Source organism: Bradyrhizobium sp. dw_411 (genome assembly GCF_018449695.1).
Taxonomy (GTDB): domain Bacteria; phylum Pseudomonadota; class Alphaproteobacteria; order Rhizobiales; family Xanthobacteraceae; genus Bradyrhizobium.
In genome coordinates this window covers 170,186-227,856 of record NZ_JAAVUY010000005.1, presented here as the reverse complement: position 1 = coordinate 227,856, position 57,671 = coordinate 170,186, and the positions used below count along the sequence as shown (strand labels likewise).

Annotated in this window: 47 protein-coding genes and 1 tRNA gene (1 of these 48 cut by a window edge); 29 read left to right on the top strand and 19 right to left on the bottom strand. The window is 59.0% G+C overall.

The window, feature by feature from the left end; genetic code table 11:
- Positions 1 to 78: 78 nt before the first annotated feature.
- Complete coding sequence (locus HB676_RS10290; protein WP_249780158.1) at positions 79 to 927, top strand: PhzF family phenazine biosynthesis protein; 849 nt, start codon at positions 79 to 81, stop codon at positions 925 to 927.
- Between the two features lie 24 nt (positions 928 to 951).
- Here the strand turns inward: HB676_RS10290 and HB676_RS10285 are convergent, their stop codons facing one another.
- Positions 952 to 1,842: an NAD(P)-dependent oxidoreductase gene (locus HB676_RS10285; RefSeq protein WP_213737679.1), complete on the bottom strand. Its 891-nt coding sequence runs from the start codon at positions 1,840 to 1,842 to the stop codon at positions 952 to 954.
- Positions 1,843 to 2,061: 219 nt separating this feature from the next.
- Between HB676_RS10285 and HB676_RS10280 the strand changes: the two genes are divergently transcribed.
- On the top strand, positions 2,062 to 3,009 hold the full coding sequence (locus tag HB676_RS10280) for an alpha/beta fold hydrolase (RefSeq protein ID WP_213737678.1): 948 nt from the start codon (positions 2,062 to 2,064) through the stop codon (positions 3,007 to 3,009).
- Positions 3,010 to 3,047: 38 nt separating this feature from the next.
- Here the strand turns inward: HB676_RS10280 and HB676_RS10275 are convergent, their stop codons facing one another.
- Positions 3,048 to 4,217 carry an MFS transporter gene (locus HB676_RS10275; RefSeq protein WP_249780157.1) on the bottom strand — a complete coding sequence of 390 codons (1,170 nt, stop codon included), beginning with the start codon at positions 4,215 to 4,217 and terminating at the stop codon, positions 3,048 to 3,050.
- Positions 4,218 to 4,404: 187 nt separating this feature from the next.
- Positions 4,405 to 5,316 carry a LysR substrate-binding domain-containing protein gene (locus HB676_RS10270; RefSeq protein ID WP_213737676.1) on the bottom strand — a complete coding sequence of 304 codons (912 nt, stop codon included), beginning with the start codon at positions 5,314 to 5,316 and terminating at the stop codon, positions 4,405 to 4,407.
- Positions 5,317 to 5,679: 363 nt separating this feature from the next.
- Here HB676_RS10270 and HB676_RS10265 point away from each other — a divergent pair, with 363 nt between their 5' ends.
- Complete coding sequence (locus HB676_RS10265) at positions 5,680 to 6,576, top strand: DMT family transporter (RefSeq protein ID WP_213737675.1); 897 nt, start codon at positions 5,680 to 5,682, stop codon at positions 6,574 to 6,576.
- Positions 6,577 to 6,791: 215 nt separating this feature from the next.
- Here the strand turns inward: HB676_RS10265 and HB676_RS10260 are convergent, their stop codons facing one another.
- Positions 6,792 to 7,664: a LysR family transcriptional regulator gene (locus HB676_RS10260; protein ID WP_213737674.1), complete on the bottom strand. Its 873-nt coding sequence runs from the start codon at positions 7,662 to 7,664 to the stop codon at positions 6,792 to 6,794.
- A gap of 94 nt (positions 7,665 to 7,758) precedes the next feature.
- Here HB676_RS10260 and HB676_RS10255 point away from each other — a divergent pair, with 94 nt between their 5' ends.
- A complete protein-coding gene (locus HB676_RS10255; RefSeq protein WP_213737673.1) occupies positions 7,759 to 8,301 on the top strand; it encodes a cupin domain-containing protein in 543 nt (180 codons plus the stop codon).
- 298 nt (positions 8,302 to 8,599) lie between these two features.
- The gene (locus HB676_RS10250) at positions 8,600 to 9,106 is read left to right on the top strand and encodes a GNAT family N-acetyltransferase (protein ID WP_213737672.1); all 507 of its coding nucleotides are present in this window, start codon (positions 8,600 to 8,602) and stop codon (positions 9,104 to 9,106) included.
- Between the two features lie 155 nt (positions 9,107 to 9,261).
- On the opposite strand, the gene HB676_RS10245 is transcribed toward HB676_RS10250, so the two are convergent.
- Positions 9,262 to 9,335 (bottom strand) — tRNA-Gln (locus HB676_RS10245).
- Between the two features lie 267 nt (positions 9,336 to 9,602).
- Positions 9,603 to 10,124 (bottom strand): hypothetical protein, encoded by a 522-nt coding sequence (locus HB676_RS10240; RefSeq protein ID WP_213737671.1) that lies wholly within the window; start codon positions 10,122 to 10,124, stop codon positions 9,603 to 9,605.
- 425 nt (positions 10,125 to 10,549) lie between these two features.
- Here HB676_RS10240 and HB676_RS10235 point away from each other — a divergent pair, with 425 nt between their 5' ends.
- From HB676_RS10235 to HB676_RS10225, 3 genes are read left to right on the top strand one after another with little or no spacing between them, the layout of a single operon-like run.
- A complete protein-coding gene (locus HB676_RS10235; RefSeq protein WP_213737670.1) occupies positions 10,550 to 14,491 on the top strand; it encodes an adenylate/guanylate cyclase domain-containing protein in 3,942 nt (1,313 codons plus the stop codon).
- 21 nt (positions 14,492 to 14,512) lie between these two features.
- On the top strand, positions 14,513 to 16,702 hold the full coding sequence (locus tag HB676_RS10230; protein WP_213737669.1) for an FAD-dependent oxidoreductase: 2,190 nt from the start codon (positions 14,513 to 14,515) through the stop codon (positions 16,700 to 16,702).
- A gap of 4 nt (positions 16,703 to 16,706) precedes the next feature.
- Positions 16,707 to 19,709: an FAD-dependent oxidoreductase gene (locus HB676_RS10225; RefSeq protein ID WP_213737668.1), complete on the top strand. Its 3,003-nt coding sequence runs from the start codon at positions 16,707 to 16,709 to the stop codon at positions 19,707 to 19,709.
- 553 nt (positions 19,710 to 20,262) lie between these two features.
- Here HB676_RS10225 and HB676_RS10220 read toward each other — a convergent pair.
- The 4 genes from HB676_RS10220 to HB676_RS10205 are packed head-to-tail and all read right to left on the bottom strand — an operon-like array spanning position 20,263 to position 23,863.
- Positions 20,263 to 21,018: a GntR family transcriptional regulator gene (locus tag HB676_RS10220; RefSeq protein WP_213737667.1), complete on the bottom strand. Its 756-nt coding sequence runs from the start codon at positions 21,016 to 21,018 to the stop codon at positions 20,263 to 20,265.
- Complete coding sequence (locus tag HB676_RS10215) at positions 21,008 to 21,982, bottom strand: Gfo/Idh/MocA family oxidoreductase (RefSeq protein WP_213737666.1); 975 nt, start codon at positions 21,980 to 21,982, stop codon at positions 21,008 to 21,010. Before HB676_RS10215 ends, HB676_RS10220 begins: the two co-directional genes overlap by 11 nt.
- Complete coding sequence (locus HB676_RS10210) at positions 21,979 to 22,872, bottom strand: NAD(P)-dependent oxidoreductase (RefSeq protein ID WP_213737665.1); 894 nt, start codon at positions 22,870 to 22,872, stop codon at positions 21,979 to 21,981. Before HB676_RS10210 ends, HB676_RS10215 begins: the two co-directional genes overlap by 4 nt.
- Before the next feature lie 25 nt (positions 22,873 to 22,897).
- The gene (locus HB676_RS10205) at positions 22,898 to 23,863 is read right to left on the bottom strand and encodes a tripartite tricarboxylate transporter substrate-binding protein (protein WP_213737664.1); all 966 of its coding nucleotides are present in this window, start codon (positions 23,861 to 23,863) and stop codon (positions 22,898 to 22,900) included.
- A 143-nt stretch (positions 23,864 to 24,006) separates the two neighbouring features.
- Here HB676_RS10205 and HB676_RS10200 point away from each other — a divergent pair, with 143 nt between their 5' ends.
- Positions 24,007 to 24,411 (top strand): carboxymuconolactone decarboxylase family protein, encoded by a 405-nt coding sequence (locus tag HB676_RS10200; protein WP_213737663.1) that lies wholly within the window; start codon positions 24,007 to 24,009, stop codon positions 24,409 to 24,411.
- Positions 24,412 to 24,457: 46 nt separating this feature from the next.
- Here the strand turns inward: HB676_RS10200 and HB676_RS10195 are convergent, their stop codons facing one another.
- Together HB676_RS10195 and HB676_RS10190 are read right to left on the bottom strand one after the other, a co-directional pair.
- Positions 24,458 to 25,522, bottom strand: a complete 1,065-nt coding sequence (locus tag HB676_RS10195; protein ID WP_213737662.1) for a carbon-nitrogen hydrolase family protein — start codon at positions 25,520 to 25,522, stop codon at positions 24,458 to 24,460.
- Between the two features lie 98 nt (positions 25,523 to 25,620).
- The gene (locus tag HB676_RS10190; protein WP_213737661.1) at positions 25,621 to 26,574 is read right to left on the bottom strand and encodes an ABC transporter substrate-binding protein; all 954 of its coding nucleotides are present in this window, start codon (positions 26,572 to 26,574) and stop codon (positions 25,621 to 25,623) included.
- A gap of 240 nt (positions 26,575 to 26,814) precedes the next feature.
- On the opposite strand from HB676_RS10190, the gene HB676_RS10185 reads away from it, so the two are divergent.
- The 5 genes from HB676_RS10185 to HB676_RS10165 all read left to right on the top strand — a co-directional run bounded on the left by HB676_RS10185 (position 26,815) and on the right by HB676_RS10165 (position 33,694).
- Positions 26,815 to 28,893 (top strand): hydantoinase/oxoprolinase family protein, encoded by a 2,079-nt coding sequence (locus HB676_RS10185; protein WP_213737660.1) that lies wholly within the window; start codon positions 26,815 to 26,817, stop codon positions 28,891 to 28,893.
- A 13-nt stretch (positions 28,894 to 28,906) separates the two neighbouring features.
- On the top strand, positions 28,907 to 31,099 hold the full coding sequence (locus HB676_RS10180; protein ID WP_213737659.1) for a hydantoinase B/oxoprolinase family protein: 2,193 nt from the start codon (positions 28,907 to 28,909) through the stop codon (positions 31,097 to 31,099).
- A gap of 164 nt (positions 31,100 to 31,263) precedes the next feature.
- A complete protein-coding gene (locus HB676_RS10175; protein ID WP_213737658.1) occupies positions 31,264 to 31,974 on the top strand; it encodes a fumarylacetoacetate hydrolase family protein in 711 nt (236 codons plus the stop codon).
- An 18-nt stretch (positions 31,975 to 31,992) separates the two neighbouring features.
- Positions 31,993 to 32,862 carry an ABC transporter permease gene (locus HB676_RS10170; protein WP_213737657.1) on the top strand — a complete coding sequence of 290 codons (870 nt, stop codon included), beginning with the start codon at positions 31,993 to 31,995 and terminating at the stop codon, positions 32,860 to 32,862.
- A 1-nt stretch (position 32,863) separates the two neighbouring features.
- Complete coding sequence (locus HB676_RS10165) at positions 32,864 to 33,694, top strand: ABC transporter ATP-binding protein (RefSeq protein ID WP_213737656.1); 831 nt, start codon at positions 32,864 to 32,866, stop codon at positions 33,692 to 33,694.
- 77 nt (positions 33,695 to 33,771) lie between these two features.
- Here HB676_RS10165 and HB676_RS10160 read toward each other — a convergent pair whose 3' ends face one another.
- Positions 33,772 to 34,380 carry a cupin domain-containing protein gene (locus tag HB676_RS10160; protein ID WP_213737655.1) on the bottom strand — a complete coding sequence of 203 codons (609 nt, stop codon included), beginning with the start codon at positions 34,378 to 34,380 and terminating at the stop codon, positions 33,772 to 33,774.
- 217 nt (positions 34,381 to 34,597) lie between these two features.
- Here HB676_RS10160 and HB676_RS10155 point away from each other — a divergent pair, with 217 nt between their 5' ends.
- Positions 34,598 to 35,512 carry an ABC transporter substrate-binding protein gene (locus HB676_RS10155; RefSeq protein WP_213737654.1) on the top strand — a complete coding sequence of 305 codons (915 nt, stop codon included), beginning with the start codon at positions 34,598 to 34,600 and terminating at the stop codon, positions 35,510 to 35,512.
- 129 nt (positions 35,513 to 35,641) lie between these two features.
- A complete protein-coding gene (locus HB676_RS34055; protein ID WP_213737653.1) occupies positions 35,642 to 36,253 on the top strand; it encodes a LysR family transcriptional regulator in 612 nt (203 codons plus the stop codon).
- A gap of 27 nt (positions 36,254 to 36,280) precedes the next feature.
- On the opposite strand, the gene HB676_RS10145 is transcribed toward HB676_RS34055, so the two are convergent.
- The 6 genes from HB676_RS10145 to HB676_RS10120 form a co-directional block, all read right to left on the bottom strand.
- Positions 36,281 to 37,465: a Rid family hydrolase gene (locus HB676_RS10145; protein ID WP_213737652.1), complete on the bottom strand. Its 1,185-nt coding sequence runs from the start codon at positions 37,463 to 37,465 to the stop codon at positions 36,281 to 36,283.
- 28 nt (positions 37,466 to 37,493) lie between these two features.
- The gene (locus tag HB676_RS10140; protein ID WP_213737651.1) at positions 37,494 to 38,246 is read right to left on the bottom strand and encodes a hypothetical protein; all 753 of its coding nucleotides are present in this window, start codon (positions 38,244 to 38,246) and stop codon (positions 37,494 to 37,496) included.
- Between the two features lie 54 nt (positions 38,247 to 38,300).
- Entirely contained in the window at positions 38,301 to 39,338 is a 1,038-nt protein-coding gene (locus HB676_RS10135; protein ID WP_213737650.1) for a TRAP transporter substrate-binding protein, read from the bottom strand.
- Between the two features lie 23 nt (positions 39,339 to 39,361).
- The gene (locus tag HB676_RS10130; protein WP_213737649.1) at positions 39,362 to 40,642 is read right to left on the bottom strand and encodes a TRAP transporter large permease; all 1,281 of its coding nucleotides are present in this window, start codon (positions 40,640 to 40,642) and stop codon (positions 39,362 to 39,364) included.
- Positions 40,633 to 41,124, bottom strand: coding sequence for a TRAP transporter small permease (locus HB676_RS10125; RefSeq protein WP_213737648.1), 492 nt, complete (start codon positions 41,122 to 41,124; stop codon positions 40,633 to 40,635). Before HB676_RS10125 ends, HB676_RS10130 begins: the two co-directional genes overlap by 10 nt.
- 214 nt (positions 41,125 to 41,338) lie before the next feature.
- Positions 41,339 to 42,352: a GlxA family transcriptional regulator gene (locus tag HB676_RS10120; RefSeq protein WP_213737647.1), complete on the bottom strand. Its 1,014-nt coding sequence runs from the start codon at positions 42,350 to 42,352 to the stop codon at positions 41,339 to 41,341.
- Between the two features lie 56 nt (positions 42,353 to 42,408).
- Between HB676_RS10120 and HB676_RS10115 the strand changes: the two genes are divergently transcribed.
- From HB676_RS10115 to HB676_RS10055, 13 genes are all read left to right on the top strand, one after another.
- Positions 42,409 to 43,662 (top strand): sarcosine oxidase subunit beta family protein, encoded by a 1,254-nt coding sequence (locus tag HB676_RS10115; protein ID WP_213737646.1) that lies wholly within the window; start codon positions 42,409 to 42,411, stop codon positions 43,660 to 43,662.
- 7 nt (positions 43,663 to 43,669) lie between these two features.
- A complete protein-coding gene (locus HB676_RS10110) occupies positions 43,670 to 43,930 on the top strand; it encodes a sarcosine oxidase subunit delta (RefSeq protein ID WP_213737645.1) in 261 nt (86 codons plus the stop codon).
- Positions 43,927 to 46,890 carry a sarcosine oxidase subunit alpha family protein gene (locus HB676_RS10105; protein WP_213737644.1) on the top strand — a complete coding sequence of 988 codons (2,964 nt, stop codon included), beginning with the start codon at positions 43,927 to 43,929 and terminating at the stop codon, positions 46,888 to 46,890. The genes HB676_RS10110 and HB676_RS10105 overlap by 4 nt, the downstream gene beginning before the upstream one ends.
- A complete protein-coding gene (locus HB676_RS10100) occupies positions 46,883 to 47,497 on the top strand; it encodes a sarcosine oxidase subunit gamma family protein (protein ID WP_213737643.1) in 615 nt (204 codons plus the stop codon). The genes HB676_RS10105 and HB676_RS10100 overlap by 8 nt, the downstream gene beginning before the upstream one ends.
- 152 nt (positions 47,498 to 47,649) lie before the next feature.
- Positions 47,650 to 48,537, top strand: a complete 888-nt coding sequence (locus HB676_RS10095; RefSeq protein WP_213737642.1) for a glutamine amidotransferase family protein — start codon at positions 47,650 to 47,652, stop codon at positions 48,535 to 48,537.
- The gene (locus tag HB676_RS10090) at positions 48,537 to 49,214 is read left to right on the top strand and encodes a protein glxC (RefSeq protein ID WP_213737641.1); all 678 of its coding nucleotides are present in this window, start codon (positions 48,537 to 48,539) and stop codon (positions 49,212 to 49,214) included. Before HB676_RS10095 ends, HB676_RS10090 begins: the two co-directional genes overlap by 1 nt.
- Before the next feature lie 11 nt (positions 49,215 to 49,225).
- The gene (locus HB676_RS10085; protein ID WP_213737640.1) at positions 49,226 to 50,569 is read left to right on the top strand and encodes an FMN-binding glutamate synthase family protein; all 1,344 of its coding nucleotides are present in this window, start codon (positions 49,226 to 49,228) and stop codon (positions 50,567 to 50,569) included.
- A gap of 74 nt (positions 50,570 to 50,643) precedes the next feature.
- The gene (glnT, locus tag HB676_RS10080; RefSeq protein WP_213737639.1) at positions 50,644 to 51,942 is read left to right on the top strand and encodes a type III glutamate--ammonia ligase; all 1,299 of its coding nucleotides are present in this window, start codon (positions 50,644 to 50,646) and stop codon (positions 51,940 to 51,942) included.
- 151 nt (positions 51,943 to 52,093) lie between these two features.
- Positions 52,094 to 52,783: an XRE family transcriptional regulator gene (locus tag HB676_RS10075; protein ID WP_213737638.1), complete on the top strand. Its 690-nt coding sequence runs from the start codon at positions 52,094 to 52,096 to the stop codon at positions 52,781 to 52,783.
- A 310-nt stretch (positions 52,784 to 53,093) separates the two neighbouring features.
- A complete protein-coding gene (locus HB676_RS10070) occupies positions 53,094 to 54,326 on the top strand; it encodes an amidohydrolase family protein (protein WP_213737637.1) in 1,233 nt (410 codons plus the stop codon).
- A complete protein-coding gene (locus HB676_RS10065) occupies positions 54,323 to 55,495 on the top strand; it encodes an amidase (RefSeq protein ID WP_213737636.1) in 1,173 nt (390 codons plus the stop codon). The genes HB676_RS10070 and HB676_RS10065 overlap by 4 nt, the downstream gene beginning before the upstream one ends.
- Before the next feature lie 17 nt (positions 55,496 to 55,512).
- Entirely contained in the window at positions 55,513 to 57,021 is a 1,509-nt protein-coding gene (locus HB676_RS10060; RefSeq protein WP_213737635.1) for an amidohydrolase, read from the top strand.
- A gap of 136 nt (positions 57,022 to 57,157) precedes the next feature.
- Positions 57,158 to 57,671, top strand: partial view of an ABC transporter substrate-binding protein gene (locus HB676_RS10055; RefSeq protein ID WP_213737634.1) — the beginning only. Its footprint extends 665 nt past the window's final position; only the first 514 of its 1,179 coding nucleotides appear in the window; the start codon lies at positions 57,158 to 57,160; its stop codon lies beyond the right edge, outside the window.

Genomic DNA, 57,671 nt, shown 5'->3' with positions numbered 1-57,671 from the left:
CCCCCTGTCGATGGATAGTGTGCGCTGACGGTTTTGTGCTTCCACTGCTTTCGCGCTTCGATACAAGTCAGATGCCTGATGTCTTCGACAGCAATGAAAATTGAAAGAGTTGCCGCCTTTTCCGATGCTGCGCACGGCGGAAATCCTGCCGGCGTCGTGATCTGCGACGCGCTTCCCGGGGTTCCTGCCATGCAGGCTCTTGCAACGGAAATCGGATACTCGGAAACAGTTTTCGCGATGCCCGAAGGTGAGGGCTGGCGCGTGCGTTACTTCGCGCCAGCCATGGAAGTGCCGTTCTGTGGTCACGCGACCGTTGCGCTGGGCGCCATCCTCGCCAAACGAGGCGGTAACGGTCGCTTTCAGTTGAGACTCAATAGCGGCGTGTGCGTTTCTGTCGAGGGAGACATATCCGGCTCTCTCGCTACCGCGACATTGCTATCGCCGCCGCCTGCAAGTCGGCCAGTCACTCGAGCCTATCTGGATAAAGCGCTGGCTTTGTTCGGATGGGACGATGACGATCTGGATTCACGCATTCCGCCGGCGATTATCAGCGCGGGCGCAGACCACTTGCTGCTGGCCTTGAAAAGCAGGAAGACGCTGAGCGCAATGCGCTATGACCAAAACGCCGGAAAAGTAATCATGGAAGCGGAGAGGCTCGCCACAATCTCCCTTGTCTGTTCAGATGGTCCCCAGCACTTCCATGCCAGAAATCCTTTTGCTGCAGGCGGTGTTTATGAAGATTCGGCCACGGGCGCTGCCGCGGCTGCGCTGGGAAGATACCTGGCAAGGATTGATTGGCCACACGGTCGACATTTTATCGTTTCGCAAGGCGAGGATATGGGGATTCCCTGCCGGATCGTTGTCGATCTGGACGACGATGGGCGGAAGGGCATCCGCGTGGGGGGCACTGTCCGAGATATTCTGTAAATCGCTTGCTTAAAGTGCCTGTCATCAGCCACTTTCTGTCCTGGCTTCAATTGCCTTTATCACAGCGACCATGTCTGCATTGCCATGGCCGAGGTTCAGGGTCTCCCGATAAAGCGCGTGACACACATCCAGCAGCGGCGATGCAACCCTCGCTTCGCGTGCCGCCTGCGCAATCAGGCAGTTATTTTTCAAGACATCTGTAATGCCCGCTTGGAGCGCAAAATCGCGGTCAATCAGCTTTGAGAGTTTGACCCGGGAGACATCGCTCGCCATCGGACCTGCGTTGAGCACGGCAACAAGCTGACTGGAGTCGAGACGATGGTGATTTGCAAAATGCACGGCCTCGGCGAGGCCCGTGACCATCGAAATCAGGAACAGGTTGACGGCAAGCTTCATAAGGAGAGCGTTGGGAACGGTCCCGCAGATGATCGTTTCCCGGCACATTGGTCCCAGCAATGGACGAATGCGGGCAACAACCGCCTCATCACCGGCTAGCATGGCAACGAGGTGCCCGGCCTCGGCCGGCTTTCGCGAGCCCGAAACGGGAGCTTCGACGTACTGTCCGCCGGCAGAACGGATATCCCTATCGAGTGCCTGCGAATATTTCGAGGAAGTCGTTCCCATGTGAACAATGACACGCCCGTTCACGCGTGCTTCGAAATCGGGGCCATTGCGATCCAGGACGGCGTCGATAGCCCCTTCATCGGCTAGCATCAGCACGATAATTGTGGCACGGGCGAAGACCTGCTCCAGCTCCGATGCAATTTCCGCTCCTGCGGACGCCAAGGCCTCAGTTCTGGCAGGGGATCGATTCCACACGATAAGCGGTGTCCCGGCCCTCGCCAAATTAAGCGCCATAGGTTCGCCCATTGCTCCAAGCCCGACGAATCCGATCGGGCGCTCTACCTCGTCCATTGCTGATCCTTCTCCCGTATGGTCGTGGGCTGCCCAAAGTGGAGAAGGGGAGGCGAAGTCACAAAGGAAAACTTGTCGATTACAGGTGAGGGATACTCATCCGTGATGGCGGATAGTTCGTTTGAACGAGTTGCGCTCTCACGCCTAGAGTAAGTGCCTATTGGAATTATTCGAACGAACCGGTGCCCCCTGGAGCGCTGTGCACCGAGAATTGAACTCATGTTGAATGCCGGCTCACCCCAACCATTCGCTGTAGGAACCTCGGACAGTTACACCATCCACGGCTTTTACTGGCGTCACGCGGAGTCTGCTGACACCAGACCAGTTGTGATCATCAATCCGGCGACATCGGTTCGCTGCCGCTACTATTTTCGGTTCGCCAATTTTCTCTTTCAGAACGGGTTTGATGTCGTCGCTTACGACTATCGCGGTATCGGAGAGTCGCGACCCTCGATGCTGCGCAATTTCGACGCCTGCTGGCTCGATTGGGGAGCACTGGATTTCGAAGCCGTCTTGCTTCACACGGCAAGCTCGTTTGCGGATCAACCGATCCATGTGGTGGCACACAGTATCGGTGGTTTTGTCCTCGGTCTTGCTCCTTCCAACCATCTCGTACAGCGGATATTCACGATGGGCGCCCAGTACGCTTATCGAGGCGACTACGCGGCTCATAAGAAATTGCGTTTGATCGCAAAATGGCACGTCGCGATGCCATTGCTTACGCTGTTGTTCGGTTACTTTCCCGGCAAGAAGCTCGGATGGCTGGAAGATACGCCCGGAGGGGTCGTGCGCGACTGGATCTTCAGCCGCGCGCGCTTTGAAGATACGTGGCGCGGCCGCGCTTCGGCCCGATATGCAGATAAGCGCGTTCTCGTGGATCAGTTCTCCGAGGTTACGGCGCCGATTCTGGCCGTGAGCATGACAGATGACGAGTTTGGGACAGTTCCGGCGGTCGAACGCTTGCTGAACTATTTCAGCAGCAGTGCCAGGTCACACCTGAGAATTTCACCGGAATCGATTAGCGAGGCAGCTATTGGTCATTTCGATTTCTTCAACAGCCGATTGGAACAGAAGCTATGGCACATTCCGCTCGACTGGCTGAAGTTCGGCAAGGTTTCCACCGCGTGGCCGGGGCATTTGATCGCTCCAGCTTCTGAGCGCTTGTAACGGGCGTATTCACGGTCGAACGAAGCAACCATGCGACGTCATGCCAAAGCCATATCCACCGGGACAGGATTGCTCGCGGCTGTATCTTTAATCAGGAAATGCAGCACCGCTGCCAGCAGTCCGGCAAAAACCGTTGCTCCCCAAATCAGGGAATAAGAGCCGGTAAGGTCAAAAACAAAGCCGCCGAGCCATGCTCCCAGGAACGAGCCAACTTGGTGGCTGAGAAAGCAAACGCCGAACAGCGCTCCAAGATGGCGTGTGCCGAACACCCTCGCGACAAAACCGCTTGTCAGCGGGACCGCTCCCAGCCACGCCAATCCCATGACGCTCGCGAACACAATGACCGACGTTTCCGTTTTCGGCAGTAGAAAGAAAATCCCTATCGCCACGCTCCTGACCAGATAGAGCCAGCCGAGGACGTATTGCTGACGAAACCTCCCGCCAAGCCAGCCGCAGCACCAGCTTCCCGCAATGTTGAAGAGGCCGATGAGAGCCAACGCCGTCGCGCCGAGGCCGAGCGGCATATGGCAGAGGATCAGGTATCCGGGCAGATGAGTTGCGATGAAGGCCAGTTGGAAGCCGCAGGCGAAGAAGCCGATCGTGAGAAGCCCGTAACCTGGATGTCGAATTGCCTGGGCCAACACTTCACGGAGTGGGGCTGCCGCCAAGTGCGGGCGCGGCTCGGTGGCAGCTCCCCTCCGGTCGAGCAGTATCCCAAAAGGTGCCGTCGCCAGCATCAGGAGTGCAAGCACCAGAAGCGACGCCGATACTCCCGACGTTTCCGTTACAAATTGTGCCAAGGGAACGAGGAGCACTTGTCCGAACGAACCGCCTGCGCTGGCCAGTCCCATTGCCATGCTTCGGGTTTCGACCGAGGCTGACCGGCCGACTGCAGCCATCACGACGCCGAAGCTGGTGCAACTGATGCCGATTCCGACCAGCACACCGATACCCACAATGAGCGCGGCCCCCGACGGGACAATCGCGGAAATAGTCAGGCCCGCAGCAAATGTCATCGCGCCAAATGCGACGACGCGTGCACAGCCGTAACGATCTGCCGCCGCTCCCGCGAAGGGTTGCGCGATTCCCCAAACGAGATTGTGCAGCGCGATGGCGAACGCGATCAGCGTTACCGGCATGCCGTGGTCGAACGAGAATGGGTTGATAAATAAACCAAAGGTTTGCCGGATGCCCAACGCGGCGCTCATGATAAGCGCTCCCGCCATGACGACGAGGGCTGTACTACTTAAGGAAAATGAAAAGTATCTTCGATGTGTAATCGACATGGTTCGGGCTCTCCGCCCGACACAGTGACGACAGGCGGCCGAACAGGCAAAAGAGAAAGCTTCAACGACAAGTGAGCTGCGTTCAACTTCAATTTAATGAAGGAGAACGTCAGGCTGCGACCCGTGCGCTCTCCCGTAAGCTTTGACCTTCACCGAGCAGCCAGCGTTTGAATTCCCGGAGGTCAGGGCGATGATCCGCGCCCTCCGAATTCACCACCCAGTAAGCCGTTTCGGCCGTGATCGTCGAGCCGACTTCGACCAGCCTGTTCGCATCGAGGTCGCTATCAACGAGCGGCCGCCTTCCCAAGGCGACGCCCATTCCCATGGTGGCGGCCTCGAAGGCGAGCTGAATCGTGTCGAATCTTAAATCTCCCGCAGTCTCAAACCTGTCGATTCCGCTCTTGTCGAACCAAGCCTCCCAATCCTCGCTGGCAGGGATGACGTGTATGAGCGTTGCGTGTCGAAAATTAATGTTCCCGTCTGCGTCGGTCAACGAGTCCCGGTAGGCCGGGCTGCACACCGGAACCAACTGCTCGCCGAACAATTTGGTCCACGCCAGGCCGGCGACCGGCGCGCGGCTCATTCGGATAGCAAAATCGAAACCGTCAACCGGAAACCCGACCTGTCGGCGCGATGTATCAACGGTGACGCTGATGTTCGGCCATCGGTCTTTGAAGCCTTGCAAGCGTGGCAGTAGCCATCGCGAGGCCAGAGTGGGAGCGCAACTCACGGCGATTTTTCGATTTGCACGGTTACTGGGCAGGCGCTCCATCCCGACCGCAATCAGGGAAAATGCCTCGGAAACGTAAGGCAAATAATCGGCACCGGCCGGAGTCAGCGAAAGCTTGCGCGGTTCGCGAATGAACAGTTCGACCCCGAGCGCCAGCTCAAGCCCGACAATTCCGTGACTGACCGCGCTAGGCGTTACGTTCAGCTCCGCTGCGGCAAGCTTGAAGCTTTGAAGCCTACCAGCAGCTTCAAAAAAGCGAAGAGACGACAAGGGCGGAAGACGAAGTGGCATCGGACATCCCCGGCAGTAGCGATAGCTCACGCACCGTGAGCCTTGAGGAATCGGACATTTTTCACACCATACAAATCGGCCAATTTCCTTGACCGCGCGTGACTGATGATCCCGGCGAAGCTTAACCTGTTGAACAATGTGACGATAGTGCCCGACCGCTCGATCGAAGTCCTTCGCTGAGAGCCCCGTGGCCCAAGCCGATGCGTGCATTGGCCTGGCTGGCGGGGTTTTCGGGGCCTTCCGCCTCCATAGCAGGACGTCGTCGTCTGCCCTGATCACCATTCATTATTTCATGCATCAACTTAATTGGCTTCCCCGAAGCCGGATGGCCGATATCGTCACCGGAAGGCAAAAGGGAAATCAATGGGTGAAATCGCTGGAATATTGGCGGCCGTTCTTTCCAGTGCCCTTGGGGGCACTTCAATCGGCGCGACGCGCTATCTCGTCGACGCCATCGATCCGTTTGCCATTGGTACTTTTCGGTTCGGACTAGGCTTTATTTTCCTGCTGTCGATTGCGCTATTGCAAGGTGAACGCTGGCCGGCGCGTCCCGACTGGCTTGGCGTGGCCGGGCTGGGCCTTTTGTTCTTCGCCGTGTTTCCTGCCCTATTCAACGCTTCGCTGATCTTTACAACCGCGGCACGTGGCGCCCTGGCGCTTTCGACGCTTCCGCTCATGACGATGGTCGTCGGCGCAGCTCTTGGTAGCGAGAAGTTAACGGCGCGCAAGACGACGGGTGTTCTGATCGCGATGGTTGGCGTGGCGATCGCCCTGGTCTCCGGACTGGCTTCGGCCCCGCCGGGCGCCTGGCGAGGCGATCTCCTGATGCTCGGCGCCGCATTTTGTATGGCCCTTTACAGTATCTGGTCCAAGCCATTGATCCGTCGTTCCGGCGCCATCACGTTCACCATTATGGCAATGGGTATCGGTGCCGTCTGCCTGATCCTCATCTCGTATCTTCGCGGCAGTCTCGCGCCGGTTGCCGGATTCGGTCCACCGCAGTGGATCGCAGCCGTCTATCTAGGTGCTATCGGAAGCGCTCTGACCTTCTATTTGTGGGCCTTTGCTTTGGTGCGGACCACGCCGACGCTTGTTGCGATCTCCGTCACCGTCAATCCGATTTCCGCATCCCTCGTTGGAGCGTTCCTTCTCAAAGAGCCGATAAGCCTTAACCTCGTTGCCGGCATCGTGACCGTTCTCAGCGGCATTTGGATTGCGACCAGTTCCCCTGCACCGAAGCTCATCGCAAAAAAGCTGTAGCGTCTGGGATCCGAATGGAAGACTGACCAACAAGTTTGCTTCGTTGAGTCGATCCGTTTATCCGTTTTAGCCTGAGCATGGCTGTGACAGGAATCCATGCAGACGCGGTGTCGAGACTGGCGCTTCCCTAGGTTTCGGCACCGTCACGGAAATGCCGGTGCTCGTTCGATCCTTGAATACCTCTACCAAGCGACAAGTCCACTTTACGCAGCTATTCAACTCACCAAACTTAGCGGTGGTTGTTCCATGCCCAGAACAAGTTGATCAGCGAGAAGAGACGCCACGCGCGACAGATTTGGCGCTCGGTGCAAACAAATATCTGCGGCCGGCAACACTGGCATTCCATCGTGTTCCGTGAGAGCGCGGAGCTTTTTCGGGAAAGTACTGGATTTGACGACTGTCAATGCAAGACCTTGGCCGGCGATTGATTCGACTGCAGCCAGGCTTTGGCTAACGAAGGCTAATCGCCATGGCCGTCGCTCGCGGTCGAGTGCTTCCATAGCCCATTTTCTCAATAGGCAGCCCTGCGGATAAAGAGCGACCTGGAGAGTCTCCGCCTTTTCCACGGAATGGTGTGCGCTAGAGGCCCAGACCGCCTGCTCACGCCGTAGAAACTCGCCGCCTCCGGCTCCAACGGGATGCATCGCGATGACAAGATCGAAAGACTCTCCCAGGCGGGGAAGCATATGCGCTGTCAGGCCGGTTGCCATTTCGACGTGAATGCCGGGATAGTTGCTGACGATGTTTGACAGCAGAGGCGGCAACACCTGGCTTCCGTAATCGTCCATCACCCCGAGGCGAACCAACCCTTCAATCTTGTGCTCGCGCAAATATCCGATTGCTTCCTCATTCAAAGCCAGAATTCTCTTTGCATAGCCGAGCAAGCCTTCGCCCGAGGGTGTCAGGTCCACCTGAGCTTTGGTGCGAAGAAAAAGTTCGACTCCGATTCGATCTTCAAGCCTCTTGATCTGCATGCTGACGGCGGACTGCGTGCGGTTGAGCATCGCGGCTGCACGGGTGAAGGACCGGTGATCGGCTACGGCCACAAACGCCTGGAGAAGATCGGGATCGAGAGCGGGAACACTCATTTTAAACCCTGATGAGATGCATCACATAAATGCCATTCCCTGATTATCGGGCCCGCCGATAGGGTGCGCAAGCGCAAACCAATGGACGAAATGCATGGTAGAAATCTCGGAGACGCTAGCTGGCATTCCGCCGCGCGAATTTGACGGGACCTCGATCGGCGAGAGTTGTTTCGTCAGGAACGCTTTTGAAGCCGCGTCGGCGCCGCCGCGCAATCGTTCGTCAAATTATCCGGAGCCGTTTGCGTCGCGGATAGCGGGCCGGATCAAGCGACCGTTGGGCGATCTGTTCGGCCTCAAGAATTTCGGCGTTAATCTCACCGAGCTTCCGCCCGGAACGGTGTCGGCGCTTCATCACGCTCATTCGCGACAGGATGAATTCATCTACGTGCTTGAGGGCGAGCCGACACTTTTCACGGATCAAGGTCACGTCCAGCTTCGACCTGGCATGTGTGCGGGCTTTCCGGCGGCCGGGACCGCTCATCATCTCGTCAATGCCACCAGGAGCGCTGTCGTTATCCTGGAAGTAGGCGACCGATCCGCAGGCGATAAGGTTGTCTATCCCGCAGACGATATTCAGGCCGTGATGGGAGCCGGCGGAAAGTGGCAGTTCACCCGCAAAGATGGCACGCGTTATTGAGCAAAGGTATTAATCCGAATGCTCAATGACGCAGGGTCCGATTCATCGGCCCTTGAGCCGTGCCCGATGTGCATGGCCGCGGTATATTGGACAAAGGTGAGAACTGCATATTACTCAATTGCCGGAGAAGAGGGCGCGCGTTTCGGATTCAGCGACGTTTTCATCCAAGACGATTTGGCAAAACCAGCGCAAAGCAGACTTGTCAAAAGTGTACGCCTTGAAGATGGCGAAGCGCTGAAGGCACTCAAGGCCTGGGAAGCGAGGTACGCGTCCGCGTGATTAGAACTTATAGGGGCCGATGCACATTCGCGAATTTGTAATTGACGATGCCGCCGCCGTGCGAGAGCTATTCGTTCGGGTGAACCGTCTTTTGGCACCTGCAACTATGAAGGGCGCGTTCGAAATCTATATCGCCCGTTCCTTGGCGGAGGAAATCGACAGGATCTCTGAATATTATTCGGAGCGGAAGGGCGACTTTTGGGTGGCGGTCGATGGCCAGAAGATCGTTGGCATGTTCGGGCTTGAGTCGTCGGGCGAGGGTGCCATGGAGCTGCGCCGGATGTACGTCGCCCCTGATTTTCGACGCCGCGGGATTGCCCAAAGAATGCTGAATTTCGCGGAACAAGAATGCCGGCGCCGCAACCGGCCGAGAATGGATCTGAGCACTTCTGAATTGCAGCGAGAAGCTCTGACGCTGTATCGAAATGCCGGATACTCGCTCCTCCGCGAGGAGGTTGCCATGGATGCCAGCAACAAGACTTTGGGTGGTGGAATTCGCCGCTACTATTTCACCAAGGTCCTCTGATCGGTGAGGTCCCGTCGTGACATGTTTCAGGCATGGAGCCATGTTCGGCTTAAAACCGCGATCGCGCCGCAAGACACAGCGGACTGTTAGGACTGTGCCGTTATTTTAGGTAAAAGAACGTTTTTAAGTTGTTGAAATTGTTGAGTTTAATGTTTTGGCTGGGGAACTAGGATTCGAACCTAGACAAACAGAGTCAGAGTCTGTTGTGCTACCGTTACACCATTCCCCACCGAAGTGCCTGATATAACAGCACTTTTTTTCGGAAATTTTCCAATCCGGGACCCGAATTCTTTCAAATCGACCGGTTGGTGGGGTTCGTATAGCCGCGTCGGCGTTCGCGGTCTAGTCCTTGCTCTTGTTGGCGAGACGGAGCCGTTTCTGCCCGTCGGGCCAGCCTTCATCTGATCCTCGAAGCGCATGCAGCGCTGGGCGTCCTGGCGTGACATGCGTCCCGATCGCTGAACTCAGCGCATTTGCAATTCGAATTTCTGGTCCATCACCGGCCGACACCAGTTTCGATTGTATAATCACGAATGTCAAAATGCAGGTCTTCGCCGTCAAAGGATTTCCGACCGGCATCGCCGAAGATGTCGATGGGTTCATAGCAGCCGTCATTGATACACATCACGAATTGCGTGCATCCACGTTCACCGGCCGTCAGAGCCGCCAGTTGAAACAGCTCCGCGAAAATAAAAGAGCGATCACACTCAAGCGGGCAGGTCAAAGTTATTTCGGCGCGATCCCAGCTATCGGATAGTGGATGAATTTCCAGGACCGCGTCCAGGAGGTGATTGCTGCCTCGCGCGATGATGATTGACCGCTGCCAATTGGCTGTCCGGCAATACGCGACGATCGCGTCGTCGGACTGTCCTCCGCCAAAACGACGACGTCGACTGTCGAAATCCAAGCTGAGATAGAATGCCGAAAGCCTGTCCACATCATTGGCTGACAGGGTCTGATAGAACCGGCTACGGCCGCGCGGTTTGATCAAATGGGGCGCTTTGACTGCATAATTCATTTTGTCACCTCCTGGGAGCGAGGGTAACCGCGCTTCGACAGTTGGAATGTGAAGCCGCTCACTGGAATTTGGTTTGGGGTGCGACTTCTCGTCGCCCCGTGGCGCCAGACGTTGAACGGAAATGCCCTGAGCCAGACATCCTCCTTGGACGCCTTATTTTAAAATCGGAGAAATGGAAATTTGACCGAAATCGCCGTCGATCCGCGAGACGTCGACGCTCGCGCTTGCTCAACCTCCGCGGGTTGACCGCCGCCTTTGACCCCCGGCCAGAGCCAGCGGGAAGCCCGTAAGACCGATACTTGATTGATTTTCCTCTCAGGAAAGGGTTCCATCCGCCTTTCCAGTGATGCGAGCGCGGTCCGATGCCTGCCGGAGCCATCGCGAGAGACCAAGCAGCCTACACCCCAAAATGGGTGGAGGCCTGTTTGCGTTCTGAAGGTCAATCGGCAGGCCCATCCGCAGATGCACGCGGTTCCGCGGTGCTGCTCGTCGATATCGCCGGCTTTACCGCGCGGACCGATGCGGCGTTCGGTGATGGCGCGGAGGGTCTTACTAATTTTATCAATAATTGCTTCGCCATCCTGACCGACGTCATCAGCCGGTATGACGGCGACATCGTCGCCTTCGCGGGAGACGCCATCCTCGCGGTTTGGGACGATCATGATCTTGCTACGGCCACCGAACGCGCCGCCAGATGCGGGCTTGCTTTACGCGACGCATTGGCGGCATGGCGCGATGGTGGCGGAATCAGCCAGCGTATCGCGATCGAGGCGGGGAATGTGTTTTTCTGCAAGCTGGGGGGCTGGCGCGATACCTGGCACTACGTTGCTGTAGGTGATCCGTTTTACAGTATTGGTGCAGCCTATCGAGGCGCCGAAATCGGCGACGTGGTGCTCTGTTCAAACGCGGCGACACTGCTGTCGTCGTCGGCCGACACGGAAACCGTACCCTATGGAGCGCGTCTGGTTCGGATGCGCACGCCGGATCGTTTGCAGGACCAGCAGCAAACCGAGAGTGCGTTTGAGCCAAAGCTGTTGTTTGCTGGTACAGAACAGCGGTTGTTCGATGCCGATGCGTGGGTCGGTGAATTTCGAGCGCTTACGGTAGCGCGGGTGGCTCTCCCGGAACTGGAATTCAACCCTGGGTTCCTGACGAAAATTCAAAGCTTCATCTTCGACGCTCAACAGGTATCGGAGCGGCTCGAGGGTTCGATCCATCAGATTCAGATGGATGACAAGGGGATGACGCTGACCCTCATTTTCGGCTTGACCCCCTTTGCCCATGAGGACGATCCGCTGCGGGCCGTCGAGGCTTCGCTCCGGATGCAACGGCAACTCGCTGCCAAAGGCATTCCAATCTCGGTCGGCATTTCTACCGGCCGGCTGTTTTGCAGCAATTATGGCGGAGTCCGGTCCCGGACATTCGGCGTGTTCGGACAGGCGATGAATGTGGCGGCTCATCTCGCGGAAGCGGCGCAAGAAGAGATCGCATGCGATGCCCTGACCGCGCAGGCGGTAGGCCGGGGCATCGCGTTCAACTTGCTGCCGCACATTCACCTCAAGGGCGCCGAGGCATCGATGCTTGCCTTCAGCCCGACCGTGACAACCGAAGACCCGCACCGTCATTCGACAAGCCGCATGATCAATCGCGAAAGTGAGCAGGCAATCCTCCAGCGCTGCCGCGATGACATTTCAGCAGGCAGTGGCCGGTTTGCGCTGGTGTCGGGTGAAGCCGGCATCGGAAAGTCCAGGCTGCTGGAACATTTCGTTTCGACCGTCGACGCAAGCGGCCACGCCGTGCTGTTGGGAAGCGCGACCGCAATCGAGAAGTCGACGCCCTATTTCGGCTGGCGGCCGATCTTGCGGCAGCTTCTCAAACTGGAGGCCGGGAGCGATGCGGCCTCGGTCCGGGCGGACGTGTCAGAATTATTATCCGGTGAGCCCGCGCTTTTGAACTGGCTGCCCCTGCTCGATGAAATCATTGCGCTTGGATTTCCGCAAACCGAATTCACCCGGCAGATTATCGGTGCTGCGCGCGCTACTGCGATTGAAGAACTGGTGGTTTTCCTGCTGCGAAAATCGCAATTCCGGATAATGGTGCTTGAAGATGTCCACTGGTTTGACGGATCCTCGATGGATCTGCTGGCAGCCGTCGCCCGGCGTCTTCCGGAATTTCTGCTGGTCGTAAGCCAACGGACGCAGTTGCCAAAAATTGCAGATGACAATTTTCGGGAAGACCTTGCTCCTTCACTTCAGATTCGTCTCAACAGATTGTCCCGCGACGAAGTCACGCTGATCATCAAGCAGCGGCTCAAGGCGAACGAGATTCCTGACTCCCTTGTCCGCTTCGTTTATAATCTCGCAAGCGGCAATCCATTTTTCTGCGGGGAGCTTGTTTTGGCGCTCCGCGACACCGGCCGGATCCATGTCTCGCGCGGGGTCTGTTCATTCGACGAGCAAAGCACTGCGATTACGCTGCCCACCAGCGTGGAGCGGGCCATTGTAAGCCGGATTGATGTTTTGTCCGCCGATGATCAGCAACTCCTGAAGGCCGCCAGTGCGGTCGGCGATTCCTTCACGATTGAGATGCTGGAGAGCATCGTCCCGGAACTGGCGGTGGCCTCCAAGGAGGCTTGCATCCGGCGGCTGGTAGATCACGATTTCCTGCAGCCTGTCATTGAGACGCGTCCGTTATCTTTTGTATTTCAGCATTCGATCACAATGGAGGTCGCCTACAACCTGCTGTCGTTCGCGCAACGCAGGACGCTTCACGAACGCATCGCGGCGTTTATCGAACGGCATTATTCGAATGAGTTACCGCCTCATTATGCGCGCCTCGCGCGTCATTGGGAGCTCGGAAATGTGCCTGTATCAGCGCTGAAATATCTCGAGCTCGCGGCGCAGCAGTCGCGCAACAATTATGCAAACCGTGAAGCAATCCAGTATGCGCGAAAGATGTTCGATCTGGCGCAGCGTGAAAAACTTCCGATCGACAACGGCCGCCGGTCCGCCTGGGAAGTGATCCTGGGCGATGCATATCACGAACTGTCCGACTACGAGAACTCCGCAGAACATTATTCCCGCGCGATGCAGCTATTGGGTTGGCGCCTTCCCGGCAACAAGGCGCAGAAGATCGGTGCCCTGATGTATAATGGGTCGGTCCAGCTCGCTTCGGCGGTCTTGCCTTGGAGAACCGGGCGGCCGGCTCAGGACCGGCAAGCCGACGTCCAGCGCGTGTCCCACATCTATGAGTATCTGTCGGAGCAATATTTCTTTCAGAACGATTCTCTCGCCGTCCTCAACGGCACATTGGCATCGCTGAATCTGGCGGAACAGTGCGGCGCGGTGCCGGAAACCATTCGCGGCTACAGCGCGCTGGCGCTGGGAATGGCGATGTCGGGTGTGGTCAAGGTCGCGCGTTCATACGGAAAACGCGCACAACGATTGGCGGACGATTACGGTTCGCTTCCCGAGATGGCCCGTGTCCGGCTGGTTCTCGGCGTTCTCTCCTATGGCCTCGGCGAATGGGATGAAGCCGAACAGCATGCCGAAGAAGCGAAGCGACTGTACGAGCGGTTGGGGGATCGCAAGCGGGCTCACAACAGTGAAACGATGGCGATCTTCATTGCGATCTTGCGAGGCGATATTACGCGGGCCGACGCGCGTGTCGGGAAACTGCTTTCGGAAATGTCCGACGACTGGCCCGCGCAGGTGCGTGCATGGACCTTGTCCTCCCGCGTTCTCATCGACACGATCGTGAGGCAGGCTTCCACGGCGCATTTGAACGGGTTGAAAGCCCTCGCGGGCGCAAAGCTCATTCGCACCGATCAGCTGCTCTGTCTCGGCGTCGCGGCTGCCGCTTTTTTTCAGCGTGGGGAGAACGACCGCGCCTTGGAACTGGCGGAACGCGGGCTCGCTGTTTTGCGGGAATGCGACGTGGTTTGGGGTGGCTATGTGTTCGGGGTGGCTGGAATAGCCGATGTCTTTTTGGGTTGTTGCGAACATGCGTCGGGTTCTGTCCCGGCCGATCTCGAAAGCCGTGCCAAGCTTGCGTGCAAACAGTTGTCGCGGCTGGCCCGGACTTCTCCCATATGCCGCCCTTACGCGCTGTTCATGCAAGGCCGGGCTTCAGCGGTCGCCGGCCAGACGGTCGCGGCACGCAGCCAATGGGAGCGCGCGGCCGCCGCAGCGGGAATCCTGCAGATGCCCCGGGAGCAAGCCGGCGCGATTTACGAGATCGGAAAAAGCTGCAACGGCGATGATCCAAATCGCCAGGTTTATCTCGGCAAGGCCGCCGAAATTTTTACGCATGCTGGTGCCGCCGGCGGCCCGGCACAATTGAAGCGAACGCAGAGACTGCAACGGTAGCCCGAATTTTGGAGCCTTGGCGTGACCAGACGAAAGATCGTGATCTGTGGCGGCGGTATCGCGGGGCTCACTGCGGCTTTTGAACTCACGCGCCCCGAGGTGCGGGATGCCTACGATGTGACAATCTATCAATTGGGCTGGCGCGCGGGTGGAAAACTTGCCAGCGGACGCGACGACCGTGGCCGAAACATCGAGCACGGACTGCATATCTGGTTCGGATTTTACGAGAACGCGTTTGGTCTCCTGCGTGAAGTCTACGATGAATGGATGCCACGTAAAGGACAAAGAATCAGGACGATCGATAAAGCGATCCGGGCCCAGGAATTTACACCGATCGGAAATAGCGACGGGCGCGTGCCAGATCCGATCGATATCACATTTCCGCCGACGGACGGAGAGCCCGGCCACGGAGATGTCGATCTAAGTCTTCTGAGTTGTCTGTATAATTGCCTCAACTTGCTGGCCGGCCTTTATGAAAATACGCTGCGCGTCAGCAAACGCCTGAAGTCGATTGAGCCCAGGGTAACGATCGATCGCAAAACACTTGGGATGCTGCATCGAAACCGCAGGCGATTTGATAGCGCGGCGTTAATATCGGAGGAAATGACGGCTGGACGATATCTCGGCATTACCGCCGATTGGCTGGCGGGTATCGACGAAGACCGCACATGGCTTGATTCCGATGACATCGGCGTCGTGACCAAAGCCATGAGGGACATATCGTCCGCGGTCAACAATGTTGATCATGCAGGGAACCTCGACGGCAAATTGCTGGCCGAAACACTGGAACTGGGCGCCGCATTTTTTACAGGAGTCGTGGAAGACATTCTCCTGGGGCAGCGTGCGATCAGTGAGATCGACGGGGAGGATTTTCGGCATTGGCTTGTCCGCCACGGCGCTACGCCTTCCGTCGCCGCGCACTCGCCAATCATCAAAGCGCTTTACGATACGATGTTTCAGTATCCGGATGGAAAGATCGCCAATGCGAGCTACGGCGCGGGAACGGCGGTACAAGTCGTGCTGCGCATGCTTGGCACCTATAGAGGCGCCTTGGCGTGGGAACTTCAGGCCGGAGCCGGTGAAGTCGTCATCGCGCCACTCTTCGAAGTCCTGGAGGCGCGGGGCGTAAAGTTTCAGTTCTTTCACAAATTGGCAGGTGTTCAAGTTGCGTCGGATGGCGTCACCATCGAGTCGCTTCGTTTCGATCGGCAGGTTCGGTTAAGGAATCCGAATGAGAAATATGACCCACTCCAGATGTCGGGCGGTCTGACCGGCTGGGGATCAGCGCCGAACTGGAACCTGATCGAGAACGGGAAGATTTTGGAAAAGAGAAAGGTCGACCTTGAGTCGCACTGGTGCAACGAAAAGGTCGAGACGGTTCAGATCGAGCACATCCGGGATTTCGACGATGTCGTGCTCGCGGTACCGCTCGGTGCCTTCAAGGAATTCGGCTCCGGCGGTCCGTGCAGCGAGCTACTCACGTCAAACCCACGGTTCAAGTCGATGACGCAGAAATTGCAACTGGTACCCAGCATATCCGTTCAATTATGGACCAACGTAAAGCTGGCTGAACTCGGTTGGACCGCGCCGAAGCCTGCTCTGGTGTCCGGACCCGAGCCGCTCGATATCTGGGCCGATATGGATCAGCTCCTCGTGGGCGAGATTCCCATCGGGCGAGCACCCGCCAAGTCCCTTCAATATCTCTGCGATGTTTTTCCTTCGCAGCTTTATCAAGCGCCGCGGACACAGTCCGGCGTCCAGAAAAAGGCTCAGCAGCAAGCGATTTCCCTCACCGTCAACTGGCTGACAACCAAAGCCAAGGCTTTCTGGCCGAAATTTAGCTGGAAAGTACTTTATGCACCGGCCGCTCTGAAAGGGCAGGATAGACTGTCCGCGCAAATCGTCCGTGCGAACATCAATCCTTCGGATTGCTGCGTCGCGACGTCGGCCGGCAGTAGCGCCTGGCGCTTGAAGACCGATCAGTCGGGTTTCGATAATCTGTATCTTGCCGGAGCCTGGATCGATACCGGCTTCAACACCGAATGTGTGGAAGCCGCGGTCATGTCGGGAATGCAGGCGGCTCGAGCCATCACGGGGGAGGACAAAACGATTCCCGGTGAAACGTTCCTGCACGCGCCCCGGGAATATCTGGGTCCGTGTGACCTGTTGCGGCGATACGCCTTCTCCGAACTGCAGGACATAGGTGGGTAGAGAGATGCCCCGGAAAAAAGTAGCGATTTTGGGAGGTGGCGTCGCCGCACTCAGTGCGGCATTTGAGCTGACCGAACTGGATCCCGAAGGAGAGTTGTTCGATATCACCGTCCACACGATTGGATGGCGGTTGGGCGGCAAAGGCGCCGTCGGTCGCAACCCAGATGCCGGTTACCGCGCTGAAGAACACGGATTGCATGTCTGGACCGGATTTTATGACAACGCCTTTCAGCTGGTAGATCGCGTCTATGCGGCGATGAAAGAGCTGGGATTGGAGCCTCCGTTCGGGTCACGCGTAAACGCGTTCGAGGGCATCAACAGTTGCGTCCTGATGGAGCCGGCATCCAGGGGCCGCTGGGAACCGTGGCCGTTCCATCTGGAGCCGCACGACGGTTTACCCGGCTCGCCGAACGATCAGTCGTTCTCGACGGTGGACTATCTTCAGTCCCTGATCAGAAATTCCTCAGAGGGAACGAAGTCTTTCGATCTTGCCGCGACGTGGCCGACTGGCAGCCCAACCTGGCTGACCGACCAAGAGGTGACGGCCGGTCCTCTCAAGGCCGCGGCGGCCAGAATTGAAGCACTATCGTCAGATCCAGGTGAGGTTAGTTCGGAACACGTTGCGCATCTTAAATTTCTGATCGATGCCTCGCGGGGACATTTGAAAAGTAACCTTGCCGCGCAAAACCACCTCGCAAAAAACGACGAAGCGCGGCACGCTTTTATACTCTGCGAGGTCGCGCTTTCAATTGCCCTTGGCATGTTGAAGGATGAAGTCTTATGGCTCGGATTTGATTGTATCGATCATCTTGAGTGGTCGGAGTGGATGGCCGCCAATGGCTGTTCCGAGGACAGCCTCAATTCAGCCTTGGTGCGAGGCTGCTACGACTATGTGTTCGGATTTGTCAAAGGTAACAGACAGGTCGGGGCGGGGACCGGGACGCGCATTCTCCTGAAATTGGTTTTCGGTTATCGAGGTTCGTTTTTCTATCTCCTGCGCGCGACAATGGGGGAACTGATTTTCGCGCCGCTGTTCGAAGTGCTTGAGAAACGGAAGGTGAAATTCAACTTCTTTACCCGGATTGACCGTATCGAATTATCCGCGGACGGTGGATCGATTGAAACCATTCGCACGACAACGCAAGCCACTGTTTTGAACCCGCCCTACAAGCCTTTGATCGCGGTTACGGATGGTCATGGAAACAGTCTGCCGACCTGGCCGTCGCGTCCAAATCTTGAATTGCTGAAGGAACGACGCCAACTCCGCGACGTCGATCTGGAGTCCGCATGGTCGGATTGGAAAGGTGTCGACCATCCATCGCTCAAGCTCGGCAAGGATTTTGACGTCGTCGTTTTGGGTATCAGTCTGGGAGCTTTCGCCACGATCTGCGAGGATCTCGTCGATCGGCTGCCGAATTGGAAAAGCATGGTCGACGCCGTCAAGACCACGGCGACCATGGCCTTTCAGGCATGGACCACGGTTCCTACGCAGGACCTTGGTCCGAACGCTCCAGGGACTGTTCTGACCGGGTTTGCAAAACCCCTCGATAGTTGGGGTGATTTGAGCCTGATGCTGCCGGAGGAAAACTGGTCGCCTTACGATCCCCCCAAGGGCCTGGCCTATTTTTGCGGCGGTTTCCCGGATGACAAGCCGGTGCCGGCTCCATACACTGACCCGAAATATCCTGAAAAGGAGCAGAAACGCGCGAAAGATCTGACTCTCAAATGGATCAAGGAAAGCCTTCCTGTTCTGTGGCCTAATATCGTTGATTCAAAGGGAGCGATACGATGGGAGTTATTTTTTGATCGTAAAGCGCGCGACGGACGATACCGGTTAGACGCGCAATACGTGCGAGCAAATATCAATCCGTCCGATCGATACGTGCTGTCGGTACCTGGCAGCGTTTACGAGCGGATGCGAGCCGATGAATCGGGGGTAGACAATCTCTACCTCGCAGGTGACTGGGTTCGGACTGGAATTAACGCAGGTTGTATTGAAGCAGCTGTCATGGCGGGACGCGCCGCGGCCAGCGCAATCGCAGGAGTACATATTGACATGCCGAACGCCACAGATTTCGGGGACCCTGGTTTACCCACGGCATTGCTCCCCGCACTGGATTTCTTCCGCAAGATAAGCAGCCACGCCGTTGGCGGCGTGGGTGACATCGAGGCATTTTGCGTTCTGACGTCCTTGCCGGCTGACTTCGTCGAGGCGCAGCTTCCCGATGGCCTCGAATTGTATGTGCCGAGAACGCCGACGACCACGACGCCGGATTCAAGGTCCAGGTCGAAGCCGAAGGCATCCGAGCCGAAAATGCATGAAGTGGTCTTGATCTTCGGACGACAACGCAATGTTCGGCCGGGAATATTGCCCTTCGGCGGCGGCAAATATTTTGAAATTGCCCAGCTGATTCCGGATGTAGCACATACCGGCAGGCCCACCCTGAGCGATGTTCCATTCAGCTTCATGCCACACATCTTGCTGGATTCTCAGGTCCCCGTGACTGTGGGTCGGAATCTGTACGGCTTTAACAAACAGCTCGCCATGATCCGGGCTGACGGGGACTCTTTCGATGTGCGCTGTCCCCTCGGATCCATCAGTGCGTGGTTTGAGCGCTGCGGTATTCCCGGAAAGCTCTCTCAGCCCGGAACGAATGAAAAAATCGCTGCTATCAGAAACAAGCTCGAGCAACCCTTGGTCGGAGTCGCGACCGACGGAAGCTTCGTCTATTCAATTTTGAATTTTAATTTGAGTAAGGCGACGTTCCAGCCGGTCAAGGGGACCGTCCAGAGCTCTCCGCCATTCGTGCCAAAGTCGGATCCGACACTCACCCTGGATCCCAACCTGACAAATTATCCCTGGGGGTTTCGTTTCCTGAGCCAATGGAGCTTGAGTTTGCCGTTTACTTTCCCAGGCGAAACGACCGGCGGGCCAGCCAAAAGTCTGCGCCGGGTGATGGCCCACCATAGCAACGCGGTACTTGGGCAATTTCCAATGCGACGTTGACGAGAGGGCCCCTGATCTTGCACCGCCGAACCAGTAGCTGACGTTTTCTGAAGGCAGGTTGATGTCTGGTAATGACCCAGGCCACGCGTGATCGTGACAAAGTCTGCGTTGGTGCAGATTTTCTGGAATGAAGTGACCTGGTTCACATTCTCCGAGTGATTGATCCGGTATTGATGGTCTCATCGCCGGATTCGGAGATCGTAAATGACTTCTTTCACGAGAGCGTTTCCGAGTGTCTCTCGATCACGGATTGAACTCGAAACACTAGCCGTCGTTGCGCTTTATGGCGCCGTCCTGGTCGCCTCATTGCTTCTGTTGAGCTGGTCCGCCCATTCAGGACCACCATCGAGCGATATTGAGTTAAATGTAATGAACTGGATATAGCGTTGAAAGCGAAAGAAGTGTCTGTAGAGGCGCGTTCGGTCCCGGTATCGCGCTTCGGGCTGCGATACTAGAGCCTTATCGGTTCTGATTGAATCAGAACCGGGCTCTAGTCTTTTGTTTTGACGCGTTTTCTTCACGCGAACCGGTATCCACTTCGCTCGAAAACGCTCTAGACGCGGGGACGAAGCGAGCGCTGCATATCCATCGAATACGTGTAGCGGCCTTCGGGATGCGTGGTGACAGTCACTTCGAACAGCTCTTCCTTCAGGCCATAATATCGGCGCACGACGGTCAGGGCGGGAGAGCCAGCTTCAACTTGTAACGCCTTCGCGAACGCGGCTGGCATTTTTCGCACGAAGATTTCCATTTGTGCATATTCGGTGGTCTGGCCGAACATCTTGGCGATCTGTTCATGTACGGGCGCGCGGCCGTGGTCGCTACGCTTCACCACACCGGCGAATTTCCGCAACACGTAGATCTCGGTCCATCCGAGAGGAGCCGCAAATTGGTCGACGCGGCGGATGGACTCGATCAGAAACCATTGCTTGCCGGGCTCGCATTTCAACAACGCGGCAAGATCGCGATCTGCGACGATCTCGCCGCTCCTGACCACGTCACGATAGGTTTCATTGGAATATCTGAGCCACTCACTGAGCGATTTGACGCTATGGGTGAACAGCACGGGAGGCTCGGTTGCGATGATTACCGAGCCGAGCCCGACGCGCCGAACTATCAGACCTTGATCCATCAAGATCCGAAGTGCCTCGCGAACGGTCTGACGGCTGGTCGAATAATGCGCCATTAATTCGGTTTCGGTCGGCAGTAAATCCCCGACCGGATATTTGCCAAGCCGGATTTCTTTTTGCAGCCTGGTCGCGATGTCGCGATAGCGCGACAGCTTCCGCTCTCTGGGTTTATCTGACATCGCAGGCCACCGGTTGTCCCGACTGCATCGATTCCAGCGCAGCCTCGAAAGCCGACAGCGTGGCCAGCACTTCTATTTCCGGCGCGGGGAAAGGACGTTTGCGCTCGACCGCATCCGCGAAAGCGTCCAGTTCGGCGGCTAGTACATCAATGGGTGGATAGATTACATTCTTTGGCTCGCTGCCGGACGTTCGCAGCACCAGCGTGTTTTCACCAAGCACTTCCGCCGATCCCTTGGTGCCGAACACGTGAACCCGCCAGTACAACGGAGTTGCTCTCACGGTTGCGAGGGTACCGGTCACGCCATTGGCAAAATCGATTACGAGCACAGAAGAATCCCGCGGCGGCGGACCGGGATCGCGCGAATTGAAGCGCGCGTAAACCTGGCGGACAGGACCCAGCAGGCTGACAAAGGCATCGAGCACGTGCAGCCCGGCGCCGGTCAGCCCGCCGCCGGGGGACTCCTCGGGAGACAGCCGCCACCCCTCGGTGATCTTCTCGGAGTGTTCGTTACTGTTGTGGCCCTCAACGTGAAGGATCGTCCCGAGTTCACCGCTGGCGACGATCTTTCGCAGCGCCTGCATCGACGGCCAGAACCGGCGATTGTGCCCAACTGCAAGAACCACGCCCGCGTCGCGGCAGGCGCCGAACATGCGTGCGGCGTGATCGCGATGCAGTGCGAGCGGCTTTTCGCAGAATATCTGCTTGCCGGCAGTGGCCGAGACAATCACCTGATCCATGTGCAGGGAATGCGGCGTCGCCAGCAGAACGGCTTCGATCGCGCGATCGCCAAGGACGTCTTGAAGACTGTCGGTCAGGTCGAGATGATGCTCGGCACAAAACCCTCGGGCGTGGTCGAGATCGGTCTCGACGGCTCGAACCATTTTCAGGCGAGTCTGGCTGTGCGCGGCCCCGACGAGATTCCGGCCCCAGCGGCCCAATCCAACGATGGCGCAATTGATCATGTGGGAACCTCGACTCGGGCCTGGGGCGGCCGGAGAGCTTCGATGACAGCGGCACTGTCGTTGTCCGGCCCCTGCAGCGCGATGGCCATGCGCAGCAGGGCGGCCTGGGTTGATGTCATGGGGAGTGAAAGATTTCTGCGCTCGGCTTCCCCGAGAATCAGTTCGGCGTCCTTCAAAGTCTGCGAAATATGTGACTCGGGTGTGAAATCGCGCTTCAGCATCTTGTTTGCCTTGGTGTCCATGACACGGGAATAGGCGGCGGACTTTCGTGCGGTAGCCAGAAACACCGCAGGGTCGAGCCCCAGGCTCTCCGCGAAGACGATACCCTCGGCCAATGCCGCCCTGTTGCTTTGCAGGATCAGATTGATCGCAAATTTGGTTCGGCTGGCGTTGCCGATTTTGCCGACGTTCACGCGTTGCGGACTGATAATATCAAGCAGGGCGCCGACGGTCTCGATGGTCTCTTGCGAGCCCGCGACCAGCGCCACTGCGGAGCCGTTCCGCACCTCTTCGCTGGTGCCGGATATGGGTGCCTCGACGAAGGCCAGGCCGGCGTCGTCAGCCTGTTTGGCGATTCGTATGACTTCGTCCGGTGTACATGTGGTCGTACAGATGATGACGCTTCGCGCCGGCTTTTTGTTTCGTGCCAGTTCCGCAAGCAGGGCTTCAACCTGGCTGGCGCTATAAACAGCCATAATGATTGTCGGGCATTGAGTGGCAAGCTCCGCAGCGGAGGAGGCCAACTCGCCACCTCTGGCTTTCAGTGCCTTGCAACGATCGGTGTCGATATCGAACCCGATCACGGCATTTCCGGCAGCGAGCAGTCGCGCAGACAGCGAAACTCCCATAAAGCCGAGCCCGATTATTCCAATGGTCGCATGAACTGTCATGGGCGTAACGGTGTTCCAGTCCGAACTATTGGGGCTCGATGCCGGCAGCCTTGGCATCGGCTGTCCAACGGATGATCTCGCTTTGAATGAAAGTGCCAAATTCCTTCGGCGGCATCGTCGAAACGATAACGCCGACATTGGCGAGCTTTTCCTTTGTTGCCGGCATCGACAGGAACTTTTCGCTCTCCGCATGTAACTTGTCGACGATGGCGCCGGGGGTATTCGCGGGTGCGAGCAGTCCGTACCAGATCGTCGCCTCGAAGCCGGGGATGACCTCGGCCAACGCGGGCAAAGCGGGGACCAGTTCGCTTCGCTTCGACGAGGTCACACCGATGCCGCGAAGCGTGCCGCCTTGCATCTGCGGCACAGCCAGCGACAGATCGGCAAATGTGAGATTGATCGCTCCGGTCATCACGTCGGTAACCGCCTGTGGCACGCCACGGTAGGAAGCCGCGATCACCGAGAGGCCGCCGCGCGATTGCAATTGCCCGACGGATATCTGCGACGCACCCGAGCCGTAGCCGGCGGTCAGATTCGGATGCATCTTCGCATAATCGAGAAGCTCGGTAACGTTCTTGGCCGGGAAGTCCGGCTTGACCAACAGCACCATCGCGGTGGTGACGGTCCTGATGACGGGGGTGAAATCCTTCGCCGGATCGTAGGGAAGGTTTTTGAGCATCGCGACATTACCCGCGTGGGTCGTATTGGTGCCCATCAGCAGGGTGTAACCGTCGGGGGCGCTGCGCGCGACCTCCGCCGCCCCGATGCTGCCGAGCGCTCCCGCGCGGTTCTCGATCAGCACGGTCTGGCCAAAGGCGTTTTGCAGATGTTGACCCAACATGCGCGCCACTTGATCCGGGCCGGCGCCGGCAGGGAACGGCACCACGATCTTGATCTGCCGATTGGGATAATCGTTGCTTGCCGCGACTCCTTGCGGAATCGTCCATCCGAGCAGCAACAGGCCAGCGAGAATGCTCAGCTTCAGTGACATATCCATCCCCCCGGAACTTTAATCCATTTATACGGACAAATAAGAACGGAAAGCAAGATACGACCTATAATACCGCCAATTTGACGGTTGAGTCGTTATAAATTTATCCATATAAATTCAGCATCTCAAGCAATGAGGCGGCTATGGCGGATACCAAGGATTTATACGCGCGCGGTCTGCGGCGGCGCAAAAAGATGTTTGGCGAAGCCGATGTCGAGAAGCGGATGGCTGTATCAGGCGAATTCGGGGCTCCGCTTCAAAACGTCATCAACGCCTATGTTTATGGTGACGTCTGGGAGAGAACCGGACTGTCCGACAGTGTTCGCAGTCTCGTCATGCTCGGGATAACCGCGGCCAGCAGCAAACCCGCTGAATTTGCGGTGCACGCGAAAGGCGCCCTGGCGAACGGATGCACGAGGGCGCAGGTGCAGGACGTCCTACTGCTGGTTGCGATGTATTGCGGCATTCCGGCCGCGATCGAGACCAATCGGATTGCCGCGGAGATCTTCGGTCAAGACGTGCCATCCGCCGATGCGGCGAAGCCCTGACGAACGCCCGCACGCGATTGATCCAGAGGAGGGGGGTGAAGAGCACTCAAGCCTGAGACGAGGAAGCCCCCCGATTGGATGCTATGTTGATTTCTTTTGACGGTTCTTTCGTTTGAGGCAGCCCGACCTTCGTCTGAGAATCGAGCCGCTTTTCAGCAATGTTGATGGCGCGTGGCACGCTACGCGTTAAAGACAGGCTCAGAAGGTCAAACCGATTATAGTGTCCGGCAAAGTCTTGAACCACTTTCGGGGATACCAGGTCTGAGAGCGATACATTGGCGTACAGGATCCCTTCCTCGCTTCCCATCGGCTCGGCCAGAAAATCGCCGGACGGCCCGACGATCGACGAACCGCGGCCTTGCTTTGCCATATAAGTGCGATGCAACTCGGTCACGGGAAGCTGCTTGAGCATCTCCTCGTTGATGGTACTCACTGCGTTGATGACAAATGCCTTCATTTGGTAGGCGAGCGCCCGGCTTACCATCTGGACGATATTTGAAAGATCCGCACCGAGCTGAAAATGAGACGGCCAGGAAGCCACATGGACGTTGGTGCCTTGGGCATCGAGCGCATAGGTGGCGAGGGCATTGGAATTCTCGCCGCACATCAGTCCGGAAACTTTAAATCCTGCATGCGTGGGATATGCGCGCAAGCCCTCCGCGTCGCCAGGGCAGTGCACCAGCCGTTCGCCCAATGTCGGTACGAGTTTTCGGTGGCGGCCGACCAGGACGCCGTTGGCGTCGATAAATAAAAGCGTGTTGTAGAGCGTTCCAAGCCGGCCGGACTCAAGTTCGCAGCACCCCATGACAGTGAATACGCCGGCGTCCTTGACCGCCTTGCACAGAGCGTCAAATTCCGGACTGGGTATGACAAGGCTGTTCTGCGCGAGACGCCTGGAGAAAGCCTGGGCTTCCGGGCTGCTCGCCGGGTGAAAGTGATACCAGAGCGGGTGCGTCGGGATGAAGCCCTCGGGAAAGGCCACGAGGTCCGCGCCGTTTCGACCGGCTTCGGCGATGAGCGCTGCGGCTTTTTCGATGGAGCCTTTAAGATCGAGAAACGCCGGCGAATATTGAACGGCGGCTAGTCGAATGGGCTTGTAGTTTTGGCTCATGAAACACCCTCACTGTTCGATCGGATCGTCACCGTTTGTCATCGGGTATCCACCCGCGATGAACCTCAGAGCGCGCTGCGCATTCGACTGGTTCACCGTTAGTCTTTAAGCGCGGCTTCAAGATAACTCAGATCGAAATAGCGGCCTGGCACGCCAAGCGGCTTTGGCGGTTGTCCGAACTTCGAGCGCAATTCCAGCACTTTTGTAATGCCGTCGATGTTGATCGCACCTTTTTTGGCAAAGCCGGTCTGCGGATCGAATAGAACGGAATAGGCGATACCGGCTGCCTTGTCGTCATTTGCCGGCATATGGTCGCGGAAGATCGCAAAAGCGTCGGTGCGATTGGCCGGGTCGTAAAGCCAATCGATCGCATCCGACAAGGCGCGCAGAAAACCCTGCAATGCGTGGCTATTTTTTTGCGCCCAGCCGGCACGGGTTGCGACGACATGGCCTTGATACCGTTGCATCACGCTCGCCGCCGTATCCAGCGAGCGATATCCAAGTTCCTGCAACTGGTTTGAGAACGGGGTGTTGAACAGGGCGCCGGCAAACTCCTGCCGTTTCAGTCCCTCGAAGCGCGCAAGCACGCCCCCGGTTCGGACGAGTTGATAGTCGCCTGATTTCAAGCCGCCTTTTTCGAGAAGGGCATATAAGATAAGCGCAAGCCCGGTAATCGCCGCGTCAACGGACAGCGCCTTTCCCCGAAGATCCTCGTAGGATTTGACGTCAGGCTGCGTCACCAGCGCAGGCATCAGCAACGCATCTGAAGCCATGACAGCGATCGCATCGGGAACCGTGACCGGTGCCTCACCCTGGCCCTCTCGATAGGCAATCACGTTGTCCATCAAGGTGATGACGAGATCGGACCCTCCCTCAGCGAGGCTGGTCCACTGAACGACGGAGCCGGGCGTCTCGGTTACATTGATTGTCAGACCATTGCGGGCAAACAGGCCGCGGTCCTGTGCCACCCAGACCGGCCAATTAAAAGCGCCGGCAAACACCATCAGATTGATGGGTATCAGGGCAGAGGACCTGGGAGATGTTTCAGTCATTTCAGTAAAAATCTAGAAGAGCGCGCGCTCCCTGTCAAATCCAGCGCGCTGACTGGGGCGTCGGCAGGCGGAATATAAGACGCGTGATTAGCTCGCAAATATAGCTGAAAACCGAATTTCGGCTTTGACGAGAACGCGTTGCTAAAGCCATGTGGGGATTTCGCCTATGCCGGGATAAATCGCTTGACGGGAACACAACTATGTATTTCAGTAATTTCACTGAAATTATGAGGTCGCGCCATGTACACGCTCTCGGTCGATATCGGCGGCACTTTCACGGACGTCGTGGTGTTTGACGAAGCAAAGGGGCGAACGGTCGTCGGCAAGGCGCTCACAACTCCGGGCGATTTGCGCAAGGGCGTTATGACCGGCCTCGAGCAGGCAGCGGATGACATGGACATGCCGCTCCAGAAACTGCTCGGTGAGGCGCATCGCTTCGTTCATGCCACCACGCAGTCGAGCAACGCGATCTTCGCCTTCGCCGGCGCCAAGACGGCGGTCGTTACCACACGCGGCTTCGGCGATACCCTCACGATTATGCGCGCAACGGGTCGCGTCGCCGGCCTGAGCGTATTTGAACGCTATCATTATCGCGCAACCGAAAAGCCCAGATTGCTCGCCGACGAGCGGGACATTTTCGAGGTGACCGAGCGCATGGACTATGCAGGCCGCGGCATCACCAGGCTCGATGAAAAAGAAATGCGCGACATCGCCAGGAAGATCAAGGCGCAGGGCTATCAGGCGGTCGCGGTCGCCTTCCTGTTTTCGCACAAGAGCGATGCCCATGAAAAACGTGCGCGGGAAATCCTCAGGGAGGAAATGCCCGGCGTCTATGTAACGATTTCGAGCGAAGTGGCCCCGGTGCTCGGCGAGTATGAGCGTAGTGCCACGACCTTGTTCAACGCCTATGTCGGGCCAGTGATCGAAAGCTATCTGGAAGGAATGGTTTCCACGCTTGGCCAGAACGGTCTGAAGTGCAAACCGCTGATCGCTCAGGCGAATGGCGGCCTGGCGACCCCGGCGCAGACCATTCCGATCTTCACGGTGGAATCCGGTCCGGCGGCAGGCGTGGTCGGCAGCGCGTATCTTGCCAATCAGCTCGGCGTGCCGAATGTCATCGCGACCGACGTGGGCGGAACGACATTCAAGGTGGCGATCATCGAAGGCGGCAAGTGGACCTATTCGAAGGAAACCATTCTCAACCAGTATCAGCTCCGGCTGCCGATGATCGACGTGGTGTCGATCGGCGCCGGCGGCGGTTCAATCGCCTGGGTGGACAATGGTCGCCTTCGTATCGGTCCAATGAGCGCTTCATCCGATCCAGGTCCAGCCTGTTATGGCTTCGGCAGCGACCGGCCGACGGTGACGGATGCCGATCTCGTTCTTGGCCATCTGTCGGCGGACAAATTCCTCGGCGGCCGGATGAAGCTGGACGTCGATGCCGCTTCAGCGGCGATCCACAAGCACATCGCGGTGCCGCTGTTTAACGGCGATGTCATTGCCGCGGCGGCTGGTATCCGCCGGGTGGTCGATTCGCAGATGGCCGACCTTATCCGCAAGACGACATTGCAGCGCGGCCATGATCCGCGCGCGTTCGCCCTGATGGCCTATGGCGGCTCCGGACCGGTTCATGCCGCGTCCTATGGTGCCGATCTCGGAATGTCGGAAATCATCATACCGTTCAACGCCTCGGTGCATTCGGCCTATGGCAGCGCGCAGTCGGATGTTCGTTTCAGCCTGCGCTACTCGGACCCGCTGACGTTGCCGGTCGAGCCGGCGAAGCTCGAGAGTCTCTACACGCCGATGGAAACGAGTGGCGACAAGCTGCTGCTCGATGCCGATGTTGCGCCAGCCGACCGCCGTTTCGAGCGATGGGTGGAGGCACGCTATCGCCGGCAGGTGCACACCGTCAGAGTGCGCGTTCCGGGCAGGCTGGATTCGGTTGCGCGCGTGGACGAAATCGCCGTGGCGTTCGAGGCGGAATATGAGCGCTTGTTCGGGCCGGGATCGGCGCTCAAGGATGCCGGTATTGAAATGGTGGATTACGGCGTCGATGCGATCGGCATCGTCCAGAAGCCGTCGGCGGCCAGGCAGACCGGCGGAAGCTCCACGGCGCCACGGCTGCGGCGTCAGGCTTATTGCCCGGTCGTCGACGCGATGGTCGATACCCCGATTTATGACGGCGCCGGTTTGCCGGCCGGCGCGACGGTTTCCGGTCCTGCCATGATCGAGCATCCCGGCACGACCATCGTTCTGCACACCGGGCACAAGGCCCGCATTGACGAATTCGGCAATACACGCATCGTGTCAGGTCATTGAAAGGTCTCGCAACGTGCTGAACCCAGTCCAGACCCGCTCCATCGATCCCGTTACGTTTGAGGTTCTCAATCACCGCCTGATGACGATCAGCGAGGAGATGGGCATCCAGTATATGCGCTGCTCCGGCTCCAACGTCCTGATTACGGGTAACGACGCCGCGGCAGCGGTGATGCTGGCGGACGGATCGCTGGTCTCGGTCGGGCCTTACATCGTCACCCAGGGCAATGTGCTGCCGCTCATCGTCGACAGTACGATGAAATCGCTCGGTCCCGGCGAGGTCATCGAAGACGGCGATATCTTCATCTGCAACGATCCGTATCTTGGCGCCATCCATCATCCCGACATCGCAACCGTCGCCCCGATCTTCTGGAAGGGAACGTTGGTTGCATGGGTTGGCGCCTCCGGGCATCAGCTCGACAATGGCGGCATGGATCCCGGCGGCTTCTCGATCAAGGCCGTCGATACCCATCAGGAAGGCCTGCGGATGCCGCCCGTCAAGATCGCCTCGCGCGGTGTTGTGCGCGAAGACGTTCTGCGGTGGATTCGCAACCAGGTTCGCGACCCCCTGGTCGCGCTTGACGTCAAAGGGCAGATCGCTTCGCTCAATAGCGGCCGTCGCCGTGTGCTCGAATTGTTTGAGCGCTGGGGCGAGGATACGGTGCAGGCAGCAATGCAGCAGTGCATCACGCATTCGCGCGAGAAGCTCGAAGCGCGGCTGGCGGAGTTGCCGGACGGGCAGTGGCGCGAAGTGCAATATATCGATCACGACGGCCACAACCCCGAAATCTACAAAATCATCTGTACGATGACGAAAAAGGGTAGCCGGCTGGAATTCAATTTCACCGGCACAAGCCCCAATGCGCGCGGGCTGATCAATTGTACCTATGCGGGACTGCAGGCAGCGTGCCTGACCGCGACCTATATCAATCTTTGCTGGGATATTCCCTGGAATCGCGGCGTCCGCGACTGCATGGACATCATCAGCGACGTCGGCACGGTCAACAATTGTGCGTATCCGGCGCCCTGTGCGATGGCGACGATCTCCGCTGTGATCGTGACCGTCGATGCGACATGGCGTTGCCTGTCGCAAATGCTTCTCGCCAGCAAGGATTACAAGCGCGAGGCGATGGCGGTCTGGTCGGGAACGTCGATGGCGCCGATTTTCGCCGGCACCAGCCAGCATGGCTTCCAGTTTGCCGCCACCGAGATGAGCCATTTCGGTGGTGGGGGTGGGGCCTGTTCCGAGCATGACGGGGTGGATACCGCCGGAATCGTGTTCAACACGACGCCGAACATGCCGAACATCGAGGATCAGGAAGCCGAATACCCCGTGCTTTACCTGTTCCGTCGTCATCTGCAGGATTCCGGGGGGCCCGGCAAGTTCCGTGGCGGGCGTTCGGGTGAACTGGCCTATACGATCTACGACGCGCCGACGGGCCAACTAGAGGGCCTGTTCGCCGGGACCGGCGCTGAAATGCCAAACGCAATCGGCATCGCCGGTGGCCTTCCAGGTTCGGCGATCTCGATTGCGCGGGTCGTGAAGACCGACATCAAGGAGCGCATCGACGGCGGCAAGGCGTTACCCGACCGTCTCAAGACCGTCGATGGCGAACTGGAATGGCTGATTTGCAAGCACGTTCGAAGCCCAATTCTGGCCGGCGATGTCTGGTATCATAGCTGGCAGGGCGGCGGCGGCTATGGCGATCCTCTGCTGCGTGACCCGGAAAGTGTTGCGACCGACGTGGCGCGCGGCGCAGTCTCGCACGATGTGTGCGCAAATGTTTACGGCGTGGCGCTGGCGTCCGACGGCAAGGCTGATCATGGTGGGACCAAGATCAAGCGCGAGCAGATCAGGACCAGTCGTAAAGCATCTGCCAAGAAGCCTGCGGCAGGCGAGCTGAAGTGGTCCTATCGCGGCACGGCTCGTACCGAAATCGCCGACGCGCTCGTTATCGATGCCGGCAAACAGTCGGTGAGCTGCGGAAATTGCGGTCACCGTCATTGCAGCACCGACGAGAACCTCCTGGATCATCTCGGGCTTGTCGAGACGCATCCTTCGTCCGCAGGACCCGTGCGCGGCGAAGCCTATGATCGGGGACGCTTCAAGCTGCGCCATTTGATTTGCCAGAACTGCGGCGGCCTTACCGACGTCCAGGTCGGACTGGACGGTGCGCCTTACAGCTTTGCACTTCCAACACTGACCTGACGGGGGCGGCCATGAGCACGGTACTCGTCCGGTTCAGGGAAAAAGGCAGTCGAGAGGAATTTCGAACCGGACTGGCAAGCGGTGATGCTGTCGCCGACATCAGCGATCGCTATCCGACCGTCGCCACTTTCCTGCAGGACAATGCCGGCGGTTGGGATCCCGGTATGCAATTGCCGGGCGCGAAAATCCTGAACCACAAAGATGTGTCGTTCGGTCCGCCGATCGATACTGGGCGAATGATTTTCGCGGTCGGTGCGAATTATCGGCAGCACGCGGAAGAAGCGGGACTTGGCGTTCCCAAGACACCGGTTATTTTCTTTAAACCCTATCCGGCGCTGGTCGGTCCGGATCAGCCAATTATCATGCCGCCCGTTTCGTCCAAGCTCGATTATGAGGGCGAGATGGCAGTGATGATTGGAAAGGATGCGCGCAACGTATCGCGTGCCGATGCCCCGGCGCATGTTGCCGCAGTGACGATCGTCAACGATACCACGGCACGGGACTTGCAATGGGTTGATCTGGGGAAAAACCGCATCGTTGATTGGTTCTGCTCCAAGGCGCTTGATCAGTCGTCACCGATTGGACCAAACTTGACCAGCATGCGGGCCATCCAAGACTTGCATAAGCTGCATATCAAGACCACGCTCAATGACCGGGTCATGCAGGACGCGAACACCGGACTGATGGTCTTCGACACCTGGCAGTTGATCGAATTCATCTCCGCCCACGCGACGTTGCGTGCCGGCGATGTCATCGCGACCGGCACACCGTTTGGTGTCGGAGGGTTTCGCGAAATCTTCTTGAAGGCCGGAGACGTAGTCCGGGTCGAACTGGAGGGAGTCGGCGCCCTCGAAAACGCGGTCGTCAATGCATAAAGGGATAACTCAAACGCAATGACAGGGCTGTCTCCCACGCAGACGACCGGCTCCGGCGAACAAGCGCCGCCGATCTCGCGTGAGAGCGTGACAATCCCGCCAACCAAGGCGGTGCTGCCGTGGTTCAAGCGTCCGGCTTTTGACCGATTCCTGCAGGTGGCGGCCGGTCCGGTCCTTGTGATTTTTATCTGGTATGCTGCGGGTGCGCTGGGTTTGCTCAACACCCGCTTGATTCCGCCACCCGGTGCGACCTTTGCCACGACCTGGATCGCACTGACACAGGGAACGATGGTTTACGATCTGACGCAGACGCTTGGCCGCGTTCTGTGGTCTTTCGCGATCGCAGCCGGAATTGGCGTGCCAATCGGAATCGTGATCGGTGCCAACGAGCGGCTTTATCGCGGTGCGGAATTTCTGATCGATTTCTGCCGCTCGACTCCGGCGACAGCAATGTTTCCGTTGTTCATGCTGGTTTTTGGTCTCGGGGATGAGGGCAAGGTGGCCCTTGCGGCATTCTCCGCGCTTTTGATTATCGTCTTCAACGTGGCCTACGGCGTACTCAACGCGCGCAAGACGCGCATTCTCGCCGCACGTTCGATGGGGGCGGGACGAATCCGCATCTTTGCCGAAGTGATCTTCCTTGAGACGCTGCCGCAAACCTTCGTTGGTCTGCGTGCCGGCGTTTCGCTGTCGCTGGTCGTCATTGTTGTCGCCGAAATGTTTATCGGCGGCATGGACGGCATGGGGCACCGGATCATGGACGATCAGATGTCGTATAATCTGAAAGACATGTACGGCTCGCTGATATTGTCCGGGGCGCTCGGTTATTGCCTGAACTACGCGTTCCTGCTGATCGAAAGGTATTTCGTGCACTGGGCGGGACGTTGAAATGTCCGACCCGGGTACGCGGATATCGGATCAGCAGTCGCTTCGCCGCGGAAAGATCGAAATTCGCGGCCTGACCAAGCAGTTCGGCGATTCCGATGTCTATCGCGATTTCAATCTCGATCTGCAGGAAGGCGAATTCGTTTCCATCTTCGGGCCGAACGGTTGCGGCAAGAGCACCTTCATCAATCTTATCTCCGGGATCATTCCGATCGATTTCGGCACCGTGCTCTACGATGGCAAGACAATAGCGCAGACCCGCCTCTCATATGTCTTCCAGAACTACCGGGAGGCGTTGTTTCCATGGATGCGCGCGATCAGCAATATCCAATATCCGCTCAAGATCCTGGGCCTCGACAAGAAAACGCAGTCACTGCGCGTCGAGGCGTTGCTTGCAGAATTTAATATAAAGATTGACCTGAACCGCTACCCGTATGAACTATCCGGTGGGCAACAGCAGATGGTCTCCATCTTGCGGGCGCTGATTACCGACCCTGAAGTGCTGTTTCTCGATGAGCCGTTTTCAGCACTCGACTATGAGATGACGCTGTTCATGCGTGAACGGCTGCAGCACGTTTTCCTGAAACGCCGGAATACAATGATCCTCGTGTCGCACGACCTCGAGGAGGCGGTCCAACTGGCGAACCGCGTGCTGATGTTGACACGCCGGCCGACCCGCATCGCCGATACAGTGCCGGTCGACGTTCCCTGGCCACGAGACGCCAAGTCGCTGACAAGCCCGGAATTCGTTGCCATCAAAAGCCGTTGTCTCGAAGTATTCAGCCGCGAAGTCGCTCGTCACGATTCTGCCGGCGCTGCATCGGGGAGTGGCTGATGGCAATTTCCTCCGCGACGCAACCGCATTGGCCTGCACGAGCATTCCCGTTGCGTTCAAGCCATGCGGGCAGGGTATCAGAACGAGGGCGGAGTACTCAGCCATACGGCTTCGGCGATCACGTTGCCGCTGTTTCGCCAGCGATGGGGGATGCCGGCGTTGAAGTAGATGCTGTCGCCGGCGTCAAGGCGGTGCCATACGCCGCCAACCTCAACCTCGATGGCGCCCTTGAGCACGACGACGCCATCTTCTCCTTCATGGGAAAACAGCGGGCCGCTCTCCGAGCCGGGCGGCGCTTCGACCCACAACAGCGACGCGCGACGGCGCATGTCCGGCGTCAACAGTTCATAATGGATGTTGGAGCCGGGAAACGCGAGTTGCTTTCGCTCCGATCGGCGTACGACGGCTACCGGCGAATTGGGCTGACGCGCATCTTTCAGCATCAATTGTCCCGCCGGAATACCGAGCGATTCCGCCAGGCGGCGAAGTGTTTCGATCGACGGCGTCAGCAGATTTCGCTCGATCTGACTGAGATAGCTGATCGAAAATCCTGCTCGCTTGGCAAGATCGAGCAGCGTCATGTTCTTCTGCTTGCGATGGGTACGAATGGCGTTGCCAAGCGCGCCTTGCGGCTCGCCCATCGGAATGCGCTTGGTCTTGGGAGACCCCGGTTTTTGCGACTTCATACTGCAACCTTTGCTGACGAACGTTGCCTAGGCAACCCCGTAATTCCCGTCAAGCCGTCAGGATCGTCTCTTCGGCTCTATCGCCCTGAAATGCTGAAACGTCTTCTATAGGAGGATAACAATGCGCAGGCGTCTTAACGTATTTTCGATGCGCCGCGGAGGCCGTTTGGCATTCGCTCTTTGCGTTCTCGGGCAGGCGGCCTGGGTGGGCCCCGCGGTGGCTGCCGAGAAGGTCGTGATGGGGTGGCTGCCGGCAACCGACGCGCTACCCTATTTCGTAGCCCTGGAGGAGAAAGCGTTCGAAAAAGTCGGCATCGAAGTGGTCGACCGGAAGTTCACGTCGCCGACGACTCTTGTCGACGGATTCCTGAGCAATCAGGTTGAGGTCGGTCCGTACGGAACAGCGCCGGGCATCGCATTGGCGGCCGAGGCGCAAAACCCGGGCACGCTGAAGCTCTTTGGTTTCTCGGGCGGCGTTGCCGATACCGATTATGTCAACAGCTCGCTGCTGGTGAAGCCGGACAGCCCGATCAAGGCGATTTCCGATCTGAAGGGAAAGAAGATCGGGCATATGCCCGGAATTCAGTGGCGCACCAATACCAAGTACATTCTGCGCAACGCAGGCATCGATCCGGATAAGGATGTTGTTCTCGCCGAGCTCGCGCTCAATGTTCAACTGCCCGCCGTCATATCCGGTACCGTGGATGCTCTGATCACGATCGAGCCGATGGGATCGATGGGCATTGCCTCCGGCGATGTTCGCGCCGTCGTAACAAATGTCGGCGCGAAATATATCACCAGTCCCTGGTTTGGCGGCGGCGCCGTGATGACCACGAAATTCATCAAGGAGAGGCCGGAAACGGCCAGGAAAATAATGCTCGTGCTGCGCGAGATCACCGACAAGATCCAGGCCAACTTCGATCAGTATCGTCCGCTGCTGGCAAAATATGTGGGGGTCCCGGAGGCGTCTCTGCCCGTCGTTAGAAAGCTGATCTTCCGCAACGAGAGGGACGTAGATGAAACAGACCTGCGCTCCGAGCAGAACGTGATCGACATGCTCTACAAAGAGAAGGTCATTCCGGTCCACTTTGAAATCAAGGACAAATTCGTTCGGCTGGGCGATATCAAATAGGGCGGACCCGGATTGAAACGTAACCAACGTCGGAAGCATATCCCGGCGCCGTCGGGTGTTTTCGCTCATGCCCCCAAAGACCAATCTCGACCAGATATTGGATGCTTAATCGGCGCAGTTCCCGCGAAAATGTTGCCTGCAGGGGCGACGTGCATGAATTTGGAATCGTCTCTCCTCCGTTATTTCAGGGAGGTTTATCGGCTGAAGTCGATCCGGCAGGCGTCCGCTACCCTGAATGTCGCCCCCTCTGCGGTCAGCAGACAGATACTGCGGCTCGAGCAGATGGTCGGCGTGCCGCTGTTCGAACGGCTGCCGCGCGGGGTGGCGCCGACCAAGGCCGCCGAAGTACTGGCGCGTTTCTCGCGAAGCTTCCTGACCGATATCGAGCGTGTGCGGGGCGAGATCGACTCGCTGCGTGGTCTTCGGCGCGGGCACATCCGGATCATGTCGACGGAAGGCCTGGTGGCATATCTGCTGAACCGGACGATCGCATCGTTTCATCACAGGTTTCCCGGCATCACCTATGAACTCGCCATTGTCGGAACCGACGCGGTGGCTCCTTGCCTGCGAAGCCCGCGCGACGGTAGCGCTGCTGGTTCCGGAGAATGCAACGGTCGCGCCCTCACCAAGGAACGCGCGTACAATTCCGCCTCCGATGCCTCGGGATCCGCCCGTGATCAAGGCCACCTTGTCTTGCAATCGCTTCATGATACCTGCCCCCGACAGCCGTGGATCGTTTAAAGTTGAGCACGCACTACAGCCTCTCTGTCATCCTGCGGGCGGAGGCACCTGCAATATGGTGGCGTCAGCCCCATGGCGGTGGGCGATGCCTTCGATCTGAACGCGAGCGCTTGGCAAGTCGAGGTAGCCCAGCACGGTGGCGCGCGGAACAAAGGGCTCGCGCATATTGCCGCCATAGCCTGCGTTGAAGCCGGCGTAATCGCGCCAATCCGTCAGCACGTTGTTGGTTCGGATCATGCTATCGCTGTCAAAGCCCGCAGCCTCGATCAAGCCATGCAGGCGTGCCCAAGCCGTGTCGGTTTGCATCCTGACGTCGGGATAATCCTGTTCTTCTTTAAGCCCGGTCTGCCCGCTCAGAAACAAAACGTCGCCGGCAAGCATCGCCGGGGCCGGGTGTCCAGGCCGCGATGGCGCGAGGGGGGTGCTGATACATTCGCCGCCGCCCTTGATCGCAATCGATTCAATCGAAACCGAGAAGTCCGGCCGCTCCAACGGAGCGCCGACAATTGTGCAGGTCGGTAATTTTCCGCCAAAAAACTCTTCCAGCATCGAACAGACCTCGGCATGCTCGCGAATGTCACGCAGCGTCAGGTGAATATTGCAGACTTCGTGCGGATCCAGTTCGGCAGCGGCCAGCATCGTGCGCAAGTTCCGGAGCGCGGCAGCGGTCTGTATGCGGCAACCTTGCGCGACGGTTTGTCCTTCACCGTCAATCGGAAGCGCGGTGGCGTAATGGAATCCATCTGCGAGCACGCCGGCCATGGCGCTGCCGACACGTGAATGCATGCTCGCGGCATCGATCGATCTGTTTCCGCCGCCTGTTACGGCGACAGCGTCGAGCTCGATCGCCGCCTGTGGAAGCGGAAAATCCCATGAGCCGATCACGGTGTGCGCGGGCCGAATTGAGGAAAACCGTTGTTCATAGATTGGAAGATAAGTTGCGATATCGCGCGGGAACGCGACATAGGTTTTGATCCGCACGACATCCGACAATGTCGCGTCGATCAAACCAAGCGCGGTGTCAAGATTATCGAACATCTTGCGGGTCTGCGCGCCGACGTCGATCCGCCCGGGACTGTCACCCGCGAGCCGGAGATCAGGATAGACCCCGGCGGTCGCACCGACGTGCACCAGGTTTCCGATGCGCGAGGCATGCGAGAAATGCGCGATCGGACGCATCAGGCGATCAGTATATATTACTTTTTTTGGCATCCGATCCTCGCTCCGGCTTGTGCGAAATCTAGATCACGATTTCGGATGACACGCCGCGCACATCCATCTCGTAGTCGAGATCCTCGACCGGCGGCCGTGCGAAGTGCCAGCTCAGGCCCATTTGCGACGCGCCTCGCGCGGCGATTTCGCGCTCGATCAGCGGGTGAATGTCGTAAATCGTGTAGAGGTGCGTACCGGTGCTGTCGCTCCATGTCGCGCCGAGCGCCTTCATCCGCCGCTCCATTTCGCCAAGCACCCAGCGCGCCTTTTCGGCGAGACCATCGGCCGAGCGATCACCCAACCGGATGGCATGATCGCGATAATTGCTCTTGCCCTCCGGCGCTTCGCCGCTGCCCGCAACGACGAAACCGCCCGGTGCGGATGACGTCTTCGGCATCGTGTATGAAAACGCATAGATGCCGACAGCCTTGGGCGGCGCGACCTGAGGGCACACATTGGTCCGTGCGACCGGATTGACGCCGTGCTTGATCAGGTCCCAACGCTGCAGCCAGCCGACATATTCCTTGTTGAAGCTCTTGAAACCTTCTTCGGTAAAGGGCGCCGGCGATCGCAATTCGCAGGCACAGAACGCGGCTGGCAGACGATTGCGGGCCCGAAGATGAGCTTCGATCGCGGCAAATGCCTCCGACATCGGCAACATCTTGCGAAACCGCGCGCGGACGATCTCGAAGCCATCATCGGCACGTACACCGGCGGAATACTGAAAAACGCCGGGGATGAAGTGATAGCTCCCGGCGGAGAGTGAATTCAGGTCTGTCATGCTGTCCATCAAAGGTTATGTGCCACGGCGAGCGTGTCACAGTGTCGAAGAGGCTCAGGAGGTCTGGATGATCTTGATAAGTTCTGCGGCGCCCGGCGTGGCCTTGCCGAATTCGTCCCATATCGGGCGAACCAAATCGACCCACTTGTCGCGGTCGGTCAGTTCAATGAAGGTCATGCCGTTCTTCTTGGCATCTTCCATTGCGCCGGCGCTGCGGTCCTCGAAGGCCTTGCGTTCGTGAACCGCCGATTCCTTTGCAGTGTCAGATAGCACCTTCTGAAAGTCCGCGGGCAGGCCCTCGTAAAAGGCCTTCCCCATGATCAGCGGCCGCGGTTCGACCGCGTAGCTCGACAACGTAAAGAATTTTGCGACTTCGTAAAACTTCGCAAGTGCCACCGTCAGGGGATCATTGGCGGTGCCGTCCACGGTGCCTTGCTGAAGGGCCGTGTAAATGTCGGGGTAGGGAAGAGGGGTGGGGACGGCGCCAAGGGCGCGAAAACCGTCGATCAGCGCGCGGTTCTGGATAACGCGCATTTTCAATCCCTTGAAATCCGCGAGGCTTTTGATCGGTACCTTGCGGGTCTGGAAATGCTGGTCGCCGGTGCTGTAATAGGCCAGCACCTTGAATCCCCTGGCCTCGGCCTGCTCGCCGATTTTGCTGCCCAAGGCTCCGTCCGCGAGAGCGTACATATGCTTCACGTCGCGAATGAGAAAAGGAAGCTCGACCACGTTATAGGCGGGCACAAAGCCGGCCCAGGCACCTGCGCCGACGCCGGCATGGATGGCGCCGGCAAGAATACCCTCGTTGATCGTGCGCTCGTCTCCGAGTTGCGCGGTGTGAAAGATCTGGACATCGACATCGCCGCCGGTGCGGCTTTCGATCGCGTTCTTCCAGAATTTGAAACCATCGACATAGGGAAACGTTTCGGCCGTGATGGTTGCGACCTTTAAGGTGATTTTTTTCGGCAGCTTGATGATCGCCGGCGCCTGAGCGAGGGCGCTTCTGCCTGAGTTGAATAGCGAAGCTGCACATGCAACCGACGCACCCAGAAACATACGCCGGCTAGGTAAGAATGGATTCCGCGTGTTCATCGATAGATTCTCCGTCACAATAATTAGCCAAAAACCAGGCGGGGAACGACGAGCGTGAGCCAGGGGAACATCATCAGGATGACGATCCCGAATGCGAGCACGGCCGTGTAGGGAAGCATGGCGCGGAAGGTTTTGTCCGCGCTGAGATTTGCGAACGAGCTTGCGATGTAAAGTCCGATACCGATCGGCGGCAGGAAAAGGCCAAGGCCGGTCGCCGCAACAACAATGATGGAATAATGCAGCGGATCGATCTGGAACTTGATCGCGATCGGCAGGAAAATCGGCAGACAGATGATGATCGCGGGTAGGCCTTCGAGCACGGCTGCGAGCAACGTAAAGACCGTGATGCTCAGGATGTAGAAAACCATCGGCGAGGATGAAACCGCCAGCATCAGTTGCGCGAGCCGGCCCGGGACCTGCTCATAGGCAAGGATCCAGGAAAAGCTCGATGCCGCGCCAACCATGAAGATGACGATTCCGCTGGTGATCGCGCTGTCGATGAAAATCTTCGGCAATTGGCTCCAGCGAATCTCCTTGTAGACGAAGACGCCGACGACAAATGCATAGGCCACTGCCAACACCGCGGCCTCGGTAGGGTCTGCGATACCGCCAAGGATCGCGCCGAAAACGATCACCGGCATCATCAAGGGAATCAGCGCGCGCAGAAGCGCCTTGCCGACCTGCGACCACGTCGCCCGGGGCTCGCCGCCGATTCCGTCGCGGCGGGCCTGGACGTAAATCAGGATCATCAGCGCAAGCGCGAGTACGGCCGCCGGCACGAAGCCCGCCAGAAACAGGGCGCCAACAGAAATACCGGCAATCTGCGCGATGATCACCATGATCAGACAGGGCGGAATCAGAATGCCCATCGCCGACGACGCAGAGACGATCGCCACCGCGCGGTCGGGCTTAAAGCCGATCCGGATCAACGAAGGCACCATCAGCGCGCCGATCGCTGAAACATCGGCGACTGTCGAGCCCGATATGCCGGAGAAGAACATTTCGGCGACCACGACGGCCATGCCGAGCCCGCCGCGAATATGGCCTACCAGCACGCGGGCCAGTTCCACCAACCGCACGGAGATGCCGCCGGTCTCCATCAGCGCGCCGGCTAGGATGAACAGCGGGATCGCCAGCAGCACGAAGGAATCCGCACCTGCGAAGATTCGCTGCGGCACGATCAGCAGCGGCGCGGCGTCGGCGATCAGAAGGCCGATGGTCGCGGATACACCGATTGCAAACGCCACGGGCGCGGTCAGCAGCAGCATCACGACAAAAGTCATGGCCATGATGATCACAGCCATTGATCGGACCCCTGTTCATTCTGGCTTGCGGCCGGAGCATGTGGATCATGCGCTGTACCTTGTCGAGGCAGCGATCCGCCGCGCAGCACGTCGAAAAAATGTTCGAGCGCGAAAACGAACATCAGAGCCCCGGATACCGGCACGATCGAGTAAAGGTAGCCCATGCTCCATTCCATCGTGGGCGATGTCTGGAACCAACTGACGCGGGTAATCGCAATGCCGTAGCGCACCAAAATCGCGGACATCGCCAGCACGACGAGCACAGCGAACAGTTGCACGAAGCGGTGTTGCCTCTCCGGTATCCACTTTGAAGCAATGAGTAGCTGGAAATGCCCCCATTCCTTCACAGCCACGGCGGCGGCGACAAATGTCATCGCAATCAGCAGGAAGCGGGCGGCTTCTTCCGTCCAGCCCAATCCGATATGGAGAAAATACCGAAAGAACACGTTGGTCAGCACGATCAGGACGATCGCCAGCAGCATCAGCGCTGCCATCCATTGTAGAGCGATATTGAGGAGCCTCGTTAATCGCATCGATCTGCGCCGGATCCTTTCGAGCGCCTAGTGCGCTACGTGCTTGCCTGCAAGTTGAGGGCCAGTCTGACGCGCGACAAGATCAATTTTAGCGGGGGCGTGTTGCCGGATGCGCAACAGTGCAGCCGCCTACAGAAAATCGCAAGCCGCATCTGATCTGCGGCTATTTCCGCCGTCGCGGTATTGCGCTGCGCAACGATATCGGCGGTCGGCCGTGCCAATTTCTGAAAGCCCTCGAGAAATGGCTGGGGTTCGTAAACCCGCTCGCCAGAGCCACCTCGGCAAGCGGTACGCTCGTTTCCTTCAATAAATTTGCCGCTCGGGTCAGCCGAAGGCCCATATAGATCGCGCCGATCGTCTGCTGAAGATTGGAACGGAACAGCCTTTCGAGCTGCCTTACCGAAACCTGGTTGCGGTCAGCCAGCGCCGACCGGCTGAGCGGCTCCTCGAGATTGGCCTCCATCGCGGCCAGCGTGGTCAGGACCTTCTCATTGGTTGTCTTGTAGCGTTCGCGAAGCGATACGCGTTGGGTTGCGTGCGCCTCGCGAAGCTGGGTCTGCAGGTACCAGTCGCTCACCATGGTTGCGAGATGACGGCCATGGTCTTCGGTGATCAACGCCGTGGCCAGATCGAGCCCTGCGATGCCGCCGGCGCAAGTCAGGCGATCCCGATCGATGACGTACAACCCGTGCTGGACGTCGAGGTGCGGAAAGGCCTCGGTAAAGGCCGGCCGATGCTCCCAATGGATCGTGCACCGATAGCCGTCGAGCAGACCGGCGCGCGCCAGAATATAGGGGCCACCCGAGACGCCGCCGATCCGCATCCCCCTTGAAGCCAGATAGCGAAGCCGGGCGAACGTGCGCTTGTCGCGAAACAGCGCCGGATTTCCTGCCGCGCATACCAACAAAAGATCGAGCGCAAGGGTGTCGCCGATTTGTGCATCTGCCCGGATTTTCGCACCATTCGATGCGCTGACGAACGCTTCCCGGATCGAGATATGCTTCCATTCGTAGAGAGCGCGGCCTGACAGGATATTGGCGGCGCGAAAAGCTTCGACGACGGACGCGTAGGACATTAGCGCAAATCCGTCGATCAACAGGAAGCCGATCCGGATCGGGCGATTCCGGTTTGGATTTCGCCTGTCGTTAATCGGCAAAATGATGTCGCTTTTCGTCATGTCTTTATTCAACTAGCCGCCATGATACGGCGGATCAAGGGCTCGGACCGGACCGTATGCGATATTCTATCTTCGCCTTGGCGCGTGGCGCTCTCACAAAGCACCGCCATTGGCACCCGGCGTGGCGGGATGCTGCGCCGAACGGGCCTTATGATGTGATCATCGTTGGAGGCGGGGGCCACGGACTGGCTACCGCTTACTATCTTGCGAAAATCCACGGCGTCAAAAAGGTCGCCGTCCTGGAACGTGGCTGGATTGGCGGCGGAAACGCCGGACGCAACACCACGATCATCAGATCCAATTACGGGCTGGACGGAAATACCCAATTCTACGAATGGTCGATGAAGCTTTGGGAGGGCCTGGAGCAGGACCTCAATTACAATGCGATGGTCAGCCAGCGCGGTGTGCTTAATCTATATCATGGCGACGCCCAGCGTGACGCCTATGCGCGACGCGGGAATGCGATGCGGCTGCACGGCGTCGATGCCGAGCTGGTCGACCGTGATGCGGTCAGGAGCATGGCGCCGTTCCTGAATTTTGACGCTGCCCGATTTCCTATTCAAGGCGGCCTTTTGCAGCGCCGCGGTGGCACGGCGCGGCACGATGCCGTGGTATGGGGCTACGCGCGCGCGGCTTCCAATCTTGGCGTCGACATCGTTCAGAATTGCGAGGTGACCGGTTTTGTCCGAAGTCCGGAAGGCCGGATGATCGGGGTTGAAACCACGCGCGGCAAGATCATGGGCGGGAAAATCGGCATGGCGGTGGCCGGACACAGCTCCCAGGTCGCTGAAATGGCGGGCCTGCGGCTTCCGATCGAAAGCCATGTATTACAGGCGTTCGTGACGGAAGCGCTCAAGCCGCTGTTGCCTGGTGTCATCACCTTCGGCGCCGGCCATTTCTATGTGAGTCAATCCGACAAAGGCGGCCTTGTGTTTGGCGGAGATATCGACGGCTACAACAGCTATGCCCAGCGCGGAAACTTGCCGGTGGTCGAGGATGTCTGCGAGGGCGGCATGGCCTTGATGCCGATGATCGGCCGGGTACGGATGCTCAGATCCTGGGGCGGCATCATGGACATGTCCATGGATGGCTCACCGATCATCGACCGTTCTCCGATCGACGGCTTATATCTGAACGCCGGCTGGTGCTACGGCGGATTCAAGGCGACGCCGGCCAGTGGCTGGTGTTTCGCTCATCTGCTCGCACGGGACGAGCCTCATCCCGTAGCCGCTTCGTTCCGGCTCGACAGGTTCGCCACCGGTCGCGTCATCGACGAGAAGGGCCAGGGCGCCCAACCCAACCTGCATTAGAGGCGCGATGAGAATACCCTGTCCCTATTGCGGTGAGCGAGACGGCGCTGAATTCACCTATTGCGGCGACGCGTCGCCCGTGCGGCCGGCTGCGGACGCAGGTGAAGCAGCATTCGTCGACTATGTGTACATGCGCAGCAACCCGGCCGGCGAAATCTCCGAGCATTGGTATCACGGGCAGGGCTGCCGGAACTGGCTCATCGTGAAGCGCAATACCCGCACCCACGTGATATCCGCCGCTATGCTGGCAAAGGGGAGCGCGCCATGAACCGCCTCGAGTCGGGAGGACTGATCGATCGCGGTAAGCCATTGAACTTTGTCTTCGACGGTAAAAAGCTTGCGGGATACGAGGGCGACACGCTGGCATCGGCGCTGGTCGCGAACGGGGTTCGCCTGGTCGGCCGATCGTTCAAATACCATCGCCCTCGCGGCATCCTCACCGCCGGCAGCGAGGAGCCCAATGCGCTGGTGACGCTGAGGACAGGCGCGCGGTCGGAGCCCAACACGCGCGCGACGTCCGTCCAGTTGTTCGAGGGCCTCGTCGCCGAGAGTCAGAACCGCTGGCCGACACTCGGTTTTGATCTGATGTCGCTCAATAACCTGCTTTCGCCGATGTTCACGGCGGGATTTTACTACAAGACGTTCATGTGGCCCGCATCGTTCTGGGAGAAAGTCTACGAGCCGCTGATCCGCCGCGCGGCTGGTCTCGGCAAAGCGAGCACGCAGCCTGATCCTGATATCTACGACAAGGCTCATGCCTTCTGCGATGTCCTTGTTGTCGGCTCGGGGCCTGCCGGCCTGAGCGCGGCGCTTGCCGCGTCGCAGGCGAAGGCGCGCGTGATCCTCGTCGAAGACGACTGGCTTCTCGGGGGGCGTCTGCTTTGCGAAGATCAGGACATCGACGGGGCACCCGCGGTGGATTGGGTGCGAAGGATCGAGGGCATCCTGACGGCGATGCCCAACGTCTCGATGCTCAGGCGGGCGACCGTGTTCGGTGCGTATGATGGCGGTACCTTCGGCGCGGTGGAGCGGATCGCGGATCATCTCGCTGAACCGAAACCGGGCGTGCCGCGCCAGCGGCTTTGGAAGATTTGCGCCAAACGCACCATTCTCGCGACCGGCGCGATCGAGCGGCCGCTGCCGTTCGGGGGCAATGATCTGCCGGGGATCATGATGGCAGCGGCGGTCCGCGCCTACGCGACCCGTTTTGCAGCCTTGCCGGGCAACGAGATCGTTATCTACACGACGACGGACAGCGGATGGGCGGCGGCGAGGGATCTGACGGGCTGCGGTGCCAACATCACAGCCATCATCGACGCCCGCGCCTCTGCGCCAAAAGGTGCGGCGCGCTTCGCTGCATCCGCGGGCATACGTGTCTTCGAAAACGCCGTTGTCGTCGATGCTTCCGGTGGCCGGAGGCTTCGAAGCCTGAAGCTGCGAAGCGCCGACGGCAAGATTTTTGAGTTGACCGCGGATGTACTCGCAATATCCGGCGGGTGGAATCCCGTCATGGGCATTGGCTGCAATCTCGGCAGTCGGCCGGTCTGGTCTGACGCGATCCACGCTTTCGTGCTCGCCAACCCGCCGGCCGGCATGACATTGGCGGGCTCGGCCGCGGGGCGCTTTTCCTTGGCGGAAGCATTGGACGACGGTCACCGCGCCGGTGCAGCCGCTGCTGCCGATTTGGGTTTTTCACCGCCGCCCACGAAAATTCCGCCGTGCAGCGAAGACGCGACCGGGAGTATGCCGCTGTGGCATGTCGAGGGCGCCAAACAAAAAGTATTCGTCGATTTCCAGCACGACGTGACCGACGCAGATATTGGGCTGGCCGCGCAGGAAGGATTCAGGTCGGTCGAGCACTTGAAAAGATACACGACGTTGGGGATGGCGACCGATCAGGGAAGGCTGGGTCAGGTCAACGGTCAGGCGCTGTTGGCCCGTCATCTCGGCAAAACGCTCGCGGAAACCGGCACCATTCTTTCGAGGCCGCCGTTTCTCCCGGTCGCGATCGGCGCCTTTGCCGGCCATCATCGCGAGATGAATTTTCGCCCCGAGCGTCGCACCGCCAGCCATGATTGGGCCGCCGAAAACGGCGCGGTTTTTGTCGATAGCGGACCGTGGAAGCGTGCCCAATGGTTTGCCATTCCTTCCGATCAGGATTGGCTGGATAGCGTCACACGCGAAGCCACCGCAGTGCGTGCCTCGGTGGGTGTCTGTGATGTTTCAACCCTGGGCAAAATCGATATCCACGGTCCCGACGCCGGCATTTTCCTCGATCGCCTCTACATCAACATGTTCTCGACGCTTGCGGTCGGGAAGGCGCGGTATGGCGTGATGTTGCGCGAAGACGGCTTCGTTCTCGACGACGGCACCACGACCCGGCTGGCGGACGACCATTACTTCATGACCACCACGACGGCCAATGCCGTCAAAATCATGCAGCATGTCGACTATTGCAGGCAGGTCCTTTGGCCTGAGCTCAACGTGCAGGCGGTCTCCGTCACGGAACAATGGGCGCAATTCGCGGTCGCCGGACCGAATTCGCGGCTGTTGCTGCAAAAGGTTTTCCCCGATCTGGACCTTTCGAATGACGCGTTTCCATACATGTCGGCCATCGCAGTCACCTGGATGGGCGTGCCGGCGCGAATCTTCCGTCTGTCATTCTCGGGCGAGCTTGCGTTTGAAGTCGCCGTTCCCGCGCGGTACGGCGACGCGCTGGTTCGCATCCTGATGCGTGAAGGACGCGATCTCGGCGTGGTCGCTTACGGTACCGAAGCGCTTGGCGTGCTCCGGATCGAAAAGGGACACCCGGCCGGCAACGAGCTTAGCGGTCAGACCACGGCCACCGATCTCGGCTTTGGACGGATGATGTCGCAGAAGAAGGATTACGTCGGGCGCGTGCTGGCGGTCCGTCCGGCGCTTACCGATCCCATGCGGCCATCGCTGGTGGGCTTGCGCCCGGCCGCGCGTTCCGAGCGGCTTCGCGGTGGTGCTCATATTCTGCCGCTATCCAGTGAGAACCGGGCCGACAACGATCTCGGCTACGTCACCTCGGTCGCCTTCTCGCCAATGATGGGGTCCTGGATCGGCCTTGGTCTGGTAAGCGGCGGCCAGGGAAGGATTGGCGAGCGTCTTCGGGCCTACGACCCGGTCCGGAACGGTGATGTCGAAATCGAGATTTGCAGCCCGGTCTTTGTGGACCCCGAAGGAGTGCGCGTTCGTGGCTGAGATAATTATTCCGCGGGGAGCCTTCGAGTTGCATCTGCGGGATCTCCCGCCGGTGAGTGGCGCGAACACGCTTAAAGTCGATGAGCGCCTGGAATCCGCAATGGCCACGGTGATGTCGCGGGGCGATAACGCCGCTCTGGCGGCGCGCATCCACGACGCATTCGGAATTGTGCTTCCTTCAGGACCCCAGCGCGTTTCGAACGGCGTTGAGGCGTTCATCGGTGTTGGGCCCGGCGTTTGGCTTGCGGTGTTCGAGAAGGCCGGTCCCCAGAGGGCCTCCAAGCTGGCGGCGTCGCTGGCGGGATTGGCTTCGGTGGCGGACCAGACAAGTGCTTATGCCGTGCTTCGGATCACGGGAGAGGCCGCCCGCGAGGTTTTGTCGCGCGGGGCGTTCATCGATTTCGATCCGTCTGTGTTCGGGCCGGGTTCCGCAGCGGTGACCACGATTTCGCATATCGGTGTTTCGATATGGCGGATCGACGATGCCCCCACCTTCGAGGTAGCGTTGTTCCGCAGTTACGCTGATAGCTTCTGGCACTGGTTGACGACAACCTGCACCGCGCTCGGCGTCGGTCTCGTCCGGCATGGCGGATCAGCCCGCATTTAAGTCGTTCGTTTAGCGCTCGGATTTCATCGTACGCGCCAAAACTCGTTTGCATGCCCCCAATTCATTTCGTGAAGGGAAACAATATTTCCTCTGATTGACAATGACCGGGGCGGCTGTCTACAAATCCATGGGGTCCAAAACAGGAGCTTCATGTGTGTGGAATCGTCGGGTTGTTTCTGAAGGAGCGTGATCTCCAGCCCCAACTGGGCAATATGCTCGGCCAAATGCTTCAGGTGATGACGGATCGTGGCCCCGACAGTGCCGGTTTTGCTGTTTATGGCGAGGGCGCCGCGGATCATTTCAAGCTCACAGTGCGCGGCTCGAATTTGGCCAGCCTTTCCCGGGATATCTCTGAAGCGCTGGGTGTTTCCGTCGGCCTGACGTTGCGTGATACCCATGCAGTGCTGTCCTTTCCTGATGAAGTGACTGGAAAAGTCCGCGAATGGCTTTCCACGCATAGGCCCGACCTTGCGGTGATCGGTGCAGGGCACCGGATCGAATTGTACAAGGAAGTCGGCTTGCCGGCCGATGTTATCAAGCGCTTCAATCTGCCGGGCATGGCGGGAACGCATGGCGTCGGCCATACGCGGATGGCGACCGAATCCGCCGTGACGACGGCGGGCGCCCATCCGTTTTCGACCGGCGCCGATCAGTGTCTCGTTCATAACGGATCGCTGTCAAATCACCGCAGCGTCAGGCGTAACCTTGAACGCGAAGGTCTGACATTCGCGACCGACAACGACACAGAAGTTGCCGCCGGATTCGTGACATGGCGCATGAGAAACGGCGACAGCCTAGAAAGGGCGCTTGAAGCCAGTCTCGATACGCTTGACGGTTTCTATACGTTCGTCGTCGGCACCGAGAATGGTTTTGCCGTGCTGCGCGATCCCATCTCATGCAAGCCTGCCGTGATGGCCGAGACCGATCGTTACGTGGCATTTGGCACCGAGTACCGGGCGCTCGCGGTCCTGCCGGGAATTGAAAAGGCGCGTATCTTCGAGCCGGAACCGGCCAAGGTCTACGCCTGGGAGCATCGCTGATGCCGGTTGTCGATCTCGCCGTTTCGCGGGTCCGTGAACTCAACAAGGCGCTTCATCAACTGCCGCGAAACACCAACGAAACCCATTGGACGGTGCAGAATCCGGCAGGCCAGCATTCGATTGCCGTCGGCATCGATGCCCCGATCGAGGTCATGATCGAAGGCCATGTCGGCTATTATTGCGCGGGCATGAACAAGGACGCCCAGATCACGATCAGCGGTAACGCCGGCGTCGGCCTCGCCGAAAACATGATGTCAGGCGTGGTCCGGCTTGCCGGCGATGCCAGCCAGGCTGCGGGCGCCACCGGCCGGGGCGGACTCCTGATCATCGAAGGCAATGCATCGGCCCGTTGCGGCATATCGATGAAGGGGATCGATATCGTGGTGAAGGGATCAATCGGCCCGATGAGCGCCTTCATGGCTCAGACCGGCAATCTGGTCGTGCTCGGCGATGCCGGCGAGGCACTGGGTGACTCGATCTACGAAGCGAGGCTGTTTGTGCGCGGCGAGGTCAAGAGCCTTGGCGCCGATTGCGAGGAGAAGCCGCTCGGCAGCGAAGAGCGCGCCATCCTTGCGGGTCTGCTGGACCGCGCGGGCGTGGACGTTCCCGCCGACTCCTTCCGATTGTTTGGGTCGGCGCGGCGGCTTTATCATTTTCACGTCGACAACGCGTATTGATCGGAGAGAGCATGAGCGAGAGCCCGCCGACCACCCCGCGAACGCCTCCGCGATTTTCCGCGACCTTCGATCCCTACACGATCGCGCAAATCCAGCGCGCCGCAGCGACGGGCATTTATGACATCCGCGGCGGCGGCGCCAAACGTGCGTTGCCGCATTTCGATGACCTGCTGTTTCTCGGCGCCTCGATGTCGCGGTATCCGCTGGAGGGTTATCGCGAGAAGTGCGGCACCGAAGTCGTGCTGGGGGCCCGGTTCGCCAGCAAACCGATCACGCTCAGGACGCCGGTGACGATCGCGGGCATGAGTTTCGGTGCATTGTCCGGCCCCGCCAAAGAGGCGTTGGGCCGCGGCGCCAGCGCCGTCGGTACGTCGACGACAACCGGCGACGGCGGCATGACAGTCGAGGAGCGCGGTCACTCCAAAACGCTCGTCTACCAATATCTTCCCTCTCGCTATGGGATGAATCCGGACGATCTGCGCAAGGCCGACGCCATCGAGGTTGTCGTCGGGCAGGGCGCCAAGCCGGGCGGTGGCGGCATGTTGCTCGGCCAGAAGATCAGCGCGCGCGTGGCGGCAATGCGCGACCTGCCGGAAGGCATCGATCAGCGTTCGGCTTGCCGGCATCCGGATTGGACCGGCCCGGACGATCTGGAGATCAAGATCGGCGAGCTTCGCGAAATCACGGATTGGGAGAAACCCATCTATGTGAAGATCGGCGCGTCGCGGCCGTATTACGACACCGCATTGGCTGCAAAGGCCGGCGCCGATGTGGTCGTGGTCGACGGCATGCAGGGGGGCACCGCAGCGACCCAGGAAGTGTTCATTGAAAATGTCGGCATTCCGACACTGGCCTGCATCCGGCAGGCCGTGCAGGCGCTTCAGGATCTGGGTCTGCACCGCAAGGTTCAATTGATTGTATCGGGCGGCATTCGCACCGGCGCTGATGTCGCCAAGGCGCTCGCGCTGGGAGCGGACGCCGTTGCGATCGGCACCGCGGCGCTTATCGCACTCGGCGATAATAATCCGGCCCTCGAAGACGAGTACCGGAAGCTCGGCACCACGGCGGGCGCCTATGACGACTGGCAGGATGGCCGGGACCCTGCGGGCATAACGACGCAAGATCCCGAGTTGGCCTCGCGTCTGGATCCGGTCAAGGCGGGCCATCGTCTGGCGAACTATCTGTCCGTGTTGACGCTGGAAGCACAGACGATCGCGCGCGCCTGCGGCAAGAGCCACGTCCACAATCTGGAGCCGGAGGATCTTGTGGCGCTGACGATCGAGGCGGCTGCGATGGCGCGCGTGCCGCTCGCGGGGACGGACTGGATTCCGGGTCACCCGGGTACATCGTTTTAGTCGAATGGGAGATGCTTCCCTCGGCGTAGTTGAAGCAATTGACATGATAACCGGCAGCATTTGGGCATAACGAAATGGCACATGACCTCGTTGAGACGGCCAAAGAGCGCGCAATCAAATATTTCCTGATCTCCTACACCGACCTGTTCGGCAATCAGCGGGCGAAGCTGGTCCCGGCATCGGCGATCGGCGAAATGTCGAAAAACGGTGCCGGTTTTGCGGGCTTCGCGACGTGGCTGGACATGACGCCCGCCGATCCCGACCTGTTTGCGGTTCCCGATCCGGAGAGCCTGGTCCAGCTTCCCTGGAAGCGCGAAGTGGGCTGGCTCGCGGCCGACCTCTTCATGAACGGCAAGCCCGTCGCGCATGCGCCGCGCAATGTGCTGAAGGCACAGTTGAAGAAAGCTGAGGCTGACGGCCTGGAAATGAAAACCGGCGTGGAGTGCGAATTTTTCCTGATCTCGCCGGACGGGACTTCGATTGCCGATCACGCCGACACCCAGGTGAAGCCGTGCTACGACCAGCAAGCGTTGATGCGCCGATACGATGTCATCACGGAAATCTGCGACGCGATGGGTGAATTGGGCTGGCGCCCTTACCAGAACGATCACGAGGATGCCAACGGCCAGTTCGAGATGAATTGGCATTACGACAACGCGCTGATCACCGCGGATCGCCACTCCTTCTTCAAATACATGACGAAAGCGATTGCCGAGAAGCATGGCCTGCGCGCGACTTTCATGCCCAAGCCGTTTACGAATTTGACCGGAAACGGTTGCCACATGCACGTCTCGATGTGGAAGGGAGCCGACAATGCATTTGCGGATGGCAAGAGCGAGCAGGGCCTTTCTCCCGTCGCGTTGGGCTTTATCGGAGGCCTGATGCATTCAGCCGACGCACTCGCCGCGGTACTTAATCCCACGGTCAACAGCTACAAGCGAATCAATGCGCCGCGAACCATGTCGGGCGCGACATGGTCGCCAAATTCCGTCACCTGGACCGGCAATAACCGTACGCACATGATCCGTGTGCCCGAGGGAGATCGTTTCGAGCTTCGGTTGGCAGATGGCGCCGCGAATCCGTATCTGATGCCGGCGGTGGTTCTGGCGGCCGGGCTCGATGGCATCGCGAACAAGCGGGATCCGGGCAAGCGGCTCGACATCAACATGTATACGGAAGGTCATACCGTTGAGGTCAAGAAGAAGCTCCCCTTGAACCTGCTGGATGCGCTTCGCGCGCTGGAGGCGTCCGACGTGTTGAAAGGCGCCCTGGGCGAGTTGGTGCCTTCCTATCTGAAACTGAAGCACGAGGAATGGAACAGCTTCGCCAGCCATCTCACCGATTGGGAACGCCAGACGACGCTGGATTGCTGATCGAGCAGCGGTGCCCGGGAGGATAGGTCGTCTTGCGGGCCGCGTAATTTCCCTGCCAACATACATCGTATGCACCCAGTCGTTTCCGTACCGGCCAAAAGCGCTGTAAGGATGTAGACTGGAACTGGCGCGGGACCCAAAAGGGGCAGGGATGGTTAGCCGAGGGGCGAAGAAAGCAAACCGGGATTCGAAACCGGCAAAACCGGCGCGAGGCGCCAAGCGCGGTGCGGAGGATTTGCTGACGGGCTCGCTGGCGCCGGCGGATTTGCGGGCGAGAAGTGTCGAGGAAGAGATCGGCACCGAAGTGCGCCGGCTGCGCAAGGGCCTTGATCTGACCGTCGCGGAGCTCGGTACTGCGGCCGGCATCTCGGCCGGCATGCTGTCCAAAATCGAGAATGGGTCGATTTCGCCGTCGCTGTCGACGATCGGGGCGCTCGCGAAAGCGCTCAACGTTTCGATCAGCAGCCTGTTCGCCGAATCGGATGAACGGCGCGATTGCTCTTTTGTGAAAGCCGGGCAGGGGGTGCGCATCGAGCGGCGGGGCACCAAGGCCGGGCATCTCTACGATCTGCTCGGCCATTCCCTTGCCGGCGACATCGGCGTCGAGCCCTTTCTGATCACGCTCAAGCAGGATGCGCTTCCCTATACCAATTTCCGCCATGTCGGTGTCGAGTTCATCTACATGCTGTCGGGCAAGGTGCGATATCGTCACGCCGACCGGACCTATCTGCTTGAACCCGGCGATGCGCTGTTTTTCGACGCGGCGGCGCGCCACGGTCCGGAAGAACTGATCAAGGCGCCGATGGAATATCTATCGATCATTATCTATCCGCGGCGTTAGCCATCGTCGGTTGCGCGCTGACTGCAATTTCTGCGGTCCAGACGCAGACAATGCATGGTGATGCAGCCAATCCAGTGTTCCCCGGGTGAACGCTTCTTTCTTCTCAGGATATTCAATTGACAACTAGGAAAATTTTTCTGATCATCCGCGGGCTTCGCTGATCAGGGCATTGTCGTTCGGCCGGCGCATGCCGGTGCCGTTAAACGGCGCGGTGAAGCAGCACACGGGTTTGCTCGGGTCTGTTTCGACGCTCACCCGCGGATCGGCTGGCCAGCTTCCGTCGGAAAACAATCAACAGGGTAAGAGGCCCATGGATCTCATTCTCAGAAATGCGCGCCTCGTCGGTGCGGAGGATAGCCTCACCGATATCGGCATCGACAAGGGCAAGATCGCCGCCTTGTCTCCTGCGCTTTCCGCCGAAGGCGAGACCATCGATCTCGGCGGCCGGCTGGTCTCTGCCGGATTTATCGAAACCCATATTCATCTCGACAAGTCCTGCATTCTCGATCGCTGCAAGTCGGATCGCGGCGATCTGGAAGAGGCGATCGCAGAGGCCGCCAAGGCCAAACTGGCTTTTACGCCGGAAGATGTGAATGCCCGTGCGAGGCGCACGCTGGAAAAAGCCATTCTCCAGGGTACGACCCATATGCGCACGCATCTCGAAGTGGATCCGGGCGTCGGGCTGCGCAGCCTCGAAGGCGTCATGCCGTTGATCAAGGAATATGCCTGGGCCATCGACCTCGATATCTGCGTCTTTCCGCAAGAGGGCCTGCTCAACAATCCCGGCACCGATGAATTGATGATGGAGGCGCTCAAGCGTGGATGCCGCGTGGTCGGCGGTGCGCCCTATACCGACAGCAATCCGCCCGGGCAGATCGATCGCGTGTTCGAGATGGCGCGAGAGTTCGATATCGACATCGACATGCATCTGGATTTCGGTCCGACCGCCGACAACATGGATCTCGAACATGTTTGCCGGCGCACCGACGAGCATAAATATGGCGGCCGCGTCGCGATCGGCCACGTCACCCGGGCGACCAGCCTTTCAATGCCGGCCTTCGAGGCGACCGCCAGGCGGCTCGCGGATGCCGGCGTGACGCTGACGGTGCTGCCGTCCACCGACCTGTTTCTGATGGGCCGCAATCATACGCATGACCACAATGCCCCCCGCGGTGTCGTGCCAGCGCACAAGCTGCTGCATCATGGCGTCAATTGCACGCTGTCGAGCAACAATATCCTCAATCCGTTTACGCCGTTCGGCGACTGCTCACCGCTCCGCATGGCCAATTTGTACGCCAACATCTGCCAGGTCGGTAAGCAGTCCGATATGAAGGCCTGCTTCGACATGGTCACGAAACGGCCGGCCCATCTGATGCGTCTCAAGGACTACGGCACGGCGGTCGGCAAATCCGCCGATCTGATCGTACTGGATGCGACCGAGCCGGAGATGGCGGTCGCGGAATTGACGCCGGTACTCTACGCCTTCAAGCGCGGCCGCCAGACGGTCTCGCGTCAGCCCGCCAAACTGCACAGGCCACAATGATCCCCAACGATTCCCTCAGCGCCTTCACGCGTCATACCCACGTCGCGCTTGATGGCAGCGGCGCAGGCGCGCTCGCCGGGCTCACCATGGCGGTAAAGGACGTCTACGATATCGCGGGATATCGCACCGGTAACGGCAATCCGGTTTGGCTTGAAACGCATCCGGCGGCCGAACGAACCGCGTCGAGTGTGCAGCGGCTGCTTGACGCCGGCGCACGCATGGTCGGCAAGACTCATACCGACGAACTCGCCTACAGCCTCAATGGCGAAAACATGCATTACGGCACGCCGACCAATCCGAAAGCGCCGGGTCGCATTCCCGGCGGCTCTTCCAGCGGCTCGGCTGCGGCAGTCTCGGGCGGCCTGGTGGATTTCTCGCTGGGAACGGATTGCGGCGGCTCGGTGCGTCTGCCCGCCAGCTATGGCGGCATCTACGGCATCCGAACCAGCCATGGCTTGATCCCGGCGGACGGGATCGTTCCTCTGGCGGCGAGTTTCGATACGGTCGGCTGGTTTACGCGAACGTCAGAATTGATGCTGCAGGTCGGCGATGTCTTGCTGCCGCCGTCGGCGCCGTGGGCGCCGAAATCATTGTTGATCGCAGCGGATGCTTTTGCCGCGGTCGATCCGACGATCGTGCGCGCGCTGCAACAGGGGATCGACCGGGTAAAGGCCGCCTTTCCGACCATACGCGACGTCAACGTCTACACCGGCGATCCCTCGGAATGGTCTGCGCTGTTTCGTATTCTGCAGGGTGACGAGATCCGGGAGTTTCACTCCGATTGGATCGATCGACATAAACCTGTGTTCGGGCCGGGCATTCGTGAGCGGTTCCAGTGGACGAGAACCATCGATCCGAATGACGTGGCGACGGCGAAGCCGAAGCGCGAAATTGTCGCGCAGCATATGGCGCAATTGCTCAGCGGCGATTGCCTGCTTTGCCTGCCGACCGCGCCCGGTATTGCGCCAAAGCTGAAAACGGCGCCGGAAGAGCTTGAGGCCTTTCGGGCGCGCGCCTTTGCGCTGTTGGCCGTTGCAGGGCTGGCGCGGCTGCCGCAAATCAATCTGCCTGTGGGGACCCTCGACGATTGTCCGGTCGGATTATCGCTGATCGCTCCGCGCGGCTGCGATCGCGGTCTGTTGGAATGGACCGCGACCCATTTTCAATGACGCGGTGATTCTCATCCATGGCGGACCATTTCACCATCATCCGGAACGGCCGCCTCGTGGATATTCGCCGGCGCGAGGCTGCTCCGGCAGATATCCTGATCGAGGGTGACAATATCCTGTCGATCGGCCCTGCCGGGATGGATGCGCCTCCGGATGCACGCATCGTTGACGCTTCGGATCGCGCGATGATGCCCGGTCTCGTCAATGCGCACGTTCATGGCCACGGAACCCTCGCCAAGGGAATGGTCGGCGACCGCTGGCCGCTCGAACTGTTTCTCAACGCAATGCCGGGGATGACCGGCCATCGCACTCTTGAGGACAAGTATCTTAACGGTCTGGTGGCGGCGGTCGAGATGATCCGCAAAGGCTGTACGACCTGTTATGACCTGTTCTTTGAGTTTCCCTTGCCGAGCCGCGATGGTCTGGCGGCGTTGGGAAAGGCCTATCAGGACGCCGGCATCCGCGCCGTGATCGCGCCAATGCTTGCCGACAAGACTTTGTATCAGGCCTATCCGGATCTGATCGACAACATTCCCGAGCCGTTGCGGGCGCAGGTGATTGCGTTCCAGCTCGCACCATATCAGGCGAGCGCCGATGCGCTCGAAGCGATCTATCAGGACTGGCCGTTCGACCGGGAACTAATCCGGCCCGCGATCGCGCCGACCATTCCTTTGCATTGCAGTGACGAATTCCTGGTTCGCTGTCGCGATCTCGCCCGTGACTATGAGCTGCCTCTGCAAACCCATCTTGCCGAGACAAAATCGCAGGCGATCATTGGTTTGCGCAAATATGGCCGCACGCTGACGGCGCATCTGGATCAGCTCGGCATGCTCGGTCCGCATTTTTCCGCGGCGCATGCGATCTGGCTCGACCGTGACGATCTCGGACGCCTGTCGGACAATGGCGCCTCGATCGTGCACGCCCCGGTGAGCAATATGCGGTTCGGGTCAGGACTGGCGCATCTGCGTCCGGCACTGGATCGCGGTATCAATGTCGGCATCGCGACCGATGCGACCAACAGTTCCGACCAGCTCAACATGTTCGAATCGACACGGTTGGCCGCGTTGATTTCGCGGGTGCAGACGCCGGATTTCGAGCAGTGGCTGGGTCCCGACGAAGTCCTGCATATGGCGACCGTCGGAAGCGCCCGCGCCATGGGTCTCGGCGGCAAGGTTGGCGAGATCGCGCCTGGTTTCAAGGCCGACATCGTGTTCCTCGATCTCGGCCACATCAACTACGTGCCGTGCCATGACATGATCACGCAGATCGTGTTCACCGAAAACGGTGGCGCGGTCGATAGTGTCATGATCGGCGGCCGCATGGTGCTCGATCATGGCCGGCTGACGACGATCGATGAAAAGAAGCTCCGGCGCGACGCCACCGCTGCTGCGGAGCGGCTGTTCACGGCCAACGCGCCGATGCGGTCATTCGCAAAAGACCTGCAATCGATCGTTGGCCATTTTTGTCACAACCTGGCGTGCGAACCCTATCACGTCCACCGGCTGGGATTGCCGCACGAGTCCTGAGCAAGCCGCGGTTGAGCCATCGCCGAGCTTTTGTCCTTGACAGGTAAAATGCCCCACGCCAGTATTCCTAGGAAGAAATCTTTTTTATTCGCAGTTGAGTGCCGGAAAGCTGCGTCCAACCAGAGGAATGGTACTCATGAAAAATTCTGCGCTTTCGACTTCATGGCGTGACGGGCGGCAGTGGCGATACGGTTCGGCCGTAATGCTTGGCCTGAGTCTGGTTGCGCTATCGTCCGGGCTTGCAAGGTCCGCCGATGCTTATCTCCCGATCGTCATGCCGATTACGGGCTTTCTGTCGGTCGAAGGCGGCAGCCAGCGAAATGGCGCCGTGATGGCGCTGGAGCACGCGCCCGGCGGCAAGACGATCGACTATCCGGTCTTCGATACGGGCACTTCGGCGACAGGCGCCGCTACCGCGCTCGACAAGGCGCTGAGCAACGGTAAGCCGATCGCGGCTGCGGTTTCGGTGTTCGGCACGGAGATGGTGGCGATGATGCCGGTCGCGGCGGAATACAAGGTTCCGCTGCTCACGATTTCTGGTCTGGCCAAGATCACCGAGAGCGATAATCCCTATATCTTCCGTTTCCTGCCCAATGACCGCGAGATCAAGGTAGCGCATGCGCGTTACGTGGTCGAAAAGTTGAAGAAGA

Bases quoted from the DNA above. Each gene is read 5' to 3' on its own strand.
- HB676_RS10290 (WP_249780158.1), top strand. From the start codon at position 79: ATGTCTTCGACAGCAATGAAAATTGAAAGAGTTGCCGCCTTTTCCGAT.
- HB676_RS10285 (WP_213737679.1), bottom strand. From the start codon at position 1,842: ATGGACGAGGTAGAGCGCCCGATCGGATTCGTCGGGCTTGGAGCAATG.
- HB676_RS10280 (WP_213737678.1), top strand. From the start codon at position 2,062: ATGTTGAATGCCGGCTCACCCCAACCATTCGCTGTAGGAACCTCGGAC.
- HB676_RS10275 (WP_249780157.1), bottom strand. From the start codon at position 4,217: ATGAGCGCCGCGTTGGGCATCCGGCAAACCTTTGGTTTATTTATCAAC.
- HB676_RS10270 (WP_213737676.1), bottom strand. From the start codon at position 5,316: ATGCCACTTCGTCTTCCGCCCTTGTCGTCTCTTCGCTTTTTTGAAGCT.
- HB676_RS10265 (WP_213737675.1), top strand. From the start codon at position 5,680: ATGGGTGAAATCGCTGGAATATTGGCGGCCGTTCTTTCCAGTGCCCTT.
- HB676_RS10260 (WP_213737674.1), bottom strand. From the start codon at position 7,664: ATGAGTGTTCCCGCTCTCGATCCCGATCTTCTCCAGGCGTTTGTGGCC.
- HB676_RS10255 (WP_213737673.1), top strand. From the start codon at position 7,759: ATGGTAGAAATCTCGGAGACGCTAGCTGGCATTCCGCCGCGCGAATTT.
- HB676_RS10250 (WP_213737672.1), top strand. From the start codon at position 8,600: ATGCACATTCGCGAATTTGTAATTGACGATGCCGCCGCCGTGCGAGAG.
- HB676_RS10240 (WP_213737671.1), bottom strand. From the start codon at position 10,124: ATGAATTATGCAGTCAAAGCGCCCCATTTGATCAAACCGCGCGGCCGT.
- HB676_RS10225 (WP_213737668.1), top strand. From the start codon at position 16,707: ATGCCCCGGAAAAAAGTAGCGATTTTGGGAGGTGGCGTCGCCGCACTC.
- HB676_RS10220 (WP_213737667.1), bottom strand. From the start codon at position 21,018: ATGTCAGATAAACCCAGAGAGCGGAAGCTGTCGCGCTATCGCGACATC.
- HB676_RS10215 (WP_213737666.1), bottom strand. From the start codon at position 21,982: ATGATCAATTGCGCCATCGTTGGATTGGGCCGCTGGGGCCGGAATCTC.
- HB676_RS10210 (WP_213737665.1), bottom strand. From the start codon at position 22,872: ATGACAGTTCATGCGACCATTGGAATAATCGGGCTCGGCTTTATGGGA.
- HB676_RS10205 (WP_213737664.1), bottom strand. From the start codon at position 23,863: ATGTCACTGAAGCTGAGCATTCTCGCTGGCCTGTTGCTGCTCGGATGG.
- HB676_RS10200 (WP_213737663.1), top strand. From the start codon at position 24,007: ATGGCGGATACCAAGGATTTATACGCGCGCGGTCTGCGGCGGCGCAAA.
- HB676_RS10195 (WP_213737662.1), bottom strand. From the start codon at position 25,522: ATGAGCCAAAACTACAAGCCCATTCGACTAGCCGCCGTTCAATATTCG.
- HB676_RS10190 (WP_213737661.1), bottom strand. From the start codon at position 26,574: ATGACTGAAACATCTCCCAGGTCCTCTGCCCTGATACCCATCAATCTG.
- HB676_RS10185 (WP_213737660.1), top strand. From the start codon at position 26,815: ATGTACACGCTCTCGGTCGATATCGGCGGCACTTTCACGGACGTCGTG.
- HB676_RS10175 (WP_213737658.1), top strand. From the start codon at position 31,264: ATGCAATTGCCGGGCGCGAAAATCCTGAACCACAAAGATGTGTCGTTC.
- HB676_RS10170 (WP_213737657.1), top strand. From the start codon at position 31,993: ATGACAGGGCTGTCTCCCACGCAGACGACCGGCTCCGGCGAACAAGCG.
- HB676_RS10165 (WP_213737656.1), top strand. From the start codon at position 32,864: ATGTCCGACCCGGGTACGCGGATATCGGATCAGCAGTCGCTTCGCCGC.
- HB676_RS10160 (WP_213737655.1), bottom strand. From the start codon at position 34,380: ATGAAGTCGCAAAAACCGGGGTCTCCCAAGACCAAGCGCATTCCGATG.
- HB676_RS34055 (WP_213737653.1), top strand. From the start codon at position 35,642: ATGTTGCCTGCAGGGGCGACGTGCATGAATTTGGAATCGTCTCTCCTC.
- HB676_RS10145 (WP_213737652.1), bottom strand. From the start codon at position 37,465: ATGCCAAAAAAAGTAATATATACTGATCGCCTGATGCGTCCGATCGCG.
- HB676_RS10140 (WP_213737651.1), bottom strand. From the start codon at position 38,246: ATGACAGACCTGAATTCACTCTCCGCCGGGAGCTATCACTTCATCCCC.
- HB676_RS10135 (WP_213737650.1), bottom strand. From the start codon at position 39,338: ATGAACACGCGGAATCCATTCTTACCTAGCCGGCGTATGTTTCTGGGT.
- HB676_RS10130 (WP_213737649.1), bottom strand. From the start codon at position 40,642: ATGGCTGTGATCATCATGGCCATGACTTTTGTCGTGATGCTGCTGCTG.
- HB676_RS10125 (WP_213737648.1), bottom strand. From the start codon at position 41,124: ATGCTGCTGGCGATCGTCCTGATCGTGCTGACCAACGTGTTCTTTCGG.
- HB676_RS10120 (WP_213737647.1), bottom strand. From the start codon at position 42,352: ATGACGAAAAGCGACATCATTTTGCCGATTAACGACAGGCGAAATCCA.
- HB676_RS10115 (WP_213737646.1), top strand. From the start codon at position 42,409: ATGCGATATTCTATCTTCGCCTTGGCGCGTGGCGCTCTCACAAAGCAC.
- HB676_RS10110 (WP_213737645.1), top strand. From the start codon at position 43,670: ATGAGAATACCCTGTCCCTATTGCGGTGAGCGAGACGGCGCTGAATTC.
- HB676_RS10105 (WP_213737644.1), top strand. From the start codon at position 43,927: ATGAACCGCCTCGAGTCGGGAGGACTGATCGATCGCGGTAAGCCATTG.
- HB676_RS10090 (WP_213737641.1), top strand. From the start codon at position 48,537: ATGCCGGTTGTCGATCTCGCCGTTTCGCGGGTCCGTGAACTCAACAAG.
- HB676_RS10085 (WP_213737640.1), top strand. From the start codon at position 49,226: ATGAGCGAGAGCCCGCCGACCACCCCGCGAACGCCTCCGCGATTTTCC.
- glnT (WP_213737639.1), top strand. From the start codon at position 50,644: ATGGCACATGACCTCGTTGAGACGGCCAAAGAGCGCGCAATCAAATAT.
- HB676_RS10075 (WP_213737638.1), top strand. From the start codon at position 52,094: ATGGTTAGCCGAGGGGCGAAGAAAGCAAACCGGGATTCGAAACCGGCA.
- HB676_RS10070 (WP_213737637.1), top strand. From the start codon at position 53,094: ATGGATCTCATTCTCAGAAATGCGCGCCTCGTCGGTGCGGAGGATAGC.
- HB676_RS10065 (WP_213737636.1), top strand. From the start codon at position 54,323: ATGATCCCCAACGATTCCCTCAGCGCCTTCACGCGTCATACCCACGTC.
- HB676_RS10060 (WP_213737635.1), top strand. From the start codon at position 55,513: ATGGCGGACCATTTCACCATCATCCGGAACGGCCGCCTCGTGGATATT.